The organism is Pseudonocardia xinjiangensis (assembly GCF_012911925.1).
Classification (GTDB): Bacteria; Actinomycetota; Actinomycetes; order Mycobacteriales; family Pseudonocardiaceae; genus Pseudonocardia; species Pseudonocardia xinjiangensis.
The window spans coordinates 1-57,671 of the sequence record NZ_JAAXKY010000020.1; the positions used below are offsets into that span (position 1 = coordinate 1).

The following is a 57,671-nucleotide window of genomic DNA, read 5'->3' on the forward strand; positions in this document are numbered from 1 at the left end:
CCCCCGCCGCGGCCGACCCCGCGAGTCGCCCGTTCCGACCCCGCGAGTCGCCCGTTCCGCGTCGGCGAGTCGCCCGTTTTGCGGGCACGAGTCGCCCGATCCCCGCCGTGGGTGTCTTCGCAGAGGGAGTGGGTCCCTCGCAGATGCTGTGGCTCTGCGAGGAACCCACCCGCTCTGCGAGGACGCCCCGCAGGCGGCGAGTCGCCCGCCTTGTGCGTGCGAGTTGCCAACTCTGCGGGTGCGTGCGAGGGCCGTCGCGCCGTTCTCCCCGAGTTGTGCACGTCCTGGACGGCGGGCCGCGCTCCGCCTGCGGCCCGCCCCCCACGAGGACGCCCCGCGCCCGGGCGAGTCGCCCGATTCGGCAGCGTTTGGCTCGTCAGCACCGGGAGGGTCGTGCCGTTCGGCGCCCGATCCGGGCGCATGGTCAGCCGGACGGCGGCCGATGCGCTAGAACGATCGCATGGCGCAGGCGTACGTGATCGGCACCTTCGACACGAAGGGCGCGGAACTGCAGTACGCCGCCGAACGGCTACGGGCCGCCGGCGCGGACGCGGTCACCGTCGACGTGTCGACCCAGCGCGGTGGGTCGGCGGCCGACGTGGCCGCGGAGGAGGTGGCGGCCCACCACCCCGGCGGCGCTGACGCGGTATTCACCGGTGACCGCGGCACGGCCGTCAGCGCCATGGCCGAGGCGCTGGTGCACTTCCTGGGCGCGCGCTCCGACGTGGCCGGGGTGCTCGGCCTCGGCGGCTCCGGTGGGACGGCGCTGATCACCCCGGCGATGCAGGCGTTGCCGGTCGGGGTCGGGAAGATCATGGTGTCGACGGTGGCGTCGGGGAACGTCGCTCCGTACGTCGGCGCCTCCGACATCGCGATGTGGTACTCCGTCACCGACGTCGCCGGCCTCAACCACATCTCCCGCCGCGTCATCGGCAACGCCGCGCACGCGCTCGCGGGCATCGTCCTGAACGAGATCCCCGCCACGGAGGACCGGCCCGCGGTGGGGCTGACGATGTTCGGCGTCACCACGCCGTGCGTCACGTCCGTGATCGAGCGGCTCGGGGACGCCGTCGACCCGCTCGTCTTCCACGCCACCGGCACCGGCGGGCGGGCCATGGAGAAGCTGGTGGACGACGGGCTCGTCAGCTCGGTGCTCGACATCAGCACCACGGAGGTGTGCGACCTGGTCGTGGGCGGAGTGATGGCGGCGACGGAGGACCGGCTGGGCGCGATCGCGCGCACCCGCGTCCCGTACATCGGATCGTGCGGGGCGCTCGACATGGTCAACTTCGCTGCCCCGTCCACCGTCCCGGAGCAGTTCGCGGATCGCACCTTCTACGAGCACAACCCGCAGGTCACGCTCATGCGGACCACGCCGGAGGAGTGTGTCGAGATCGCCCGGTTCCTGGCCCGCAAGCTCAACGCGTGCGAGGGGCCGGTGCGGTTCCTGCTGCCGACCGGCGGGGTCTCCGCGCTCGACGCGCCGACGCTGCCGTTCTGGAACCCCGAGGCCGACGAGGCGCTGTTCGCCACGCTCGAGGCCGAGGTGAAGCAGACCGACCAGCGCCGGCTCGTCCGCCTGAAGCACCACATCAACGACCCCGAGTTCGCCGACGCGCTGGTCAGCGCGTGGCAGGAGGTGCAGCGGTGACCCGCTTCGTCCGTGCGGAGCTCGTCGAGAAGTTCCAGGACATGGCTCGGCGAGGTGAACCGATCGTCGGCGGCGGGGCGGGCACCGGACTCTCCGCGAAGTGCGAGGAGGCCGGCGGCATCGACCTCATCGTCATCTACAACTCCGGCCGCTACCGCATGGCCGGCCGCGGCTCCCTCGCCGGCCTGCTGGCCTACGGCAACGCCAACGAGATCGTGGTCGAGATGGCGGCGGAGGTGCTGCCCGTCGTCGAGCACACCCCGGTGCTGGCGGGCGTCAACGGCACCGACCCGTTCATGATCACCGACCGGTTCCTGCGCGAGCTCACCGACCTCGGCTTCGCGGGGATCCAGAACTTCCCGACCGTCGGGCTCATCGACGGGGTGTTCCGCGCGAACCTCGAGGAGACGGGGATGGGCTACGGCCTGGAGGTCGACCTCGTCGCCGCCGCCCGCGCCGCCGACCTGCTCACCACGCCCTACGTCTTCTCCGCCGACGACGCCCGCGCCATGACCCGCGCCGGCGCCGACATCATCGTCTGCCACATGGGCCTGACGACTGGCGGTTCGATCGGCGCGGAGACCGCGAAGTCGCTGGACGACTGCGTGGAGCTGATCGACGACTGGGCCGCCGCGGCCCGCGAGGTGCGCGAGGATGTGCTGGTGCTCTGCCACGGCGGCCCGATCGCGATGCCCGACGACGCCGCCCACGTCCTCGACCGGACGAAGCACTGCCACGGCTTCTACGGCGCCTCGTCCATGGAACGACTGCCCACCGAGAAAGCCCTCACCGACCAGACCCGTGCGTTCAAGACCCGTCTCACCCGCTAGGAGACCCTCATGCCCCGCCCGTACGCCAGTGGTGTCGTCCCCGGCTCCGTCGAGGAGGTCTGGACCCTCGTCCGCGACTTCAACGGGATGCCTGCCTGGCATCCCGGTATCGAGAAGAGCTCGCTGGACTCCGGCGCGTCCGGCACCGAGGTGGGAGCAGTCCGTCGCCTGACGCTGGGCGGGGGAGGGGTGGTGGTCGAACGGCTCCTCACTCTCGACGACCTCAGCTACACCTTCACCTACCAGATCCTCGAGAGCCCGTTCGCGGTGCGCCGCTACATCTCCACCTGCCGCATGGCGCCGGTCACCGACTCCGGGCACACGTTCATCGAGTGGTGGTCGGACTACGACTCCGAGGCGGCGGACGAGGAAGAGCTCACCAAGACCTTCGCCGGTGGGGTGTACGGGGGCGGGATCAAGGCGTTGCAGGAGCGGTTCGGGAGCTGAGGCGGCGACTGTCGTCGGTTTCCGTGAAGGCCGCTGACGTTGCTGTCCTTGCTGCTCTCGTGCGGGAGCACTACGCGGCAGACCGGGTTGATACCGGCGTCACGGAATCGGCGATAGTCGAGCACTCCGACGGATCGCGGTCCGTCGTGTTGCCAGGGACCAGATGTTCGAGCCCTACCGCAGTTTCCGGTTGGTCGGTGCGGCTGCGGTTGGGCACACGCTTGTCATCACGTTCACGTGGGACGACGGCGCCGACGACGGCACGGTCTTCCTCATGCCGTTCGATGCTCGCGACATCGAGCTGGACATGACCGACAACATCGCCGTCACGACATTCCTGTCGCACCACCTCGAATTCACTCTCGGCGGCCCGCGGGAGAGTTGGGAGAGGGCGCGGACCACGCCGTTCGGGCCGCGGTTCTCGGTCGTCAGGCCGTACGGTCAGGGCTGATCGACTGACCGCCGGCCTCGCGGCCAGGACCGCGTATGAGCGGCTGTGCCACGATCCGGCCGTGGCGGAGTCGATCGGTCGACGGATAGCGGTCCACCGGCGGCGAGGCGGACCCGATCTCGCCGGTGTCGCCTTATGATGGACGGCTGGCCGCTCACCCTCGTCGTGTGCGGGGCCCCGCTGGCAGCACGCGCTGCCGAGGTGGCGAACGTGCTGAGCGCGCGGTGGGCGGTGTCGATCGTCTCCACGGAAGCGGCGGGGACCTGGTTCCAGGGTGCGACGGTGGACGAACGTCCACGTCCCGAGCAGGTCGTCGCCTGCCCGTTGACGTTCAACTCGGCGAACAGGGTGGCGGCCGGAATCATGGACACGCCCGCCTCCGGGGTGCTGTGTGACGCCCTCGGCGCCGGGATCCCGGTAGTAGCGGTTCCCATGGTCAACGACCGGCTCTGGGGCCATCCCGCGTGGGCGTCAACGCTGCGAGTGCTGAGAGAGGCGGGTGTCCGGCTGGTCGACCCGCAATCGGGGCGGATCGGCGAGGTGTCACCCGTGCGCTCCGGAACAGGTCCCGAGGTGGTCGCCATGTTCGACCCGTCGTGGGTGGTCGACGCGGTGGGCTGAGGCTCGCAGGGCTGTGCGGGTCGCACAAATGTGCGGATTGGAGGCTGCCGAGGACGATGTGCTTTCCGCGTGTTCATCTTCGACGGCGTGGCACGTGTGCTTGCTGATGGTGATCCCAGGGTGTGGCAACGGCTGCTCGACGAGCACGTTGCGGCGGCAGATGCGCGTTGCCGGGTCTGTTCGATCGGAGGTGGGCGTGGCCGTCCTTTGTGGCCGTGCCGGCTATATCTCGCCGCCAGCGGAGCCGCGGATATCGCAGGCCGTCGAAGCGCAGGCCGTCGAAGAAGGCATTGAGCGTCCTCAGGGAGCTGGCAGCCTTCAGCCTGTCATTTTCTCGAAGAACTCCTGCGTCTCGGGGTCGGTGGAGAACATTGCCGTCGCCTTCATCCCCCGGGTGAGGAGCACCTTGTAGGTGTTGCGCACCAGCGCCGGGAACTCCAGCTCGCTTGCCTTCTTCACCTGCCCGTCGAACGACCGGTCCCGCCGGGCGACCCACTGACCGTCACGGCGAACGAAGTCGTCGCCGAAGATCACGCCGGACCAGTCGTACTCGAAGCCCTGAGCTGTGTAGATGCAGCCGACCTGCCTGAAGCCGCGGGTGTCGCTGGCCCAGAAGTGCGACGCCGGCACGCCCGGCACCGGCTTCTCCGGTTTGGCGTTCCATGGCCGCCGCCAGTCGCCGATGACGACGTCGTCGACGAGGGTCTTGGTGCCCTCGACGATCGTCGGGTCGCTCCAGCGCCAGCAGTAGCCCGCTGCGACTCGGGCGGTGTCCCCTGAGTCGGGGCGCCGGGTGAGAAGCCATGACTCCAGTGCCTGCGGTGAGGGGAGCGCGGCGACCTGGTAGGTCTCATCGGTGTCGCGGGTCATCTCTGACCACGACATGGGCTCCGCCGAGGTGAGTCCCAGCAGGCGCAGGACCCACTGGTCGTAGACCTGCGAGCCTCCGCACCGGAACTGGCCGTTGAGGTGCACCACCGACACCTGGCAGTTCGCGTTCTCCGCCGCTGCCCGGATCTCCGCCTCGGTGCCCATCTCGCCGGGGCGTACGACCTGTCGTTCGTCCAGGAGGAAGACCGGGGTGCGAGCGACGTCGATCAGCTCCTGGATCTGCCGCTTCGCCTTCTGACGTTTGTCGGCCTTGGTGAACCGGTTGACGCTGGTCTCCCGGATGCGATGCGCCTCGTCACAGATCAGTACGTCGAGGCTGTTCGGTGCCTCACCGATGAAGGTGTTGAAGTACACGAACATCTGTTGGACGCGGGTGCTGCGCGAACCGACGACGATCTTCCGCAAGGTGTTGGTGAAAGAGCTGGAACCGGTCGCGTGCAGGACGGTGCGACCCTTCCGCCCGAGGTTTCCGAGCAGGCTCAACGCGATGACGCTCTTGCCCGAGCCGGGGCCGCCGATCACGACCACGACCGTCTTGGAGTTGTCCCGGTCCGCGGTCTCAACGGCCTGCTCGACGATCTTGTAGGCGACCTGTTGCTCGTCGAGCAGGACGAACTGCTCGCGTTCCTTGATCTCCGCGGCGGCGTGCTTCAGGAGCTGCTTGGAGGGCACGGTGTAGGCGGTCAAGAGCTCATCGGCTGCCTGGCGAGAGCCGACAGCGGTGGTGGGGTCGGTGTCGAGCAGCGTGGTGAGCCGGTCGAGGAACTCCTGGCGCTCGTCGCGCGTATAGAGCTGCCCGTACTCGTCGATCGTGTACCGGGACAGCTTCCAACCCTCGGCGCCGACGTTGTGCAGGTAGGCGATGCCGTGCACGCCACCGTGCCCGTTGGCCAGCATCGGTGTGAAGTCCACGAGCTGCTGGCAATAGCGGCGCACCTGTTCGGCAGGGTGCAGCACTGGCTGGCTGCCGTACTGCGGAACCTGGACCAGGTCGTCACCGGCGGACTCGGCATTCGTCCACTGCTTGAGTTCCACGAGCACATACGACGGCTTGCGCGTCTTCGGGTGTACGCCACACAGGAGGGCGTCGACGCGTTTCGGGGTGTAGGGCAGCTTGTGCTCCAGCAGCACCTCGACGTGCCCGAGACCAGCCTGCTGGAGGTCGGTCAGAAATGGCGGAAGGCTCAGCTCCCACGAGCGCAGCTCGCTGTGGCCTGTGCCGGCATCGAACTGGATCCGGGCCTGCTGGGCGAGCAGCTCGTGCAGCTCCTTCGCCTCGGCCTTCACCAGCAATGCGCTGGCATTGTCACGGAACAGAGCCACCCAGGTCCCCCACGAGAGCACGCGTCATCGGCGTGCGGGTGGGGGCAGCAACGAGCTCACGCTCGGTGCCCGTCGGGCCGCGGCGTCACTCTAGGCGAGCGGCCGTGCTGAGGCGGTGAGCGACCCGCTGAGTTGCGTCGGTCGCCGCACTCGACCGTTCGTGTGATCAGGAGCGGCCCATGTGACGATGTGAGCGCAGAAAGCGATCAATTGGAACGGGCCGTGTGCTGGCCCGTCCGAGGGGGGAGCGCGGTGGTACTGGAGCGGGATCCGCTCGTCCGTGGCCAGGTGAGCCGGGTGATGGCGGCCCCCAGGGCGGTTCGCGCGCTTGGTGTCGAGGTCGGGGTCGGCCTTGGGTCGTTACTCGGCGCGCTCGTACTTCGCCGCAGCGCAGCCGGTCAGTGAGCGCTGGAGGAGTCGTGGGTCTATGGGCGCCCGCCATCGTTGCGGGGATACCAGGCCTACTTGCGCTGGTTGTCGCCTTGCTGACAGGCCGGTCGCAAAGGCGTAATGCTGCCGATATCGAGAAGCTACGCCGCACGTTGGATGAGGAAAGCAAGCAGCGTGCGCTGGTGCAGCGCTACCAGGAGCCCTTGGCAAGAGCTGCGTATGACCTGCAATCAAGGTTGTGGAATATTCTGCGAGGACCTTTTCTTGAAACCCATGTACATGAGCCAGAGGGTCGTGGATGGCTCTATGCCCGGGACAGCACGGTCTGGCTCTTCGCGCAGTACTTCGGCTGGGTAGAAATCGTCCGGCGAGAGATCCAATTCCTTCCCATTGGTGAGCACGACCAGAGTCGGCGGCTCCAGTCTGCGCTGGGAAAAGTTTCCTATGTCTGTTCGACGGACAGAGAGATCAATGACGGTACTTTCCTGATTTTCGGAGCCGAACAGCGAGCACTGGGTGAGCTGATCATCGTCGAGGGACACGACGCCGAGGGACGGACGCGCACGAGCTGCATGGGATTTGCAGCGTTCCGGGCTGCCGTCGAGGATCCCGACGGTCAACTCGGCCTCTGGTTCACCAAACTGCAGGAAGACACGGCGAAGACTGCCGGCAAGAACGTTGGTCGGGAGCGGCTTCGTCTCCTGCAGCATGCCCTTGTTGATCTGGTCGACATCCTCGATCCCGCACCAGCGCACGTCCGCTTCCCCAGCGACCGGGGACGCGCGTGACGTTTGGTAACGGTCCCTCGACAGTTCCCGAGAGCGGGGCCGATGCGCCGTACACAGCAGTGAGCAAGGAGCGAGGGTGACCTCAGAACAGCCCGCACAACCGATCGCCATCACCCTCGAAGCCCGGTCGGTCCTCAGCTACGCGATGGCCCACAACGAGATCCCCGTGATCTCCCGCCTCGCCATCGAGCATGTCCCCGCCGACATCCAGGCAGCGCGGCTCAGGCTGGCGGTGGCCGATGCCACCGGGCCGATCGGCGACCCGCAGGAGATCCTCCTCGACCTGCAGGCCGGGCTGCCCACGGTCCTGACCGACATCAGGCTCCTGCTCGAGCCGGCGGCGATGTTGCAGGTGGAGGAGCAGCGGCCGGCGGTGATCCAGGCGCTCCTGGAGATCGACGGCGAGGTGTACGCCGAGCAGGTCTTCCGCACGTGGGTGCTGGCTGCCCAGCAGTGGCTCGCGACCCCGCCCGCGCTCGCGCTGGAGATGCTCGCCGCGCACGTCATGCCGAACCACCCGGCGGTCACGGCCCTGATGCGCGAGGTCGCCCAGCACCTGGAGGCCGGTACGGGCAGCCCTTCTCTGGACGGTTACCAGGCCGGTCCGGAGCGCGTGGACGAGATCGTCGCCGCTGTGTACGCGGCGATGCAGGCACGCGGCATCCGCTACGCCGAGCCGCCCGCGAGCTGGGCCGACATCGGGCAGAAGGTCCGGACTCCGGGCGAGGTGCTCGACGACCGCGTCGGGACCTGCCTGGACACCGTCGTCGTCATGGCCGCCGCGCTGGAGCAGGCCGGCGTGCGGCCGCTCATCTGGGTCGTCGACGACCATGCCTTCCTCGGCTACTGGCGCGAGGCGACGTCCCTCGGCGCGGTCGCGGAGTTCGACACCGCCGGTGTGGTCAACCGGATCGACCTCGGACAGATCGGCCTGGTGGAGACCACGGCGCTCACGGTGCGTCCCGAGGCGGTTCCGTTCGCCGAGGCGCAGCAGACGCCGTACGGGGCCTACCTGACCGGCGATCTCGCGAACGTGATCGGTGTCGTCGACGTCCACCAGGCGCGGGTGGACCGCATCGTCCCGCTGCCGGCCCGGACCCGGAGTGACGACGGGCAGGTGGTCGTCACCGCGTACGTACCTCCGGTGGCGAGTGCAGCCGGGTTCGCACCGGATGCCGGGCCGGGCCGTGTCGTGCCCGGGAGAGTTCCCGAACCCCGGAGAGTCACCACCTGGAAGAACGCCCTGCTCGATCTCAGCCTGCGCAACCGCTTGATCAACTTCACCCCGCGCTCGGCGTTGTCGCTGGCCGTGCCGGAGCGGCGGCTCGGGCTGGTCGAGGACCTCCTCAACCGGGACGCCGCGATCACCCTGCGCCCGGCGGACGATCTCGCTGCCGTCGATCGTGAGCGGGGCGTCCGCCACGGCCGCGACCTGCCGCAGGCGCAGCTGGTCGATCTCCTGGAGGAGAAGCGAACCGTCCACGTCGATGTCACCGACGCCGCGTACGCATCGCGCATGCGCAGCGTGGCCTACAAGGCGCGGACGGTCGTCGAGGAGACCGGCGCCAACAATCTCTACCTGGCTCTCGGCTCGCTCGTGTGGGACCTGGACGGGCGCACGCTGCGCTCCCCTCTGATCCTGGTGCCGGTGGTGCTCACACCGGCGGGCCGCGGTGGCCGCTACCGGCTCTCCCTCGACGAGGCGGGCTCATCGACCCCGAACTATTGCCTCCTTGAGAAGCTGAGGCAGGTGCACGGGCTCGAGATCCCCGGGCTCGCCGATCCGGTCGCGGACGACTCGGGCATCGACGTGGAGGCCGCGTTCCGGGCGACGCGCCGGGCCATCGACGCGCGCGGGCTGCGGTTCCGCGTCGAGCCGACGGCCGATCTCGCCGTGCTGCAGTTCGCCAAGTTCCGCCTGTGGAAGGACCTCGACGAGAACTGGGCGACGTTCGAGGCGAACCCGCTCGTCGCGCACCTGATCCGGACGCCGACCGATGCGTTCGCCGACCCGGTGGACGCATCGGCCGCGTACGACCTCGACGGTCTGGACGAACGTTGCCCCGTTCCGGCCGACGCCTCTCAGCTGCGGGCGATCGCGGAAGCCACGGCCGGCCGCACGTTCGTCCTGGAAGGCCCGCCCGGCACCGGCAAGTCACAGACCATCACCAACCTGCTGACGCACGCGGTCGCGGAGGGCAAGCGCGTCCTGTTCGTCGCGGAGAAGCGGGCAGCGCTCGACGTCGTGCAGAAGCGGCTCAAGGCGGTCGGCATGGGACCGTTGTCGCTCGACCTGCACGACAAGGGCAGCAAGCCGGCGGCGGTTCGCGAACAGATCAAGAAAGCGCTCGACCACGTGGTCGCCGCGGATACCCAGGACCACGCCATCAAGGTCGAGGAGCTCCGTTCCGCCCGCCGCGGCCTCACGCGGTACGCCTACCGGCTCCATGAGCGCAACGGCGCCGGCCTGGCCCTGTACGAGGCGCGCAGCGCAGAGCTCGCGATCGGTGACGACGTCGCACCGATGCCGCTGCCCGAGTCCGTGCTGGCCGGAGGTGATCCGGACACAGTGGGACGGCTGCGGCAGCTGTTCAGCACCCTGCCCGAGCGCGCGGACGCTGCACGGCCGCGACCTGAGCACCCGTGGGCCTTCATCGACTCCGTGGCGGGAGTCGACGTCCCGGCGGTGCACGTCGCTGCCCGGCGGTTCGATGCAGCCGTACTCGCGCTGCCCGACGTCCTCGATCCGGCGCTGGCAGCGGTCCGGGTGCCGGCGGATCTCGCCGTTCTCGCCGAGCTGGTCGACGTCGCGCTCCCGCTGCAGGTGCTCGACGAGTCGCGCTCACGCACCTGGGCAGATCCAGTTGTGGCGATCGTGAACGAGGTCGCAGACTTCGCCGCGGCACCGCATCCTGGGCTGGACGTCGTCACGCCCGACGTCCTCGGCCTGCCGATCGCCGACATCGACGCGGAGGCCAGGGCGGCAGCTGCATCCGGCTTCTTCGGCCGGAGGAAGCGCCTCTCCGCTGTGCGTGACCGGCTCGTCCCGGTGCTGCGGCCCGGTGCGGCCGTCAAACCGAAACGACTCACCGAGCTGACCGGCAAGCTCGTCGATCTCGTCGAGGCCGTCCAGACACTGGCCGCGAAGATCGACGCGATCCCGGGTCTGGAGCTCCCGGCCGCCTGGAACCCCTTCACCGAGGAGGGGCGCGTCGCGCTCACGGCTCGGATCGACCGGGTGCGCCGGGCCGGCCACCTGGTCGATCCGGCGGAGTCCACCCCGGAACGGGCGCCGTTCGTCCAGGCGCTGCGGGAGGTTCTCGACGGCGGGGTCGACGCCGACCCACGACCTGTTCATGAGGCCGCCGCAGCCGCGGAGGCGCTGCTCCAGGTCTGCTGCAGCACACCGGCTGCGGTTGCCGAGTGGGCAGGCGTGCCTGGTCTCCTGGGTCGTTGGCAGCTCACTGCGGCGGAACGCGGCCTCGCCGACCCGCAGCTCGGTTCGCTGCGGTGCTGGCTCGACCTGCTCGCCCACCTCGAGCCGCTGCGAGCGCAGCACCTCGGTGAAGCGCGGGCTGCGGTGCTCGCCGGCTCGCTCGACCCGGATGACGCGCGGCGGTCGTTCGAGCTCGGGCTGGCTCGCGCCTCGATCGCGGAACGGCTCCGGACCACGGGGCTCGAGAGCTTCGACGCAGGCGCCCACGAACGCTCGATCGCGCGGTTCGTCACCGCGTCCCGCGCGGTGCGGAACCACCTGGCCACCGTCGTCCCGCAGCAGGTCCTGTCAGCCCGGGGCTTCAACCCACGCGCCGCAGGTGGCCAGGTCGGCCAGCTGCAGCGGCAGCTGACCACCAGGCGTGGCGGCATGAAGGTGCGCGAGCTGATGAGCACCTTCGGTGACGTGATCACCCGCGCGCTGCCGTGCGTGCTGGTGAGCCCGGACTCCCTCTCGCGGTTCTTCCCCGCGACCGCCGGCCTCTTCGACATCGTGGTGTTCGACGAGGCCTCGCAGGTGCGCGTCGCCGACGCCATCGGTGCCATGGGCCGGGCCAGGTCAGTGGTGATCGTCGGCGACAGCATGCAGATGCCACCGACGTCGTTCGCGGAGAGCAGCTTCGGATCGGACGACCTCGATGCCGAGAGCTCCACGGACATGGTCGAGGACGAGGAGTCGATCCTCACCGAATGCGTCCAGGCGCGGGTGGAGCGCCACCGGTTGTCGTGGCACTACCGCAGCCAGGACGAGTCACTCATCGCGTTCAGCAACCACCACTACTACGACGGCGGCCTCTCCTCGTTCCCGGCGCCGGCGACCGGCGATACCGGCATCTCCCTGAGGCGGGTCGACGGGCACTTCCACCGTTCCGGCTCCCGCGCGACGTTGCGGACCAACCCGGTCGAGGCGGAAGCGGTCGTCTCGGAGATCTGGCAGCGCTTCGCCGAGTCACCGGACGTTGCACCGTCACTCGGCGTGGTGACGTTCAACCAGCAGCAGCGCACCCTCATCGAGGGTCGGCTGCGGGACATCGGCGACCAGCGCGTGATCGACGCGCTGGAGGACCCGGACGGCCTGTTCGTCAAGAACCTCGAGAACGTGCAGGGTGACGAGCGGGACGTGATCCTCTTCTCGACCGCGTTCAGCGTCAACGACAAGGGCGTGCTGCCGCTGAACTTCGGCCCGCTCAACCGTGCCGGCGGCGAGCGCCGCCTGAACGTCGCGGTGTCCCGCGCCCGCCGCCAGGTGATCGTCTTCTCGAGCTTCTATCCCGGGCAGCTGCGCACGGAGGAGACGTCGTCGGTCGGGTTGAGGCACCTGCGCACCTACCTCGAGATGGCGGCGCACGGTCCGTCGGTGCTGCCGCGCACTGCGCAGCGCAGCACGGTTCCCGACCGGCACCGCGAGGAGATCGCCTCCCGCCTGCGGGACAGAGGCGTGGAGGTGCAGACGAACGTCGGGCTCTCGGAGTTCGCGATCGATCTCGTGCTGGGCGATCCGGAGAAGCCCCGCGTCGCCGTCCTGCTCGACGGTCGGGCATGGTCGCAGCGCCTCACCGTGCGGGACCGGGACGCGCTGCCGCGTGAGGTCCTGACCGACGTGCTGCGCTGGCCGGCCGTCGAGCGGGTGTGGCTGCCGACGTGGCTCGCGGATCCGGACGTGGTGATCGACCGTCTCGTGACCGCTGCCGGGGAGGCGCCGCGACCCGCGGCGATCGTCGAGATCGAGCCACCGGTGGCAACGCCTCCGTCCCCGGTCGTGCCGGTCATCGCCTCGGCCGGGGCAGTGGCGCCCCCGCGCGTCGATGTCGTATGGCCTCCTGCACCCGAGGTCTTCGTCCCGTGGCCGGTGCGCCACCTCGGGAGCGTCGACGTCCTGGACGCTCTTCCCGAGCGGGCGGCGGCGTTGGCGGTGTCGGCGGCACTCACCGCGGTCGTGGACGCGGAGGGGCCGATCCACACGGACAGGCTGGCGCAGCTCGTGGCGAACGCGTTCGGGCTGCGGCGCGTCGCGGAGACCCGGAGGACGGCGATTCTGCGCCACCTGCCGCGAGCGCTGCGGCGGGACGACGTGGAGTCGGTCATCTGGCCCGACGCCCGGGCGCCCGAGGAGTGGGAGGGGTTCCGCAGCACCCCGGAGGGGGTGGACCGCCCGCTCGAACACGTGCCGCTGCGCGAGATCGTCAATGCGATGGTGGCCGCCACGAGAGCCGCAGCCGGGATGTCGCGGGAGGAGCTGCACCGCGAGGTGCTGGCCGTGTTCGGGTGGCGACGGCGGACCCGCGGTGCCACTGAGCGAATGGATGCGGCGCTGGAACTCGGCGTCCGGTCCGGTCGGTTGCGGTTCGACGGGGCGATGGTCGTGCCGAACTGAACGGACGCGAACTCGACACCCTCCTCCCGGACAGCTGCTCCTGCTCGCCCGATCGCAGGGCGCGCCTCCTCTGAGCCGCTGCTAGTTTCCGAAGCTCGAACGGCGACCTCAGGGAGAGATGCGGGGTGCAGACTCCGCGGAAGGGGCGGTGGGCACGACCGCGACCGGAAGCACCCTGCGCCTGACCGCGCCGTTCCTGCCCGTCGGGGCGGCGCTGTTCTGTGTCCAGCTCGACTTCTTTTCCCTCACACTCGCCCTGCCCACCATCGCCGACGACCTCGGCACCACGGTCACCGACCTGCAGTGGCTCCTGAGCGGCTACATGATCGCGTTGGGCTCGCTGCTCATCCCGGCCGGCCGGGCCGGTGATGTTCTGGGCCGGCGCACGGTGCTGCTGCTCGGCGTCGGGCTGTTCGGGCTCACGTCGCTGGTCTGCGGGCTCGTGTCCTCGGTCCCGGTGCTGATCGCTGCCCGCATCGCCCAGGGCGCGGGGGCCGCCATGATCATGCCCACGGCGTTCGCGCTGGTCACCAACGCCACGAGCGAGGAGATCCGGCCGCGCGTCACGGGGGCGCTGTTGGGGATCGCGGGTGTCGGCACGGCACTGGGGCCGGTGGTTGGCGGGGTCCTGGCCTCGACCGCCGGGTGGCGCTGGGTGCCCGCCGGAGTGGATCGATGCGTTGCGCGCCCCGCGTCCGGAGACGTGATCCCCGCTAAAGACGTCAGGCGCCCGGCGACGTCTCAGCCGCTATGGGCCTTCGCCTCGTCGATCCAGGTCTGGCACTCCTTCTCCGAGAGTCCACGTACGGAGCCGTGCCTCGACTCGATCATCTGCTTGAGGTTGGCGGCGTTGCGATGGCGCAACTCCTTGATCGAGTCAACCCCGACGCTCTTCAGGATTTCGGCGTAGCGGGGGCCGATGCCCTTGATCTCTGCCAGGTCGTTCTCCACATGAGCCATGTTTTCTCCCTCTCGTCCCGATGATCCCGCCTCATCCGGCTGTTCCCGTCGGTGAAGATCCCCACACGCGAACGCGGAAGCCGGGTGTCGAAACACCCATACGTGCATGAACCGCCCGATCATGGGGAACGATCCGGTGTGCCGGAGAAGGATGCGTACACCGTCGAGCCCTGGTGCGTGCGGGAGCCGAAGCTGCGGCTCGACGTGCTCGCCGACACCGAGACCGTCTTCGCGCTGTCGAACGGCTGTCTCGGCCTGCGCGGCACCCTCGACGAGGGTGAGCCCGTCGCGCAGCGAGGCAGCTACCTCGCCGGGTTCCACGAGTTGCGCACGTTCGAGTACCCCGAGACGGCCGCGGGGGACCCCGAAGCGACACAGACGCTCGTCAACACGATCGACGGCACCTTCGTGCGGTTGCTCGTCGACGGCCACCCCTTCGACGTGCGGAGCGGGGAGCTGCTCGACCACGAGCGGGTACTCGATCTGCGGGCCGGGACGCTGCGGCGTCGAGCGCGGTGGCGCACCCCCGACGACCGGGTCGTGGAGATCGAGTCGGAGCGGCTCGTGTCGTTCGCGCACCGCAGCGGGGCGGCGATCCGCTACAGCGTCCGGGCCGTCGACGCGCCGGTGGAGGTCGTCCTGCAGTCGGGCCTCGTCGCGAACGCCCAGCTGCCCGACCTGCCGTCCGTCCCGAGTCCCGACGACCTTCTGAAGCACCCGCTGGTCGGACGCGATCACCGGGCGTCCGGGACCCGCCTCACCCTGGTGCACCGCGCCCGCCGCTCCGGTCTTCTCGTCGGCGCAGCCGCCGACCACGAGCTCGACGCCCCGCAGGACTTCGAGGTGCACGCGGAGAGCGAGGAGGACGCGGCCCGCTTCACCGTGACAGGACGGCTCGAGACCGGCGCCGCGATCACCCTGGTCAAGTACCTCGGCTATGCCTGGTCCGGGGACCGCTCGCTCTCGGCCGTGCGGGACGAGGTGGCGGCGGCGGTCACGGCGGTGCGGCACACGGGCTGGGACGAGCTGCTCGCCGCCCAGCGGCGCACGCTCGACGAGTTCTGGGAGTCGGCCGACGTCGAGATCGACGGCGACGACGAGCTGCAGCAGGCGGTCCGGTTCGCGCTGTGGCACCTGCTGCAGGCCACGCTCCGCGCGGAGGGCCGGGCGATCGCCGGCAAGGCGCTCACCGGCACCGGGTACGAGGGCCATGCGTTCTGGGACACCGAGACCTTCGTGCTGCAGGTGATGACCGCCGTCCGGCCCGAGGTCACCCGGCACGCCCTGGGGTGGCGCCACGCCATCCTCGACAAGGCCCGTGCCCGCGCCCGTCAGCTCGACCTGCAGGGAGCCGCGTTCCCGTGGCGCACCATCGCAGGCGAGGAGTGCTCGGGCTACTGGCCGGCGGGCACCATCGCGTTCCACGTGAACGCCGACATCGCCGACGCGGTGATCCGCTACGTCGACTCCACGGACGACGAGGAGTTCGCGCGCACGACAGGGCTGGACCTGCTGGTGGAGACGGCGCGGCTGTGGATGTCGCTGGGACACCACGGCCGGGACGGAGCGTTCCACATCTACGGGGTGACGGGCCCGGACGAGTACAGCGCACTGAGCGACGACAACGTCTACACGAACCTGATGGCGCAGCGGAACCTGCGCGGTGCCGCGAACTGGGCGCAGAAGCACCGTGACAGCGCCGAGGCTCTCGACGTCGGGGACGACGAGATCGCGTCGTGGCTCGACGCGGCCGACGCGATGTTCGTGCCCTATGACGAGGATCTGGGTGTGCACCCGCAGGCGGCCGGGTTCACCGACCAGCCCCGGTGGGACTTCGCCGGCACCCCGGAGAACCACTACCCGCTGCACTCGCACTACCCGTACTTCCAGCTCTACCGCAAGCAGGTCGTGAAGCAGGCCGACCTCGTGCTCGCGATGTTCCTGCGGGGGGACGCCTTCACCGACGAGGAGAAGGCCCGGAACATGGATTACTACGAGCAGCTGACGGTGCGCGACTCCTCGTTGTCCGCGAGCAACCAGGCCGTGCTCGCCGCCGAGGTCGGCTACCTCGACCTCGCACACGACTACGTCGCCGAGTCGGCGTTGGCGGACCTGCGCGACCTCGAGCACAGCACGGCCGACGGCCTGCACCTCGCGGCGCTGGCCGGCACCTGGATCGCGATCGTCGCGGGGTTCGGCGGTCTCCGGCAGGTCGACGCCGTGCTGCACTTCCGGCCCGCGCTGCCGAGCAGGTTGCAGCGGCTGTGTTTCCGCATGTGCTTCCGTGGGCGCCTGCTCAGGGTGAGAGTGGAGGCGGGAACGGCCACCTACGAGGTGCTGCGTGGCGAGCCGCTGGTCGTGCTCCACGAAGGCAACGAGGTGGAGCTGACCGCCGGCGTGCCCGTGGAGCGGCCACTGACCCCGCGGGAGGAGCGCACCCCACCACGCCAACCGGAGACCCGCGCTCTCGGCCGGCGGGCCCGCCCGCCCGAAGCCGCCTGAGCGGCGTGGCCTCCTGCTGACGCCTCGGGGCCTGCGCTGCGCCGGTCATGTGCACGGTGCCGGGTCTGTCGAAGTGATCCGGCAGTAGATCGCGCCCTGGCACCCGCCCAGCTCGGTCGACGGGCATCACCGTTCGCGCTCGACGTCGCTCACGCGCTCGGTGCCGTTTGGCCGGCGGTGTCCGTATCGGCATCGCCCGTTCGGCCCGGCTGCCCCGGTCTTCACGCCCGGGTGGTCCGGCCGTTGCGCGGTGGTTGTGGAGGGTTGTGCTGTGAGTGATCCCCTTGCGCCTCTGATCAGTAGTTGGTCTCGCTAAAGGAGATACATGCCAGAGCACACTGCTAAGCCGAGGCCCCACTGGTCGCCCACCCGGCGACAGCTGCTGCGGGTCGGTGCGGTCGGTGCCGCTGCGCTCGGTGTCTCGTCTCTGGGGGAATCCGCGGCGTGGGCCCAAGCAGGTCCGGCCGGAGGGCCGGTGCGCGAGCCGTTCACGCTCGGTGTGGCCTCCGGTGATCCGATGCCTGACGGTGTGGTGCTCTGGACCCGACTGGCCCCTGAGCCACTCGCCGAGGATGGGCTCGGTGGCATGCCCGACAGGCCCGTGCCGGTGCAGTGGGAGGTGTCCAAGGACGAGAGCTTCCGTCAGGTGGTGGCCCGGGGGACCGAGCTAGCCCGGCCGGAGGAGGCGCACTCGGTGCACGCCGAAGTGGCGGGCCTGCAGCCCGGTGCTGCGTACTTCTACCGCTTTCGTGCAGGCTCCGAGCTGAGCCCCGTGGGCCGCACGAAGACCGCGCCGGGCCCCGGCGCCCGGTTGGACCGGTTCGCTTTCGCCCTGGCCAGCTGCCAGAACTACCCGGCAGGGTTCTACACGGCCTACGCCCACATGGCCGAGGAGAACCTCGATCTGGTCGCCTTCGTCGGCGACTACATCTACAACGGGGACGGTCAAGGAACCATCGGGCGGGGCTGGCTGCCGGTTCGTGAGGTCAAGACACTGTCGGATTACCGCGTTCGGCTGGGGCAGGTCAAGAGCGATCCTGATCTGAAGGCGGCGCACTCCGCATTCCCGTGGGTGGTCACCTTCGACGACCATGAGGTGGCGAACAACTGGGCCGGCGACGACGCCGACCCGGATGTCCCCGTGAGCGAATTCCTCGCCCGCCGCGCGGCCGCGTTCCAGGCGTACTACGAGCACATGCCGCTGCGCCGGGCGCAGCGACCGGTCGGTCCGGACGTACAGATCTACCGCCGCCTGACCTTCGGCGATCTGATCGATCTCTACGTGCTGGACACCCGGTCGTACCGTAGCGACCAGGTCCCGCAAGCGCAGCGGTACGACCCGAGCCGCACCATCCTCGGCGATGTGCAGGAGAGCTGGCTGAGTCAGGCGCTGGCCGGACCCACGGCCCGCTGGAACGTACTGGCCCAGCAGGTGTTCTTCTCCCAGAGAGACTTCACTGCCGGCCCGGATCAGGGCTTCAACGATGACTCCTGGGACGACTACGCCGTGGCGCGCGATCGACTTCGCGACCATCTCGCCACGGTCGGAACGAGCAACCCGATCGTGCTCTCCGGCGACGTCCACATGAACTACGTCTGCGACATCAAGGCCGACTTCAACGACCCCAACTCCAGAACGGTGGCCACCGAGTTGGTAGGGACCTCCATCAGTTCGGAGGGCGACGGGAAGGCGAACCCGGTCGGCGACGCAAAGCAGATGGCCGAGAACCCGCACATCAAGTTCATCAACCGCGACCGGGGCTACGTGCGCACTGTCGTCACTCCCACGGAGTGGACCGCAGATTTCCGGACCGTCGACTATGTGTCCCGGCCCGGGGCCCCAGTAGGTACCCGCGCCAGCTTCGTCATCGAGGACGGGCGGCCCGGCGCAAGGTCCGTCCAGCCGCCTCCGGGGTGATTGCCGCGTAGTCGGCGCCGGCTGCCGACGTCGCCTCCGTGGTCGGCGACTGGCGATACGTCCGGAACGGCGCGACAGTGCCTTGCGACGTCACCCGCTTGATCGTCAGACGCTCTCGAAGAACAGGAAGTCCCCGACCTGGGTGGTCTCGAGCTGAATCCGGTCGGCCAGGTTCGCGCTGACCCACGAGGCGGCCAGCGCATTGGCTTTCTGGGCCTGCTCCGCTGCAGCAGGGAGGGGCCAGGAGCGACCCAGCGCGCCACCGTCGCAACGTGCTGTTGAAAACCCGCACCGCCAGGTCCAGAGTGCGGGGGTGGCCGCGCCCTGACGCCGGCTTCCGTGAGGTTGAGCTGATGCCGAAGTACGTGTACGAGTTCAGCGAGGGCGGCAAGGACCAGAAGGACCTGCTGGGAGGCAAGGGGGCCAACCTCGCCGAGATGACGCGGCTCGGCCTGCCGGTGCCGCCGGGGTTCACGGTGACGACCGAGGCGTGCCGGCGGTACCTGGCCGACGGGGTGGTGCCGCCGGAGCTGCGGGTGCAGGTGACGCGGGCGCTGCGGGCGTTGGAGGACAAGGTCGGCCGGCAGCTCGGGGACCCGAAGGACCCTCTGCTGGTGTCGGTGCGCTCGGGGGCGAAGTTCTCGATGCCCGGGATGATGGAGACCGTTCTCAACATCGGGCTGAACGATGTGTCGGTACGGGGTCTCGCCGCCGTGTCGGGCGACGAGCGGTTCGCCTGGGACTCCTATCGGCGGCTGATCGCGATGTTCGGCAGGACCGTGCTCGGCATCGACGGGGAGTCGTTCGTCGAGGCGATGGACGCCATGAAGCGCACGCGCGGCGTCACCCAGGACGTCGACCTCGACGCGAACGACCTCGAGGAGCTCGTCGAGGCCTACAAGAAGGTGGTGCACCAGGAGACGGGACGGTCGTTCCCGCAGCAGCCGCGCGAGCAGCTCGACCTGGCGATGAACGCCGTGTTCGACTCCTGGAACACCGAGCGGGCGCGGCTCTACCGCCGCCGCGAGCGGATCCCGCACGACCTGGGCACCGCGGTGAACGTGGTCGCGATGGTGTTCGGCAACCTGGGACCGGACTCGGGGACCGGGGTGTGTTTCACCCGCGACCCGGCCACCGGCCGGCAGGGCGGCTACGGCGACTACCTGCCCAACGCGCAGGGCGAGGACGTCGTCGCCGGCATCCGCAACACCCTCACCCTGGCGGACCTGGCCGAGCGCGACCCGGGGTCGGCGAGCCAGCTGTACGCGGTGATGCGCCGGTTGGAGACCCACTACCGGGACCTGTGCGACATCGAGTTCACCATCGAACGCGGCAAGCTGTGGATGCTGCAGACGCGGGTCGGCAAGCGCACCGCCGCCGCCGCGTTCCGGATCGCCGCCCAGCTCGTCGACGAACAGCTGATCACGATGGACGAGGCGTTGCAGCGGGTCACGGGCGACCAGCTGGCACGACTGATGTTCCCGCAGTTCGACCGCTCCGCCACTCGGACCCGACTCGCCACCGGCCTGGCCGCCTCGCCGGGCGCGGCCGTGGGGGAGGCCGTGTTCGACTCCGCCACGGCCGTCGCGCGTCACGCCGCCGGCGACTCGGTCATCCTCGTGCGCCGGGAGACCAACCCCGACGACCTCGAGGGCATGATCGCGGCAGCCGGGGTGCTGACCAGCCGCGGCGGTAAGACGTCGCACGCCGCCGTGGTGGCCCGTGGCATGGGACGCACGTGCGTGTGCGGGGCAGAGGCCATCGACGTCGACGCCGCAGCCCGAACGGCCCGCGTCGGCGACATCGTCGTGAACGAGGGCGACGTCATCGCCATCGACGGGTCCACCGGCGAGGTGTTTCTCGGCGACGTGCCGGTGATGACCTCACCGGTGGCGGCATACCTGGAGGAGGGCCTGGACACCGCCCTGTCCGGGGCGGACGAGGAGACCGCCGAGCTGGTGCAGGCCGTGCACCGCGTCCTCACCCACGCCGACGCCACCCGGCGCCTCGGGGTGCGGGCCAACGCCGACACCGGCGAGGACGCGGCGCGCGCCCGCCGGCTCGGCGCCGAGGGCATCGGCCTGTGCCGGACCGAGCACATGTTCCTCGGCGACCGGCGCGCGCTCGTCGAGCGCCTGATCCTCGCCGACTCTGCTGCCGCGCGGTCCTCGGCGCTGGAGGCGTTGACGCCGAGACAGCGCGGCGACTTCGTCGAGCTGCTGGAGGCGATGGACGGGCTGCCGGTGACGATCCGCCTGCTCGACCCGCCGCTGCACGAGTTCCTGCCCGACCGGACCGAGCTGTCCGTCCGGGTCGCGGTCGGACGGGAACGCGGGGAGGACACCGCCGCCGGCGAGACGCTTCTCGCCGCGGTGGAGAGGCTGCACGAGTCCAACCCGATGCTGGGCCTGCGAGGTGTGCGGCTGGGGCTGGTCGTGCCCGGGTTGTTCGCGATGCAGGTCCGCGCGATCGCCGAGGCCGCCGCGGATCGCATCAAGGCCGGCGGCGACCCGCAGGTGGAGATCATGGTTCCGCTCGTGGGGTCGGTGATGGAGCTGCACCTGATCCGGGACGAGACGGACGGCGTTCTCGCCGATGTCGCCGAGCGGGAGGGCGTCACCCTCGACATTCCCGTCGGAACAATGATCGAGCTGCCCCGGGCGGCGCTCACCGCGGGGAGGATCGCCGAAGCCGCCGACTTCTTCTCGTTCGGCACCAACGACCTCACCCAGACCGCGTGGGGGTTCTCCCGCGACGACGTCGAGGCGGCCTTCTTCGCCGCCTACCTGGACAAGGGCGTGTTCACCGTGTCGCCCTTCGAGACGCTCGACGCCATCGGCGTCGGCAGGCTCGTCCGCATCGCCGTCGAGGAGGGCCGGCGCGCGCGGCCGGGGCTCAAGATGGGGGTGTGCGGCGAGCACGGCGGCGACCCGGAGTCCGTGCACTTCTTCCACGAGGTCGGGCTCGACTACGTCTCCTGCAGCCCGTTCCGCATACCCGTCGCCCGCCTCGAGGCGGGCCGCGCCGCCATCACCCACGACGACACCGCCGCCGGCCTGGCCGGAGCCCGCTGACGAGCGCCGCCCCGTCACAGGGTCCTCAGCCCTTGGGCGACACGTCGATGTCGTCCCGGCGCCCGGGCAGGGGGTGTGCCGCGGTGTCCGGGTCGAGGAAGAAGCCCGGGTGCGGAGCCATGTTGTAGACGGTGCTCTGCGACGCCACCTGGTTGCGGTACTGCGGGTCGTGCATGAGGGTGCGCAGCTTGTGCGCGGTCGGGATGGTCGTCGTGTAGAGCCGCAGCCGGTCGTCGCCCACCTTCCACACGATCTCCTCCCGCCAGTCCCCGAGGAGGTCGGCCGACAGCAGCGGGCTGTTGCGACCGCCGTCGCGGTTGAAGCCGACGCCCTCGGCGGTGAACAGCGCCGTGCCGCCCACGGATGCGGGACGTTCGGTGTAGGTGGTGTTCGGCTTCGAGACCGTCCCGGCGTCGAGCAGTTCCCGGGTGAGGTCGCCGTCCCAGTAGACGAGGAAGTTCATGGGGATGTCGGTGGCGTACAGGCGCTCCCCGGTGACCGCGCTGTAGACGTACCCGTGCGTCCAGTACTCGGCGCCCGGGCTGTTCGGGTCGATGTTCTCCGCCACGCCCTTCTCGTTGTCCCCGCCGGTGTAGACGCCGGCGCGCACCTCGCCGGTGACCGGGTCGTAGACGGCGGCCCCCGGCCGGTACCCGAGGCCCTCGGCGCCGTTGCGGTCGACGGTGTGCAGGTCGGCCGGCTGCTCCTGGACGATGAACACCTCCGGACCTGGCCGGGCGGGGTCGAAGTCGCCGACGTGGAACGCGTCGCCGTGCACGAGGTGGGCGAACCGGTCGTCGGCGTCGGGCGCGTGCATCGCCGCCGTCAGGTCGACGTCGGGCGCCGGGACGGGGAACGGGAACCAGGTGCCGGCGACGGTCTTCACCGTGAGGTCGTCGTCGAGGATCATGGCGCCGTAGACGATCTCGTCGCGGCCGTCGAGGTCGACGTCGGCGCTCATCATCGAGTGCACCCCGCGCTCCTCCCCGAGATCCGGGTCGGGCAGTGCGGCGGAGTCGAAGGTGGCGCCGAGCCGGAGCTTCCCGTCCTCGAGCGTGTAGGCCGCCACGGTGCTGCGCGCGTAGTAGCCCCGCGCCATGATCGCGCTGGGCCGCTGCCCGTCGAGGTAGGCGACCCCGCCGAGGAAGCGGTTCGCGCGGTTGCCCTGGTGGTCGCCCCACGGGTAGTAGCCCCAGCGGGTCGCCGGGTCCGACCAGTACGGGTCGGGGATGTCCTTCGGGTCGAGGGACACCTGGCCGCCGGGCTCGGTCTCGCTGTCGGCGACGGCGGCCTCGAAGTTCGCCCCGCGATGGTCGACCGGCGCCACGCCCCAGTTCGGGTCCCCGTACGGGAAGGCGTAGCCAGTGGAGTCGATGATCCGGCCCGTCACGCCGTCGAAGGCGGTGAGGTACTCCTCGCTCGTGCCGATCGGCCCGTAGGTGTAGACCTTGCCCCACTGCCGCACGTTCTGCTCCGGCGGCGTGTTCCCGCCCGGCAGGATCCAGCTGACGGCGTAGGTGTTGAGCGCGTCCCAGTTCCGTTCGAGCGTGTCGACGTCGCCGCCCGCGACGTAACCCGCCATCCGCTCCGAGGTCGCCTCGGCGTCGCCGACGACGTCCCGGACCTCGAACTTCCCGGCGGCGTCGACCCCACCCGACGCCGTGCCGTTGGCGGTCTTGAGGATCAGCTCGGCCCGGCCGTCCCCGTCGAAGTCCTGCACGACGAGCTGCGTGTCGTGCGCTCCGGCGCGGATGTTCCAGCCCATGTCGACGCGCCACAGCAGCCTGCCGTCGAGCTCGTAGGCGTCGATGATCGTCGGTGCCGTGTAGCCGTACTGCGAGGAGTCCTTGGCGTTGTCGGGGTTCCACTTCACGACGAGCTCGTAGCTGCCGTCGCCGTCCAGGTCGCCGGGGACGGCCTCGGCCGGGGTGTAGGCGCTGGTGGCCGTGGCGAGCGAACCGTCGGGGTTGCGGACGTAGTCCAGCCGCGGGCCGCGGTCGAGCTTGTCGACGTAGCGGCGGAACGTCTCGTCCAGCTCGGCGAAGAGCCCGTCGCTGATGCGGTAGCGGTCGCCCTCGACCTTCATGGCTTCCGTCGCGAACGGTGAGCGCGGCGCCCAGCCCGGCTCCTGCAGGTAGGCCGGCAGCGGCGCGATGAGCTGCGCGAACTCGCCCTCGGTGAGGCCGGCGGGAGCGGCGTGCGCGTCCCGGATCCGCCGCAGCAGGTTCATGTCGACCGGCTCGAACTGCTTCCCGCTCACCGTCGTCTCGAACGTCTGCGCGACCGGCACCACGGCCGGTGCGGGACGCTGCAGCGGGATGTCCATCGCCTGGTTCGCCAGCGGCCGCACCGGCGCGGACCGGGGGAGCGGGCCGTCGCCTGCCACCGCCTCGACCTCGTAGGAGGACGTGGCGGTGCCGGCCGGATCGGTCCAGTTCGTGCTGTCGGTGACCGTCGCGACCAGCTGCCCGTCGCGATGGATGCGGAAGGCGACGTCGTCGGGCTCGTCGCCGAGGAAACGCCAGCTCAGGTACACGCCGTCGGCCACCTTGACGGCCACGACACCGCGGTCGAGGTGCTCCATCTGACGGACGACGGGGGGCGGCGTCGCGGCGCTTGCCTGGGGGGTGATCAACCCGGTCGTGAGGACGGGCGCGAGCGTCAACGCCGCGACGGCGAGACGTAGGGCGGGTCTTCTCGGCACTGAGAGATCCTCCTGGTGCGCTAGGTAAGCGTTTTCCGCTTGCGGAGAGCCACGCTAGGTATCGATCGAGTGAGGGTCAAGGAGGTGACCTCGCGATCAGCCGGCCCGCGCCCATGAGGGCGCCTACGCGTGTTTTGCTTGCGCCCCCGATCGGACCGGTGGCGGCCACCGTCAGATGCCTTTGCGGAACCGCTCGGTGATCTGTTGGCCCCACTGCGGGCGAGCGGGCCGCACGCCCTGGTCGTCGGTGAACCGATCAACCAGATCCTCGAGGTGCACGTCCACGGCCGCTTCGACCAGGCCGGCGTAGACGTCGGCAGCTGATCGACATCGCCGCCAGCTGATCAGCCCCAGGACCGCGCCGATGACCGCGGACGGCCACCACACTGCACCGAGCGCCAGGTAGAGCAGCGCCCACCCGCCGAGCGTGGCGGCATCGTCCAGTTGGCGTCGGCCGACTGTCAGTGGGGTTCGTGAGCTCTCCGGCAGCAGCAACCACAGCCGGGGCCAGAGGAAAGTGAGGTCTACGCCGTACTCCTGGTGGACCCGCAGCGTCGGCGCGTCCAGTCGGTCGCCGATCCAGGTCGCGTTGATCGGCTCGATCAGGGCGATGCGGTTTCGGCGCTCGGCCAGTTCGGCGAGGCGGTCGCGTTCTCCCGCGTCGCGGGCGCGCTCCCACTCCTGGTTCGCACGCATCCAGGCGGCGCGGCGGCGGCGGGTACAGGCGCGTGCCGGTCGTCGCAATGGCGCGGGCCAGCGGCCCGCGAGGGCATGCTCGACGGGCGTAGCGAGAGCGTTCGCGAGCAACCCGCTGCCCACCGATGCCACCAGCAATACCAGCAGCAACAACACCGTCCGGGACAAGTCGCCCGACGCCCCGGCGTCGGGCGGCACCAGCTGTCCCAGCCGTCGCCCCAGCATCTCGAGATCGGCCCAACGCCGGTGGCCGAGCAGCGCTGCGGCGGCCGCCGTGGCGGTGAACAACAGGCCCGGCAGCACCAGGAGCGCCACCCAGCGTTCGGCCAGCTTCTTGCCGATCTCGGTGACGAAGGCGTTCACCGGATCGGCTCACCGTCGGTGTGGAAGCGCAGCGCCTGCTGGTGCACGTCACAGCGGGGCACCGGGGAACCGGCCCGGCGCGACTCGACCCGGTTGCACAGGTCGACGGGGCAGACATAGCCGCCGGTCACCGGTGGCAGCGCAACGTCGGACAGCCGCGGCGGCAGCCCGTCGCGCGACGACTCGCCGCCCACGTCCGCGGCGTCCGTCGGGTCGAGCGCCGCGATCAGCTCGGCGACCGGTTCGCCGCGGCGGGCGGCCCGGATCACCAGTTCGACCTGGGCACGGGCGGCCGCTCCCGCCGGGCCGCGCAGCAGTGCCCGGAGCGGGCCGAGGTCGGCGCAGAAGCGAGCCAAGCTGTCCCGCTCGATCTGCTGCTCACCCACGATTCCCCCCCCAGAGGCCGGTGCCGGCCCGGGAAGTGTAGGTGAGTGTCCACAGTGCATCGACGCCATGTGGGTGGACCGCTAGTGTCACCGGACGTGCGTGATCGGCTACTCGCGGCGGTTGCTGCCCGGCTCGAGGCGGGCGATCCCGAGGCGATACTCGCCGAGGACACGCGGGCCGACCTCGACCAGCTACTGGGCTTCCTGGCCATCCCCGGTGACCTGGACGTGCAGGTGGCGTACCTGGTCGGAGTGTGCCATGTGGCGCGTGGTGAGCTGCTCGGCGCCGAAGGGAAGCAGGATTGGTTGACCGCCGCGGTCCTCCTGCTGCCGGTGCTGCTGAGCAATCCGGATGCGCTGCCGGAGCAGGTACGGCTCTGGCTGGAGCCGGTGCGGGAGGCGTTCGTACAGGCCGGAGACACCCCGGCGCAGGTCATGGGCCGAGCGGTGACCGACGTGGTCTGGTTGCTGCTCGAACGGCTGGGACAGCGCGGCGAGAACGACCGGGACGGGCTGGTGGCGGGGCTCGCCGAGCTGGCGGTCAGCCTGCTGCCGGCGGGGCACGAGGCACGGCCCGCCGGCCTCTGTGCGCAGGGCTACGCGCTGATGCATGCTGAGGAACTGGCCGGCATGGACCCACCCGAAGAGCGTGTCGACGAGCTCATCAGGGTGTTCCGGGAGGCGTTCGACGTCGTTTCGGCAGGTGGTCAACACTACGCCCGGTGCGCGGCCGGCCTGGCAATTGCGCTGGTCGTCAAGGCCGAACGGGCCGGGGACAGGCCACTGATGGCAGAGGCCGCACGCTTGTTCCGGACCGCGGCGGACCCGACGTCCGGCGGTGACCCGGGCCTGATCCGGAGTGCGGAGGAGGGTGCCCGCCGCGCCGAGGCCTGGGCGCCGGGCGGGATGCTCGGACAGATGTGGCAGGCGCTCGACCGACTGGACGAGCTCGGCCGAAATGTCGGCGACGTGCGCTCGGGGCTGGACCAGGAACGGGCGAAGCGAGGTGGGGCACCTCCGGAGCTCGATCGCGCACTGGCCGAGTTCGACAAGTCGCAGATGGCGATCGACAAGCAGCGACAGCAGCTACGCGAGCTGCTCACTGATCTGGAACGCAAGCACCGGCAGCCCGGGCAGGCACGTCGACCGGCGCCCGACGAGGGCGGCTTTGCGGACGGGCTGGCGGCCGCCCTCCAGGATCGGCTCGGCACCGACTCGCGGCTGGTCGATGCGGTGACGACGAACCCCCAGTTCTTTCGCGATCTGGAGTACCTCGCGCGATCGGCCTTTCAGTCGCTCGACGACATGACGCGGGAGTTCATGCTGGGTCCCGGTTCCGGAGGCGGACCGTCACCCATGCTGACACTGGAGACGCCCACGCCGCCCGCGGATCGAAGCGATCTTAACGAGATCATCGAGCTACACGAGCGGGCGCTGCGCGAGCTGCCTCCCGGCACCCCGGAGCACAGCCGAGTGCAAGCCATCCACCTTTTCCTTTCCACCGAGCAGATCACCGACCCCGAAGCCCGCGCACGGGAGCTCCCCGAGCGGTTGCCGCTGCTCATGCAAGCAGCGGCAAATGCGTTGGAGCAGCGTTTCACCGACAAGGGTCAGGTGCAGGGCCACGTCGCCATCGGTACCGCCATGTCGTCGCCGTTCGAGACGGTGGCCGAGGCCAACGAAGCCATCACGCGGAGTCGGCTGAAGCTCGCTGCTCTGTCGCCCGATGACCCGGGCCGGCGCTCCGAGCAGATCTCGCTGGCCAACGCGCTGTTCAGCCGCTACCTGGTCACCAGTGAGGACGGGACGTTCCACGAAGCGGTGGACGCGGCCCGTCAGACCATCACCGCCGAGCAGCCACCCGATGCCGCGCTGCTGTTTCTCTGGGGTGCGGCGGCTCTGCTGCGGGACCCGACCGGCCACCAGCCGGCGAGCGAACGGCCGTCCCTCGACGCTGCGACCGTGAGCAATCCGCTCGTGACACTCAAGATCGTCGACGGTGATGCCGAGGGCGCCCTGACGTCCTGGGAGGCCGGTCGGGCCCACCTGCTGACGTCCGCGCTGATCACCCGGCACGAGCTGGACCGGCTACACGCCGCCGCACCGCGGCTGGCCGACCGGTTCGTGGCGCTGCGCGGGCGCCTGCGTGCCGGCTCCCTCTTCGTGACCCAGCCGCACGAGGCGCTGACCCGGGAGTGGAACGCCCTGCTCGAGCAGATCCGGGCCCGGCCCGGGTTCGAGCGGTTCCTGCTGCCGCCGATGGTCACCTTCGCCGAGCTGGCGCCGGCCGCCGCGCACGGGCCCGTGATCGCCGTCAACCTCGATCGCTCCCGCTGCGACGCGCTGGTACTGCGCGACGGCACCGCGGCGGTGGTGCCGCTGCCCCGGCTGCGGGTGGACGAGCTGGTGGAGCAGGCCGGCGCGTTCCGCGACGCGATCGCAACGCTGTCCTCGGCGGACCGGCTGGTGCGCGGCATGGCCGGACGAGTCGTGGTCGACACGCTCGCCTGGCTGTGGGACGTGCTGGCCGAGCCGGTGCTGGAGGTGGCGGGGCCGGCTGTGCATCCGGGCGGCGGGGCGCCGTGGCGGCGGGTGTGGTGGTCACCGAGCGGGCCGCTGAACTTCCTTCCCCTGCATGCCGCCGGCCGTCACGACGTTCCCGGCGCGTCCGCGCTGGACCGGGTGGTCTCTTCGTACACGCCGACCATGCGCGCGCTGTTGCACAGCCGCGCGCGGCCGGTGCCGGCCGGGGAACGCACCGCGCTGGCGGTGGCCATGCCGGAGACACCGGGCCATGCCGCGCTGCCGGCGACGGCGCGCGAGGCCACCGCCTTTGCCGCCGGGTTCACCGGCGGGGGAGCGGCACCGGAGGTGCTGGTCGGGCCCACCGCGACCGGGGAGGCGGTGCTCGCGGCGTTGCCCAGGGCGACGTTCGCGCACTTCGCGTGCCACGCGAGCAGCGATCCGCTGAACGCCGAGGCCAGCCACCTGTTGCTGCACGACGGGCCGCTGGCCGTCACCGAGCTGAGCCGGCTACCCCTGGACGGCGCGCAGCTGGCGTATCTGTCCGCGTGTGCCACCGCGCGGGGCAGCGCCACCCTCGCGGACGAGGCCGTGCACCTGGCGTCGGCATTCCAGCTGGCCGGGTATGCGCAGGCGATCGGCACCCTGTGGGAGGTCGGTGACGAGGTCGCGGCGCGCATGGCCGAGCAGGTGCACGACGAACTGGCTCGAACCACCGACGGCACCACGCACCGTCCGGCGGCCGCGCACGCCCTGCACGCGGTGACCCGCCGGATGCGTGCCGAGCGGCCCGATGCCCCCTGGACCTGGGCCGCCCACGTGCACAGCGGCGCCTGACTCGCGGTCCCTGCTCTTCGGCAGCCAGAACCCGCTGTCCGACACGCCGCTTCGGCGCGCCAGGACGGGCGGGCAGCCGGCGAGAGTCTTCGACATCACACGTGCCCCCGGAGTCGCTCTTGCGGCGTTTACGGTGTCCGGGTGCGCGAGGAAGCAGGTCTGAATCGGGGCCTGGCGCTCCTCATCGCCGGCGCGTTCTTCATGGAGATCCTCGACGGCACGATCATCGCGCCGGCCGCCCCGCACATCGCCGCCGACTTCGGCGTCGGCCCGGTCGACATCAACATCGCCATCACCGCCTACGTCCTGACGCTGGCCGTGCTGATCCCGATCAGCGGCTGGCTGGCCGACCGCTTCGGCGCCCGGCGGGTCTTCACGGTCGCGTTGCTGCTGTTCACGCTCGCCTCGGCGGGATGTGCGGTCGCGCCGACCCTGCCCGTGCTGACCGCGACGCGGGTCTTGCAAGGTGTGGGTGGCGCGATGATGGTGCCGGTCGGGCGGCTGGTGGTGCTGCGGACTACCGCCAAGCCCGACCTGGTCCGCGCCATCGCCTACCTCACCTGGCCCGCCCTCGCCGCTCCCGTCATCGCCCCGGTACTCGGCGGGGTGCTGAGCGAGTACGCGTCGTGGCGGTGGATCTTCCTGATCAACATCCCGCTCGGGCTGGCCGCACTGCTGCTCACCCGTCGGCTGGTGCCCGACCTGCGCGCCGAGGACGCGGGGCCGCTGGACCGTCGCGGGTTCGTCCTGACCGCCCTCGGCGTCGGCGCGCTGGTCGTCGGGATGGAGAGCCTGGGTGCGGGGGAGACGCGGTGGGTGGTGGTCGGGGTCGGGCTCACCGTTGCCGCCGTCCTGCTCGGCGCGGCCGTGCGGCATCTCCTGCGCGCCCCGCGCCCGCTCGTCGACCTGCGGATCCTGCGGGTCGCGACCTACCGGGTGACAGCGGTCAGCGGCTCGATCTTCCGCGCGGTGATCACCGCTGTGCCGTTCCTGCTGCCGCTGTTCTTCCAGCTCGGCTTCGGCTGGTCGGCGGCCCAGGCGGGGTTCGCCGTGATCGCGCTGTTCCTCGGCAACGTGGGCATCAAGCCGCTGACCACGCCGCTGATGCGCCGCTTCGGGATCCGCACGGTGCTGCTCGGCGCCATCGCTGCCTCCGCCGCATGCCTGGTGGCGATCGCGTTCCTGCAGCCAACGACACCCCTGCCGCTGCTCATCGCGGTGCTGGCGGTGAGCGGGATCTTCCGGTCGATCGGTTTCACCGCCTACAACAGCGTGGCGTTCGCCGACGTCGACCAAGGTCGGATGACGCATGCCAATACGCTGCTCTCGACGCTGCAGGAGCTCGGCGCGGGCCTCGGGGTTGCGGTGGGCGCGTTGCTCGTGCGCCTCGGTGAGGCGGTCGGGGTGATCCACGGCGTCGCCGGCCCGTTCCGCGTGGCGTTCGTCCTGCTTGCAGTGGTGCTACTGGTGCCTGCGGTCGAGGGCCTGCGCTTGGCCCGGTCGGCGGGCGACGTCGTGACCGGCCGGGCGTAGTCGAAGAGGGAGACGTTGTGGCGGCACGATCCAGGCTGACGGTTGCCGACATCGGGGCGTGGCTCTTCACCTGCAACCCGCGTGAGTTCGCCGAGCTCGAACCGGGCCTGCGTGGCGGCGCCTCGGTCGACGGATGGTGCGCACATCCCACCTACCGCGTCGACCTGGTGGAGGCGGATCAGGCCGCCGTGCTCTGGGTCTCCGGCGCCGCGACCTCGGTTCCGGAGCCGGGGATCTGGATGGTCGGACGCACCACCGGCGTCGTCACGCGGGACGAGCCGCGTCCCCGGGTGGGGTTGGCGATGACCCTGCTTCCCGAGGTGCTGCCTCGTGAGCAGCTGCGGGCCGATCCCCGGACTGCCGGGCTGGAAGTGCTCCGCGCGCCGCAGATGAGCAACCCCTCCATCGTCTCGCCCGCGGAGAAGGCGGTGATCGAGGAGCTGATCGGTGGGTGGCCCTGACCGGCTACAGCCGATCACGGGATGCGGCACGAGGTATGGCACGGTGAGCAGCCCCTCACGTTGATCGAAAGGCTTGCCGCGTTGACGCAACCGCTCCCTGAGGGTGTGTACGAATCCCTCCGGACAACCCGTCTCAATGCGGCTCTCGAGCAGCTCACGGACCTCACACCGCGCTTTGCGCCGGTTGAGGACGCTGACGCGCCGCACGTCCTGGCCCGGCATGTCGCGACTGCGGTGGAACGAGCGCTGAGCAGTGAGTCGGATCCGTCACGCCGGCTCGCGCTGGTCAACGAACTGTTGGCGCGCGTGGCCGCGTCCGACGAGCAAATCGCCGATGTCGCAGAGGAGCTGGTGGTTCTCACCCGCGAGGCTGCGCCGGGTGTGCATCGGCTGGAACGCCCGGTGACGCCGCTGTCCGCGGCGGCGTTGCTCACGAACGCTCCCGAGGAGCCCTCGCTCAGCGCGGAACTGCGGGCCGAACTTGGCTCAGCAGACCGCGTCGACCTCCTCTGCGCGTTCATTCGCTGGCACGGCATCCGCGTGCTGGAGGAGCAGCTTGATCTTCTCCAGCGGCGCGGGATCCCGTTCCGAGTGATCACGACGACCTACGTCGGAGCCACGGAGCAGCGGGCTGTCGATGCGCTCGTGAAGCGCTTCGGGGCGCAGGTCAAGATCAGCTACGAGACGCAGTCAACCCGGCTGCACGCCAAGGCCTGGCTGTTTCACCGCAACTCGGGCTTCAGCACGGCGTTCGTCGGGAGCAGCAACCTGTCGCGCTCAGCGCTGGTCGATGGGCTCGAGTGGAACGTGCGGCTGTCGTCGGTCGGCACTCCAGACCTGCTACGGAAGTTCGCCGGAACGTTCGATACCTACTGGGCCAACCCGTCCTTCGTCGACTACGACCCGGACAACGCCGAGGACGCCGAGCGACTGCGCCAAGCACTCGGCCGGGATCGGATCACGGCCGCTGGGTCGCTCGTCTCCGGTCTGGAGGTGCGGCCGTACCCGCATCAGGACGCGATCCTCGAAGCTCTCGAGACCGAGCGGACTGTCCACGACCGCCACCGCAACCTTGTCGTCGCGGCGACGGGTACGGGCAAAACCGTGGTAGCGGCGCTCGACTACGCCCGGCTGCGGAAGGCGCTGCCGAGCGATCGACTGCTGTTCATCGCACACCGCAAGGAGATCCTGGAACAGTCGCTGCGCACCTACCGCGAGGTGCTCGCCGACGGCTCATTTGGCGAGATCTACGTCGGCGGCGAGCGGCCCGAGCGGTGGGAGCACGTGTTCGCGAGCGTGCAGTCCCTAGCGGCGTACGGCGTCGATCGGCTGCCGCCGGATCATTTCGATGTGGTGGTCGTCGATGAGTTCCACCATGCGCAGGCGCCGACGTACCGACGACTTCTGGAGCACCTCACGCCTCGCGAGTTGCTAGGGCTGACCGCCACCCCAGAGCGTGGTGATGGCGTCGATGTCCGCGAGCAGTTCGGCGGGCGCACGGCGTACGAGTTGAGGCTGTGGAACGCACTCAGCGCCGACCTCCTGGTGCCGTTCCACTATTTCGGCGTGGCGGACGACGTTGATCTGCAGGGGATCGAGTGGAAACGGGGTGCGTATGACGTCGCGGCGCTCGACAAGATCTACACGGGGAACGATGCGCGGGCGGCGAAGGTAGTCCGGGAAACGACGGAGAAGGTCACGGACGTCCGTCGCATGCGGGCGCTCGGCTTCTGTGTGTCCGTCGCCCACGCGCGCTACATGGCCGAGGTGTTCAACCGCGCCGGCATCCCTAGCCTCGCTGTCTCGGGCGACACTCCGCCGGCTGACCGGGCCGAGGCGCTGCAGAAGCTGCGGAGCCTCGACGTCAACTGCCTGTTCGCCGCGGACCTCTTCAACGAGGGGCTCGACCTGCCACAGGTCGACACGGTGCTGTTCCTACGTCCTACGCAAAGCTCGACGATTTTCCTCCAGCAGCTTGGCCGCGGCCTACGGCGTGCGCCGGGCAAAGCCGTACTCACCGCACTCGACTTCATCGGCCAGCACCGGCGCGAATTCCGCTTCGACGTCCGCTACCGGGCGCTGACTGGCAGCAGCCGCAAAGGTTTGATCGCCGATATCGAGCGTGGATTCCCCTTCCTCCCGTCCGGCTCCCAGCTTGTCCTCGACCGGGTCGCGCAGAGCATCGTCCTCGAGAACGTCCGCCAGCAGCTGCAGTTGAGGCGTCGAGACCTCGTTGCTGACGTCCGATCCCACGGATCCCCGTCGTTGGCCCAGTACCTCGACGAGTCCGGGCGGGAGCTGGCGGACGTGTACAAGCAATCCTCATGGACGGCCCTGCGCCGCGATGCCAGACTGCCCACGCTGCCAGCCGGCCCGAGCGACTCGGACCTCCTGAAGCGGGCGGTCGCCTTCGCTCACGTCGACGATCCAGAACGGGCCGCCGTGTACGCCCGCCTCGCCGACCCGTCCGGCCCGACGTACGACGACCTGACCGACCGCGAGCAGCGCCTGGCGCGCATGCTGTTCTTCCTGCTGTGGCCCGAGCGCGGTGGTCACCAGTCCTACCAAGCTGGGCTCGACCACTTGCGCCGGCACCCGGCGGTCTGCGCGGAGATCCGCGAGCTGGTGGCGCTGGGCCTGGACCGCGCCCGGCACGTTCCACGGTCGCTCGGCGAGGGACTGCAGCATGTGACGTTGCTCAGCCACGCGCACTACCGCCGAGAGGAGATCCTGGCCGCGCTCGACTGGGCGTCGATGACTCGCAAGGCGTACGGGCACGCCCAGGGCGTCGCGTGGGCCCCGGAGACCCGCACCGACGCCCTGCTCGTGAACCTCCGCAAGACCGAACGCGACTTCTCGCCCACCACGATGTATCGCGACTACGCGATCAGCCCGGACCTCTTCCACTGGGAGTCGCAGAACGCCACGACCGTCGCCTCCCCGACGGGGCAGCGCTACCTCAACCACCGCGAGCAGGGCACCCATGTCGCCCTGTTCGTGCGCGAGTCGCCGACCGACGACCTCGGCCCCGCCCCCTTCCTCTGCCTCGGGCTGGGCGACCACGTCGAGCACCAAGGAGAGCGGCCTATCGCCATCACGTGGCGGCTGCGGCGCCCGATGCCGGGCGACACGTTCCGGACGGCGAGCGTGGTGGCGTCGTAGCGTGCTGGGTCTGGCGGTTGCACGTCAGGCATCCCGGCGCGCCGGGGCACTTGTCATCGACCTGGGCGGGAGCCGCTAGCCTCGGGTCCGAAGGGGCGGTAGCTCAGCTGGTCAGAGCAGCGGACTCATAATCCGTCAGGTCGTGGGTTCGAACCCCACCCGCCCCACCAGCTGACCAGCGGTTACCCGATCGGACGTGATCTCTGGTCGCCCGCGTGGGATCAAACGTGGTGCGACTGGCTCTATGATCGGTTGTGTGACACGGGCCGGAGGACGGCGGAGGCGGCGCGGGGGAGCGTCGAGGAGCTTCCGAGCGGGCCTGCGGGTGTCGGTGTACGCCAGTATCGACCCATTGACCAAGCGGCGTCACTACCTGCGCGAAGTCGTGCCCGCAGGCTCGAAGGCGGCGAGCGAGGCCGAGAAGGTAATGCGTCGGCTCGCCGGTCAGGTCGACGAGCGTCGTCACCCACGGACAAACGCGACGGTCAACCAGTTGTTCGATAAGAATTTCGAGTCTGGTCCCGCTGGAGCAGCACGTTCGCGATGTACCGGGGTTACGCCGACAAGCATATCCGGCCGTTAATCGGCTCACTCCCGGTTGGATCGCTGGACGCGGACCTGTTCGACTCCTTCTACAGTGAGCTGCGCCGGTGTCGTGAGCACTGCGACAGTCGGGCGTTCGTCGAGCACCGGACCGACGCCGTGCACTACTGTGATCCTCGGTGTCGTCCGCACGTCTGCAAGCCGCCCGGTGCATCGACGGTTCGGCAGATCCACTTCATCCTGAGTGGCGTATTGAAGCGCGCTGTGCGGTGGCGCTGGCTGTCGGCCAAGCAGGACGAGACGCCGGCGGCGCCCAAGCCGAACCCGCAGCCGCCGACGGCGCGTAAAGCAGCCCGGATCCTGGCCGAGGCGTGGTCGGATCCGGACTGGGGCACGCTGGGTCTGGCTCGCGATATGACCAGGATGCGGCGGGGAGAGCTGTGCGGCATCCGATCGCGCCACGTGGACTTGGAGGGCGGGGTGCTTGCGCTCGACCGCAGCATCGGCCAGCGCCGCAGCCAGACTTGGGAGAAGGACACCAAGACCCACCCAGCACCGCCGGATCGCGTTAGACCCGGCGACGGTCGAGGTCCTCGTCCTCACTGACCACAGGAGCCGGTACGTTGCGCGCGCCGAGGTGCTCGGTCTCACTCGTCTCCGCGAACAGGCGTCGAGGAGGACATGAGTCGGAGATCAAAGAGTGCGAGATGGACCTACGCCGGAGGGGCGATGCAGAGCTGATAGCGAAGTTCGTCGCGATCTAGCGTCCTGGCGATCGCGCGCTTGAGGGGTCGCCGCCAGCATCATGCGATCAGCCTCTTCCGAGACGCTGCAGGTTCTCGAATAATGGCCGGGCAGGTGGTGGAGAGGTTCACTACTTCGAGTCTCGGACGGGACTATCAGAGTAGCGGCATAGCCTAGCGGACCGGGGACTATTCCGACCACATCGGCGCGAACGCGGATCCCGTGTCGCAAGGTTGACGGGTGGCCTCGTCCTGACTGGTCACCGTGCTGTCTCATGCTGCCTAGTACCGTGGCGTGCACACTCCGTGATGTCTTTCCACTGCCTTTGTATGTTCTGCCACCGCCTTAACTGCCACGAATTCGCGCAGGATTCCCTCTCAATGCGTCCCCCGGCGCTCACAGCGTCATCGAGTGTCAGTGCGCGTACCTGCAGGATCGGCCCTGCGAATGGAATCCCTTCCGGGTTGGGTAGGGATGAAGCAGGGCAGCCGTTACGTGATCAGCTCAGCGGTGGCCCAAAGGTTTGCTCGACTCTTCAGATGCGAACTGAAGCGCGCGCTCGGCGCTTTCAAGAAGATCGGCGTACGTCAATACTGTCAGTCTGCTTAGATGAGCATTGTAGGAACGAACCGTCTGATCAATTTGCTCTCTCGTCGCTTCAGTGGAGGGAGTGTGGCCAGGATGGCCGATTATGACAGTTCCCTTTGCTCGACGAAAGTCAAAATCAGCGGCGAGCTCATTGCGGTATTGAGTCCTTAGTGCGGCACCCATCTCATCAAGAGCACGTAGGTAATTAAGGCACTGATTAACTGCCGCGTGAACCTCATTGGCTACGATGAGGTGATTTCGATACTTCCTCGTGAGTTTAACCTCGGGACCCTTTAGCTCGACAATTTCTAGACTCCCGTCGGCGCAGATCAATGGAATATCGTACTGGTCCAGCGGAACGATAGTGCGTCTATCCGCAATTCCAGTGTACTGTCCACCAAAGATCCAATAACGCGCACCGATGGCTTCGTGCATCTTCGTCTCGTTGGTGTCGGGATCTAGTGCAAGCTGCTGAAGATCCGCCACCACCCTGCGGCGCTCACGGACGACTGCGGCTTCAGCCGCCGATAGCCCTTCGGGTGTGGAGGTTAACCCCGAGACCACCTCTTTGATATCGTCCCCACGGGAGAGTACGCGGCCCAGACTGGCAGCGCTCATGGCGCCGCTTGCCCGCCCTCGAGCTGCAGTGGCGATATGCGTCAGCATCTTCGAGGCGAAAGCATCGAAGGACTGGTCAGAGAACGGCTCAGATATCTTCGCCTGTTTCACGTCGACGGTCAAATAGCAAACGGCGTCGAGAAGTCCGTCAGCAAGCATTCGTGAAAAGGTGGCACCAACAAGATCGATGTACGAGCTTGGCCCAGGTTGTGCATCACCTGGAAACGACAGGCGAGTCGGCGGCGTGTCGCGCAGCCTTGTTGTAGCCAAAGACTCTTCCATGACGAAGAGGACCGCTGTGCAGGGCTTGTATGGCGCCCTGTCAGGACCATCAAATGTTCGTGCGACGCTCGCGGCCAGGGCGACGATTTCGTCTATCCGGTTACGAATACTATTCAGGTACGAGTCGAGACTGACCTTTATTTCGACTACGACTACAGGAAGATCGTCATTTATGACGACGAGGTCCCAAGGCCGTGAAGTAAGGCCGTACCCGCCAGTCAGCCCAATACGGGCTTCCGTCAATATGGAATACCGCTCGATGCCGGCGATTGCCATGTCTGCTGCCAGCGCGTCGGAGAGTCTTGCGCCAAGCCGTCCAGGACCGACTGTTATGTAGGCTCCCTCGGCTGTTTGTTCTTGATTGCCACGCTCCCGCAGCTCCAAGTACTTGAGGATCTCGTCATAAATTGATTGCGCCTCCCACGGCACTGGCAACCTCCCTGGTTCAGCGCGAAACCACCCGGTAAGCATACGGGCGGCTTGTGCGCCGAGTTCGTAGCGGTGGGCGTCGGCGGCTATCGGCGAGCTCTGGTGCAGCCACGCCCTCGCTTGGCGTCGGGTCGATGCCGGCATACAGATTGACGCGGAACGAGCCGCTCGTCCGGTGTCGATCTCTTCGCACGCCCTTCCGCGTGACGCCGCACCGGCCCCCATACAGCAGCGGTAGCAGTGCGCCATCCCCGAATGGCCGCCATCGAGTAGCAGATCGCCGCTGATCAAGGCTCTGAACTTCCTCCGGCAGGACTCGAACCTGCGACCAGAGATTAGGAGTAGCTCGTACGTTTCCGTTACCGCCCTCTAGCTGCACCTTCTGTTCGGTATCGACCGCGCTCGTGGCTCCGTACCTCACACGGTTCGACTATGGTTCGCGTCATCTGTGGCTCCACGAGGGAGCGTGGTCGCGGTGGTGTGTGCCCCGGGGGCCGCGGCATGTAGCTGCTCCCCGAACCATCATGTCGCCGACCTCGTGTAACGAACCATCTATGCGGAGCGAAGTTTGGTGAGCGGTCGGCACTACGGACGGACGGACTTGGCAGCAAACCAGACCCCCAATCGGTCGGCAGACGCCTCGATTAGGGGATACATCTATCAATTCGATAGGGCCGTTCTTCGGATCCTTTCAAGCGCAGTCGGCGACGTTCTTACGGTTGAAGGAATCGAAGATGTCGACTTACTCGCCGAGGGTAGGACGACAGCGGAGCAGTGCAAGTACTTGCCAGCGTCGAGTTTCTCGCTGGCTAGGATCCGTGACGCCGTAGCGGCGATGCTCGAGTACTATTCAAAGGGTCACGATCTAGACTACTGTCTGTACATACATACGAGCTCGCAAGGTGAGATTCCGTCGTCTCTTACGGCAGATGAGATCAGAACATGTCTAACCGTGACTGCCAAGAAGTCGGGCATCACGACAAAAATCTACGAGAAGTACGATAGCGACACGATTGAAAGCTTCGCTGGTCACCTCAGGATTGTTCCTGGTGAATCGTACGACGATCAGAACCTGGGTGTCGTCGATGCCTTGTCGCGTGAGTATCGATGTAGCGCCGAAGAGGCCCGCATCTATTACTATCCGGCGGCATTAAACGGTATCGTGCGACTTGCCATTCAGGCGAGAGTTGACAGTCGTCGAACGACCAAGGAGCGCTTCTTAGAGCAGCTTGATAGCAAGAAGTACTTGTACACAACTTGGCATGCCGAGGTAGTCGGCAATAAAGTGTTCGTCGAGCAACTTGCCAAAGATCTTAGCAGAAACACTCGCATTAAGAATCACTTCGTGCGATTCCTTGCGATCACGTTGGTGGACGCAAGAGATATCGAGCCAGCGGCGATGTTGGCCCGAATTCTCACGACGAAATACTATGGTGCAGGCAAGTTGCACACTGCCCTGCCTTGGACACTCATCGTTGATGCTTCTGACGATGTCCTGCATTTGCTCAAGTCTGCACTCGCGTCGGCCGCCATTGCGTTCAATGACGGGTACGAAGCTTTCGGATTCAATGTCGAGTTGTTTGGAAAGCGGCCAGTCACGGCGAGGCGCGGGAGGTCTAACCAGATCGGTGTGACCTCGTTCGACCTCTGGATTGTGTCACTAACGAACTTCAACAAGCACCAGGCCCTGATAGCTGAGCCAAACCTTGTTCTCGTACATGCTGAGCTAGGGCGAAAGTTCCCTAATCCTATCGCCTCGTCGCTAGTCGTCGAGCTAGGGTCGTTGGCTCTCTCCGATCTAAATCACGTAATGGAGCGCATTCGATGAGGTCAGCGGCAGACATTACCGCGTTTGCTAGCGTCGTGGGCGTAGGTCCGGACTTGATCCAGATCGAAGTATCTTCGACAGAGGAGTACGCTCGGTCTGGCGCCGAACTCGAGATTGGAAGTTATCTCAAGATATCCGACGATAACGGGTCGATGCTGATAGCGATCGTCCAGAGCTATCGCATTCGCGACTACGTCGCCCCCTTCGATACTGCGGAGCTCAAGACGCCTCGGTTTCTGATTGACGCGCAGCCCGTCGGGCGCTTCGATGAGGGAGGTTTTAGGCGCGGTGGAAAACAGATAACAATTCCGCCTAAGCATGTCGAGATCGCCGCGACCGACGTCTTGCTGCAAATGTATGATTCTGTTGCTGTCGAGTCGAGGTTCTGCTTCGGCTCGCTCGCCCAAGACCGAGAAGTTCGGGTTGCAATAGATGGCGACAGATTCTTCGGGAAACACATCGGGGTTGTTGGTTCGACGGGTTCTGGAAAGTCGTGCACGGTCGCTAGAATTCTACAAGAGGGGATCTCGCCGAGTAGCTCCCAGGCGGACCGCGGCGTCCTAAACAACTCCCATATCGTGATATTCGATCTTCACGGCGAGTACTCGGCCGCCTTCCCTTCGGGACGGTTTATCGACGTTGACACACTCCAGCTCCCGTATTGGCTAATGAACTCTGAAGAACTGGAGGAGATGTTCGTCGAATCGAACGAAGAGAACAGTCATAATCAGATATCGCAATTTCGTCAGGCCGTAGTTGAGAACAAGCGGCGACACGCCGGGCGGAGCCAGAGTGTATCCTACGATTCTCCGATCTTCTTCAGTCTCCTTGAGGTTATCAACTATCTGACCAACCTCAATAGTGAAGTTATTGGGCGAGAATCAGGTGAGGGGGTGCCTAAGCTCGACGATGGCACGCTTGTGCATAATCGCGCCTCCAGATACTTTGATCACGTGCTGAACTTTGCTCTTTCGTCGCAGAGGGCAGGGTCGAAGGCTACGAATGGTCCGTTCAACGGCGAGTTCGACAGGTTCTTGATGCGCCTCCAGGGTCGACATGGGGATAGTCGCCTACATTTCCTTCTTAGTCCGCAGAAAGCTGACGGTTCCACTCATCGCACAGAGGACTCTCTGGAGCTAATGCGAACGCTAACTGGCTACGGCGAAGCAAGTAGTAACATTACGATTATTGATCTAAGTGGCATCCCGTTCGAGGTGCTAAGCGTTGTTGTCTCCCTTGTGACGCGACTGATCTTTACGTTCAGCTTCCATCTGAAGCGATCAAAGGCAACTATCGAGGAAAATATTCCGTTCTTGCTCGTTTACGAAGAGGCGCACAACTACGTCCCGCGGAGTGATGGCGCGCGGTACGGATCGGTAAAGCAGTCGATCGAACGCATTGCAAAGGAGGGGCGGAAGTATGGGGTCTCCATGATGATCGTCAGCCAAAGACCTTCGGAGATATCGGAAACGGTTTTCTCGCAGTGCAATAACTTTGTTGCCATGCGGTTGACGAACCCTTCGGATCAGCACTATGTAAAGCGTCTGCTTCCTGACAACTTGGGTGCACTTACAGACGGCCTGCCTTCGCTCGGTCGACAAGAGGCCATACTAATTGGCGACTCGATGTCGATACCTTCTCTTATTTATGTGGACGATGTTGACGAGAAGCCAAACTCTCATGACATTCGATTTCATAGTGAATGGCAGCACGATTGGCGTGAATATGATCCCGCGCCAATTATGGAGAGGTGGCAACGTTGATGGACACACGGAAACCTCCATCGAGGGCGCGACTCATCTCCATGGTGTGGTCGAGGTTCCCTCCGAACATCTCACCGAGCTGGCTTACGATGACCGGTGCGTCGATTCCCGGGCAGTCGTCGAGCAGGCCGGTGATGACGTGCAGGGCGCGGGCCTCGTCGGCCTCGCGGCCTCCGACCCTTCGCCGTCCTGTCATAGCGGCTGTTGCTGCGCACGAGGGCACCCCTCACGTCGACAACTGATGCTGGTCGACCGCGAGGGTAACGGCCCTGCGATATCGAGGTGTGACCGCAGGCGAGTCGGCCCGCCGCGGAACTTCAGGTTTGCTGTATCCGCCGAGGACGCAGACTCAGCTGGACATCCAAGTGGACGGAATCGTGGTTCGCTTGGCAACACATCAGGCCGGGAGCCTGCATCACTGCCCGTATCGCGTCCGGAACGCCCCGCGCTGGTCGGACATGGTCGAGTACGGTTCGGCTAGGAACGGGGTCGCGCAAGCGATACAGATCGGGTTCCGGCGGTAACCAACGGAGGTTTGGCTCGTGCTGTCCAGATCAGCGCTGCGCGGATACGTGCTCGAGGAGCTGCTGGCGAAGCTGTTGCAGAGGAGCGGGTACTCACTGCTGGTCCGCGAGGAACAGGATCCAATCGCCCTCTCTCCGGCCGCCAACGGACTGCGGGTGAGGGGCAGGGGTTCGGAGCACCAGGTCGACGTCCTGGGAGAGCTGGACTGGCCGATCCCTTTCAGCCTACCTGTCCGTCTATTTGTCGAGGCGAAGTACCGCGGCTCGGCTGTAGGCCTCGCCGATGTAAGGAACGCCCTCGGCGTAATCAATGACGTGAACGAGCACTACTCGGCTGCCGCCGCTTCGAACGCGCTTCCCCGGCCATTCCGTCGCTACCACTACCGGTACGCGCTCTTTTCAGCGAGTGGCTTCACTGCCGACGCGCAGCAGTTTGCCTACGCCCAGCAGATCTCGCTCGTGGAACTTGATGGGCCGGCGTTCCGTTGGCTTTTGGACGCTGCATCTCGGGCCGCGGACGAGCTCCTCGAGCTCGCCTTGTCTGCCGGACTTGACTCCTTTCCGGTTAACCAGATGCGTGAGGCGTTCCGTCGCGCCCTGGGTACCTGGACTGTCACAGGCGATGGAAACGACAGCGCTGAGGACGGTGGGGTCGAGGACGACTTCGGTGTCGCCCGCAGCCGAGCCGAACGCGCTGCTGGCGGGGTTGGTGCCACTTCGTCGTTGCCGGCAGCCGAACTGGCGGCGATCGCCGCGCAGCTGGTGGAGCTGGACGGTGCGCTCTACTTCGGTTTTACAGCCGCACCGTTCCTGCTCGTGGTCCAGCCAGACGATCCAGAGTCGTTCGATCGATTGGGTCGAGCCGATGGTGATGCAGAGCCGGCCCGGCTAGCGTTCGCTGGTCCGCGCGGAGGTAGCGGTGAATGGGTCCTGGTTGCGGATGACGGATCGGTGCTGCGCTTCGGGTTGGCGCCGCTGTACGAGCAATTCGTGCTGGGCGCAGCGCCTTCTGACCTGCGCCGCGACGGGCGGCGATCCGGCGCTTCCCGCAGCGTCACCGTCCTCGGTGAGACGTCCGATGTGACGCTGCGCTTTGTCCCCGTTGCGGAGGTGGGCGCAGGCGATGGAAGTCTGGACGACGATCGGACAAGCCTGCTCAGGGCAATGCGGGCCGACCCGGCACTGGAGTACCGAGGTGATCGGGATCGGGTTGTGTCGGCGATCGATCGCTGGTCCTGGGCCGCTGCTGCACGACTCGTGTACACGTTGCGGGCAGAGGGGCGTCCCCAGGCCGAAGTGATCATCGCTGCTGCCCGCAACGGCGGGTTCCTGGACCGAGCCACGGTGTACCGGATCGCAGAGTTCTCCCCACAGCGGACGTTGCGCGGGTTCACGAGACCGGCAAAGCGGATTACCGCGATTCTGCACTCGGAAGGCGTGGTGGCCGCAGACGTCGCGCCACCACTGGTCGCGCTCTACGACCACGGGGTGCTGGCCACACGGTTTCAGGTGCCCCCCGAGTTCGTAGAGATCTTGCCGTCGATCTTTGACTAGGTGTCCCTTGACAGAGGTTCGACGCGTTAGCCGACAGGTTCCCGCTGAGCCCCTTCATCATCGAACCGGTGTCGATATCCGTCACCCGAGAGCAGGCCCTTCGGCTCGGCCACGACGGCCCGCCGCCCGCGCGCGACACCGAGATCTCTCCCGCCTGACTGAGCAACGCCATGGCCCGGTGTGCCCGTGCCCTCCGAGACGCCGTACCGCTCTGACAGGCTCCTTACCGTTGGCAGGTGATCACCCGGCAGCAGCGCGCCGCATCGGATCGCGCCGGGCAGGTCGGTCGCGACCATGCGGTACGGGCTGCCGTCCACCGCACTTTGCATCACGATCCGAGGGGCCGGGCTGGCCTCCGGCCGCCCGGAACCCAGCGTTGCGCGTATCGCGTCCGGCCAGCCCGGCTGCGCTGTGGCGATACCGCAGTCGCGCTGCTCGATACGTTGCGCAGCCAGGTACTCGGCCTCGATCAGCTCCTCGTAGGTAATCGACTCGCGATAGGCCACCGGAGACAGTGGCATCCGGCGCCGGCCGTCGTAGCTGGGCACGATCGCCCCGGTTAGCCATCGACACGTCAACAACACGCCGACCGCATACCAATCGGTGCGCCTACGCTCAGCCTCCTCAGCAGAGTGCTGCTCGGCCGCCCGCCACACCGCCACAAACTCCGCCTTGGGCACCCGGATGTTGCGCAGCGGCACGGTGTCGAACTGCTTCTCGGTCACCTTCACCCGCGCCATAGGAACCACGGTGACAGCAGACACCGACAATTTGGACGTCCGTACGGGCTCTCTCGCAGCTCAGAGACCGGAATGTTGACGCAGTGGTGTCAACGGGTGAGCAGTCGCTGCAAAATCCCTGGTTGAACCGCTGAAGATTCACCCTGCTGGCGAAGACGGTGCGTGTGCTGGCGCATGACGCCTCCAGTGAGATCAAGCTTGGGCGCTCCAGGTGCCCGGCTGCCTGTCGGCGGCACCGCCCTACCGCGCGCCGAAGGCCTTCATCTGCTCCCAGTCAAGGCGAGCGTCGTTGACATCGTCCTCTGTTAGGAGGAGGTAGTGCCATCTGCCTTCGGCCTTACCGCTGTTGTTCACGGTGTTGGCCCAGGTCTTGGCGGCTTTGGCCTTGGCCCGGACGTCTGCGGCCTGAACTTCTTTGTTCATCTTGGTCTCGATGAGCCAGGAGCTCCGCTTCCCGTCGATCTCTTCGATCGCCACGAGGTCCGGGTTGTATTCGCGGCCTTCTTGGGTCCAGGTGATAGGCAGGTCGTTGATGTGCAGGCGCGCCCACACCACGATATTTGGTGCGTCGTCGAGCGCCTGCGCGACCTTGTACTCAGGCGAGGTATCGAACCATGCGTATTCGTAGAGACACTTCTTCCAGCCATCAAACGCTATCGACTTGGAGTGCGGTTCTGAGTGTCCGTCGAGGTGTTCCTTGATGGTCACCCGTTCCTTACCGAGCGGCTGGAACCGTACCTTGTCGGAAAACACGACGTCCTGGTTCGCGACCGCCTTCAATTGGTTCGTCACGAGGTCGGCAAGCCTGCGGGCTGCTCGTTCACCGAAAGCCGAGAGGTGCTTGTCGGCGTCGGCGCCCATGCCATCAATTACGAGATCGGCGAGGCGTTGTGCTGCCCTGGCCTCCCCCGCCTCAGGGCGGACGCTCGGGACGCGCATGATGGCCTTCACGAGGCCCTGTCGGGACGCGCTGAGCGGGATATCGAGGGAGAGCGCCTCGACCTTCCCTTCTGCCTGCACGCCACGGATCGTGCCGCGCTCGTCCGGCTTCAAAAGGGTCCGGCGCAACTCGGTGTCAGCCTCGGTCGCGAGAGCCCTGCCAAGGGCGGTGAAGGGTGCATCGTCGTGCACTTGGTTGAGCGAGACGACGGCCTTGGAGGCGACCTTCTCGGTGTACGGAATCGCGATCTCGGGGCGCCCCAGGACCGGGTAGTGCTTCTTCGGCCTGGACTCGATCTCGTTAGCTGCGTCCTTGGCCTTCCCGAGCAAGCCCTCCATGTCGACGATCCCGCCCGCTCCAGCAAGATCCTCGGGATCGTCGCCGCCGTTGGCCGGCCCCGGTTGCGATGCCATGTCCGAGGTGCTGCCAGGAGTCTGATCGCCGGACGCCGTGCCTGCTGAGATGACGTCGCCACCCTGATCGACGATCTTCTTCCGCGCGACCAGGTTGCCCTCGGCGGTGCGCCGAATCTCGGCGAGGACGGCGTGGTCGATGAACTTTTCGTTGAGCGCCTGACGCTTGGCGAGCAGTGCCTCGTAGCGCTCGTGCGCGAGCACTTCGACGGTGTCGAGCATCTCGACTCCGGTGTACTCGCCGAATGGGAGCCGCATGCCCCTTCCCAGTGTCTGCTCGGTCAGTACCGACGAGACGCTCGCGCGCATGGATGCGATGACGTAGACGTTCTTGACGTCCCAGCCTTCCTTCAGCATGCCGACGCTGATGATGACGCGAACTGGTGACTGCGGGTCCTCGACGTCGTCCAGCGCGGCCAGGGCGGCTTCCTTCTCGTTGCCCTTCAGGTTGGAGTGGACGAGCAGTGTGCGGCCGATCCAGGCGCCGTTGTCGAACGACTCACTGTCGAGCAACTCTCGGAAGCGGTCGGCTTCGGTGGTGTCCTGAGCGATGACGAGCATGACCGGGTTGATGCGAGGGATGCCGTCTTCGTCACATCGCGCGTGGGCGAGCCGCTGCTTGTATCGGAGCAGCGTGACCCCGTCGAGGAGCTTCGTGGTGTCGTCGCTCCGGTCGTCCTTGCGTGCTACGAGGACCGGAGTCTTGACGAGTTCGTCCTTGATGGCGCGGGCCAGGGGGTAGCGGTAGACGACGCGGTCTTCATCCTTCGGCGCGGGGGTGGCCGTGAGCCCGACGACGAGCTCCGGGATCAGGTCGGTGATCGTCTTGGAGAATGCTGGGCCGCGGTAGCAGTGGTGCTCGTCGGCGAGGATCACGAGGTCGTCGAGGTGGCCGAGCCAGTCGAAGAGGGAGCCGCCGAGCCACTCCTGGTACTCGTGCGTGGCGCGGCCTTCACCCGTCTTCGTGGTCAATGCCTGCACCGTGAAGACGAACAATTTGGTTCGACTGTTGTCCTCCATGACCTTGCGCGTGGCGGGGCTTTTGAAGTTGTCGGCCGTGATGACGAACGGCTCGGACTCCATAGCCGCGGTAAGCGACTTGTGGTGGCCCGGGGTGAAGTTTTTGATGCTCTTGTCGCGGATGGTTCGGCCCGGCGCGAGGAGCAGGAAGTTGCGGGCGGGTGTGTCCATGCGTGCGAAGTACTCGATGAGTCCGGCCATGATGTAAGTCTTGCCGACCCCGGTGGCTGAGTCGACGATGCACTCGAATGGCGCAGACTTGTTGTCGACGTCGAAATGCATTGAGGTCATCGCGGCCACGCTCTCGATCGCCTGCGCGTTCGGCGCGCGCAGATCGAGCCTGTGTCGGATCTCGGAGAGAAGGTCTTCGTCGATCTGAATGTTGCTCATGAGTCAGCGCTTTCCAGCTCCAGGGCACGACGTCTGAACGGTGAAGTCTCTGACGCCTGCCGACGATACGTGTCGAGCACGGCCTCCGGGATCTTCGTCAGCCGGGAGCCCTTACGAGCCTTGCGAAGCGCTTCCACCGCCTCCGGGTCGATCTGGGTCGCCCAGACTTCGACGATTTGCCCCTCGGGAAGTTGGTCGAGGATTGCTGCGACGGTGCCGCGGCCTACGAGGCCGTCGAGAATCACGTAGCGCACCTGTCCGCGCTTGGCCGCGAAGATTCCGTCAGGCAGGTATCGGACGCCGAGTTGGGCGCACATCGCTCTCGCGAGGTCGCTTTGGGTCGCCCAGTTGGCGAGCATCACGATATCTGCAATGCTCTCGAACATCGAAGGCCCGACTTCAAGATGCGTGAACCCGCCTCCGCCGTGCCAGATGGTAGTGGCCTGCGGCTTGGTCTTGGTTGCGTTGCGGAGCGCCGTCACAGCGCGTTCGTCGACACTGCCGCTCTTCGCGACCTTATTCAGGAGACGGTTGAACTCCTGCGCCTCATCGGGACTCATGCCATCAGGTAGGTCTACGGCTGGGATGCGGTCTGTCGACGTCGTGATCCCGCCTGCGTCCTCGCCTTTCACCACTCGTTTAAGGCGCGGCTTCGTGTATGTATTGACTGTGGCGGATAGCAGCTCCGAGGTCACCCAGTGGCGCCCCATCTTGTGGGCGACCGCGGCCGTCGTTCCAGAGCCGCCGTAACAGTCGAGCACAATGTCGCCCGGGTTCGAACCGATGTGGATGACCCGCTGAAGCAGTTCCTCTGGCTTCGGAGTGGCGAAGGCGTGGAGATCTGGAAAGAGGTCGAGCACCTGGTTCTTACCTCGAATGGATCCGCCGACGTCGGCCGCGAACCATAATGACTCCGGCACGCGACCCCTGTCAGCTAGGTGCTTCTTGCGCTGGATGCGTTCTTTATCGAGGTCGAGGAAGACCAACTCCGGCCAGCGGCCTGCCTTATGACGAGCGCGTGCCGATTCGGCTGCATCCTCCAGCGGCTCGGCGAGCATGATGGCGGGGACGCCCGCCTTCACGAGTTCGGAAGTGGTACCGCAGATGACGGCTCGGCGTTCCTCGTCTTCGATGTCTCGCAGTTCGTACTTGGCGTACTGATTCATCTGGTCGAGGAACCAGGACTGCGCTTTACCCCAAGTCCGTCCGGGTGGCGGATACATCAAACCGCCCGTGATCGGATGTTGGATCGCGTAGACCATGGGGTGGTTAGTGGCCGCCTTGCCGGCCGTGGGATTGTCGTCGCGCCAGGGCACCGGGTCGCCGTCCCGTGAGCGGTAACGCGATGTGTTTGAAGAGGCGTGCCGCTTCATCCGATTCGGCGTCCAGCGATCGGTCTTCCGGTACACCAAAATGCTGTCGTGCGAAATCGAGATGCCCGTCGTGTCATTGCGCGGCGAAGTGGCCCTCTGCCATACGATCTCGGCGATAAAGTTCTCCGCGCCGACCTCCTCGTCGAGCACCGATCGACAGCGATGCACCTCTGCGTCGTCAAGATGCACCCAAATCGAACCATCGTCGGACAGCAGCGGTTTGATTTGCCTCAGTCGATCGCGAAGCATCGTCAGCCAGACCGAATGCTCGATGTTGTCGTCGTAATTCGTGAACGCCTGCCCCGTATTGAACGGAGGATCGATATAAACCAACTTGACCTTGCCGAGATAGCGCTCGGCGTACTCCGGAACCCTGGTAAGGACGTCCAGGACGTGCATGGCGTCGCCGGTGATGAGGAGGTTGTCAGCCGTCGGTTCAGGTAGTTCGTCCAGCCGACTTTCCGGGGTCGCCGCTTCGACGCGCTCGATCTCGTGCATGAGGCGGACCTCAGAGACGCGGTAGTCAGCGCGATCGACGAACGTGTAGTCGTACTTGCCATCACCGGTGGACAGGAGCGTCTTGTCCTTGTTCGTCCAGGTGAGTTCGAGCCCTCCGCTGTACTCCGCGACCATGCAACTTCCCGTCCGTTCAGTCCCTCGCCCTGCTTACCCAATCATGTCGGACCCGCACGATGCCTCGAACTGACCCCGCCGGCCAGAGTCCTCTCTGGCCTGACGTGCCCGAACGGTGCGGGAGAGGGAAGCCGCTGGTTGGGCATCTACGGCCAGGTCACCCCGCGAGTGCAGGGTCACTCACTCCGGATGGCGCACAGCACCACTGCCAGCCACCATCACAGCGGCTCAGCGCGCGAACCCGGCCGGCAGTAAGAGCAAGGACACCGCCGCGGCCACGGACGTGGTCGCTATCTGGTCAGCGTGCGCCAGCGCAGGAGCGGGTTGTGTCTGCGCTCTGAGGAACTGCCCCGATCGACCGCCTACGGCGGAGCCTGACGGCCTTGGCATACCACGGCCTCACTCACCGTCAAGGGTGCTGCGCATCGCCTTCGGCGACGGCCCTCGGGGCCGCCCTTGACAGCGAGCCTCCCCGGCCGTGGGTGAACGCCCAAGGGCGGCGGGAACAGCGTCCCGCCACCCCTACGGGGACCGGCCGACAGGCCAACCCCCATCCGGCGGGTGGCCGGCGTGAGGCAGGTCGGGGAGGTCGACGTCTACTTCGTCGCGAACACCGGTCCGTACCCGCAGGCCCTCACGCTGGGCCCGCGCGACGCCGCCGACGGCGGCGTGCCGCTGCACCTGCAGCCGTACGAGGCCGCGGTCGTCGTCGGGCTGCCCGCGCCCGACCAGGACGTTCCGGCTGCGCCGGCGGACGGTCCCGCGGACGCCGTCGAGCTCGCCGGGCCGTGGACCGTCGCGTACGCCGACGCTCCCGGCGAACGGACGGCCGTGGTGCTGCCGCACCGGTGGGAGGACGACCCCGGGCGCGCCGACTACTGCCAGCTGCGAGGGCTGCGCGTTCGACCCGGCTGCGACGCGCCCTACTGGGGGTCGATCCCCGGACTCATGGACGTCATCCCGAACGGCCAGGCGTGATGCCCGGTCGGGGGTAGCGGCGAGATCGACATGGGAGTGGGGCGGTGGCCGCGGCCACGCTGATGTCGATGTCGGCGGCCACCCCGAGCCCCGCGAACGGCAGTGGCTCAGTCCGCCGGACGGTCGGTGGAGACGGCCAGGTCCGGCCGCCGGCCCGAGGAACGCTCCTCGGTGACGAGGGCAGCGGCCGCCCCTGGAGCACGGAGATCAGGCCGGAGACTGGCAGGGCGCCCGACCACCAGCGAGTCGACCGGACTCACGGCCCGGCGTCGGCGCCGCTACTACCAATTCACCGCGATCGACGACTGCACGCGCCTGCGGGTGCTGAAGATCTACCCCGAGAGCGACGGGAAGATCGCGATCGCGTTCCATACTTGATGAAAGGCGGCGCCGCGCCCCGTACTGCACCTGCGCCCGCGCAAGCGCTCGCCGGGCATGCGGCCCGGCGGCCGGTCCCGGCGGCGCGCGCGGACACAACGAGCGGGGCGCGACGCCGCTTGAATCGAGCGCCGTTCCGTGCCCGTGCGGCGTGCTCAACTCGCGGAGCACACCTCGCCGACGGCCAGAAGGGTTGGCGTCGAAATGGGCGCCTGAGCCGTCAGACGCGGACGAGCTGGACGACCGCCCACGACAGCGGCGGCAGAGTGAGCTGCGCGGTGCCGTCGGCGACCTGCACACCGTCCAGGGGGCGCATGCCCACCCGGTCCGGGTGCTGCTCGTCGTTCGTGGTGTGCCGGTCCTGGCCCTCGTCGGCGGCGAGCACGGCGGCGTGCTGCACGCGCAGCTCGCCGAAGCCGCGCACCCCGACCTCCACGGTGGCGGGCTCCGCCTGGTCGCGGTTGGCGAGGAACAGCGAGACCACGCCGCTCTCGGCGTCCCAGGTGCCGGCGGCGTCGACCACGTCGACATCGCCGAACCGAGGGCTCTCGTAGCGGTCGCCGCGGGTGCGCACGGCGAGGATCTCCCCGGTCGCCCGTCGGCGGACCTGCTCGAACGGGTGGGCGATCGGCTGCTTCCACGCCGCGCCGCCCGGCTCGCTGCGCAGCAGCCCGATCACGTTGACCAGCTGCGCCTGGCACGCCACCGTGACCCGGTCGCCGTGGCGGAGCAGGGAGTTGAGCAGCGTGCCGACGACCACCGCGTCGGTGATCGAGTACTCGTCCTCGATCACCCGCGGCGCCACCTCCCACTCGCTCTCGCCCTTGGCGATCGCGGACGCGCGGTGGCGCGACTGGTACCAGACGTTCCACTCGTCGAAGGAGATGTCGATCCGCTTGCGGTGCTTGCCGCGGGCGCGCACGGCGTCGGCGGTGGCCACCACGGCCTCGATGAAGACGTCCATGTCCCGGGCGGAGGCGAGGAAGTCGCCCGTGCTGTGCGGGCCGTCGTCGTCCTCCTGGTAGTAGGCGTGCGCGGAGATGTAGTCGACCTGGTCGTAGGTCTCCTCGAGCACCACCCGTTCCCACTCACCGAACGTCGGCATGGCGTACTTCGAGCTGCCGCACGCGACCAGCTCGATGCTCGGGTCGACCAGGCGCATGGCGCGCGCGGTCTCGGCGGCCAGCCGGCCGTACTCGGCGGCGGTCTTGTGGCCCACCTGCCACGGGCCGTCCATCTCGTTGCCCAGGCACCACAGCTTGATGTCGAACGGCTCGGCGTCGCCGTGGGCGCGCCGCAGGTCGGAGTACTTGGTGCCGCCTGCGTGGTTGGCGTACTCCAGGATGTCGCACGCCTCCTGGACGCCGCGGGTGCCCAGGTTGACCGCCATCATCGGCTCGGTACCCGCGGCGCGGGTCCAGCGGGAGAACTCGCCCAGGCCGAACTCGTTGGTCTCGATCGTGCGCCACGCCCGGTCCAGGCGCCGCGGCCGCTGGTCCTTCGGGCCGACACCGTCCTCCCAGTAGTACCCGGAGACGAAGTTGCCGCCGGGGTAGCGCACGACGGTGGGGCCGAGCTCGCGCACCAGGTCCAGCACGTCGGTGCGCAGGCCGTCCGCGTCGGCCTTCGGGTGGCCGGGCTCGTAGATGCCCGTGTAGACGCCGCGGCCCATGTGCTCGACGAACGAGCCGAACAGGCGCCGGGGCACGGGGGCGATCGTGAAGTCGGGATCGATGGTCAGGCGTGCGCGGGGCAAGGCGTTCCCTTCTGGACGGTCGTGCGGTTCACGTTCCGCCGAGGCCGGTGGTGGCGACCCCGCGGATGATCTGGCGCTGGAACAGCATGAACACGACGATCAGCGGCAGCCCTGCGAGGATCGCCGAGGCCATCACCTGGGCGTAGCGCACCCCGAACGCGCTCTGTACCTGCACCAGCCCCACCGGGAGCGTCATCAGGCCAGGGTCGGAGGTGATGATGAACGGCCACAGGAAGTTGTTCCACGCGTGGATGAACACGAAGATCGACACGGCGGCGAGGATCGACCGTGACAGCGGCAGCACGATCTGCAGGAAGATCCGCAACGAGCCGGCGCCGTCGACGCGGGCGGCCTCCTCCAGCTCGTGCGGGATGCCGTCGAAGAACTTCTTGAGGATGAACACCATCGCCGGCAGCACCAGCTGCGGCAGGATGATGCCGGCGTAGGTGTCGGCCAGGCCCATCGCCAGCATCTGCCGGTAGAGCGGCACGATCAGGATCTGCGGCGGAACCATGATCCCCGCGATCGTCAACGCGAACAGCGCGTTGCGGCCCCGGAACCGGGTGCGGGAGAAGCCGTACGCGGCCGCCGCCGACAGCGCCACCGTCAGCACCGTGACCACGAGCGCGACCACCGTGCTGTTGACGAACCAGGTCACCAGGTTCCCGTCGGCGAGCACCGAGGCGTAGGCCTGCAGCGTGAACCCGCGATCGGGGATGACCTCGATCGGCACGGTGGTGGTGTCGGCCTCCTGCTTGAGCGAGGTGAGCAGCGCCCATATCAGCGGCGCCAACCAGAGCACCGCCACCACCAGCAGCGCGGTGATGATCCCGGCGCGGGCCAGTGGGGTGTAGCGCCGCACGTCCGCGGGGCCGTCGTCGGAGCGTGGCCGACGGGCCCGCGGCAGGAGGGGGGTCGTGGCGGGGTTCGCGGTGTCGGGCGCGGTGGTCACAGTTCACTCCTGCGGCTGAGCCGGGCCTGGACGAGGGCGATCAGGATGATCAGCACGAAGAACATGTAGGAGATGGCCGAGGCGTAGCCCAAGCGGTAGTCCACGAACCCGGTCTCGTAGACGTACTGCAGGATCGGCGTCGCCGACCCGCCCGGCCCGCCGTTGGCCTGGTACAGGATGTAGGCCTGGTCGAACAGCTTCAGCGAGGCGAGCACCTGCAGCACCACCACCAGGCCCGTCGTGCGGTTCAGCAGCGGCAGCGTGATCGAGAAGAGCCGCCGCCAGCCGCCGGCACCGTCGATCTCCGCGGCCTCGTACAGCTGGGCGGGGATCGCCTGCAGGGCGGCGAGGTAGAGCAGGAAGTTGAAGCCGACCGTCCACCAGACGGTGAGGATGACGACCGACCACAGGCCGATGTCCGGCTCGGTGAGCCACCCCACCGCCGGCAGGCCCAGCCCGGACAGGACCCCGTTGAGCAGGCCGTAGTCACCGGAGAACAGCCACTGCCAGATCAGGGCGACGGTGGCCACCGGCAGCAGGAACGGCGCGAAGTAGGCGAAGCGCCAGAACCACTGCCCGCGGACTCCGGTCTGCACCAGCAGCGCCATCACCAGTGCGACCGCCACCAGCGGGATCGTGCTGCCGATCGTGAACAGCACCGTGACGCCCAGCGTGCGCCAGACCTCGGGGTCGGAGAACAGTCGCGCGTAGTTGGCCAGCCCGACGAACTGCGACTCGCTGCGCACCAGGCTGGTGTCGAAGAAGCTCAGACTCAGGCCGTAGACCAGCGGCCACAGCACGAACGCGGCGTAGACCAGCAGGAACGGCAGGACGAACCAGATCCCGCCGCGGCCGCCGACGAGGCTGCGCCCCCCACGGGCGGCGGTGCCCGGCGCGACGCGGCCCGGAGCGGCGACCGTCCCCGCCGTCATCCGAAGACCTCGCTGCGCTCGGTCGAGGGCTGCGCCGAGTCGCTGTATCGATGGTTCACTCGCTGACGCTCGTTCACAGTGGGCTCCCGAAGGTGATCTGCTCGTCGAGCCAGCCGATCAGGTCGTCGGCGCCCTGCTCCGGTGTCAGCGCCCGGGTCGCCACCCCCTGCAGGCTCTGCCCGGCCCGCGACATCAGCGTCGACCCGGATCCGGAGAAGTAGGTCTCGGGATCGAACTCCACCACTTGCGCCGCCTCCCGGTAGTTCGATATCGGCTGCTCCGCCCGGTACTCCGGACTCGCCGCCACAGCGGACAGTGCCGGGATGTGCCCGCCGCCCGTCGCCCAGACGAGGCTGTTGCGCAACATCGACACCGCCATGTCGTACGCCGCCGCGCGGGCAGCGGGGTCGACGCTGGCCTGCGCCGGCAGCACGAAGCTGTGGCTGTCCGCCCGAACGAACGGCGTATCCCCGAACAGGGCGGGGAACTGCGTCATCGAGAACGGGATCTCCGCCTCGCGAGCCGAGGTCACCTCCCACGGTCCGACGAACAGGAACCCGGCCTGCTCGCTCGCGAACGCCGCGGGCGCCGACTGCCCGTCGAGGGTCGGCGAGCAGATCGTCCCGTCGCACATCTCCCGCAGGAACGTCATCGCCTGGACGGCCGCGTCCCGGTCCACCTCGGCCGGCCCGCCGTCGGGCAGCCGCATCTCCCCGCCGAGCTGGCGGAACAGCGACCAGAACACCATCCACACGTGGGAGCTCTCCCCGATGCCGAGCGAGATCCCGATGGAGCCGGTGACCTCGGCGGCCCGCCGGCCCGCGTCGAGCATCTGCTCCGCGCTGGTGATCGGCGCCAGCGTGCCGTCCGGGGCGAGCAGTCCGGCCCGCTCGCAGATGTCGGTGTTGTAGTAGAGGACGAGGGGGTGGGTGTCGAGTGGCAACGCCCTCAGCCGGCCGTCGACCAGCACCCGGTCCAGGACGGGCTGCGGGAACTCCTCGATGCTGACGCCCCGGGCCGCGAGCTCGGCCAGGTCCCACTCGTCGAGCAGGTCGCGCCCGAACGTCGCCAGCCGGGAGGCGTGCAGCGTGGCCAGGTCGGGCGCCCGGCCGCCGGCGCACGCCATCGCCAGCTTCGTGTAGTAGGGCGGGCCCCAGTCGAGCGTGGTGCCGGTGACGCGGACACCGGGCGCTTCGGCCCGGAAGTCGTTGACGAGCTTCACCATGAGCTCGCCGTCACTGCCTCCGAAGAAGTTCCAGTACGCCAGGTCGACGGCGCCTCCTGGGCCTCGCGCACACGAGGACAGAACGGCAGCGCCGGCGCCGACGGCGGTCGCGCGCAGCAGGGTGCGGCGCGAGAGGCGGTGTGTCGTCATTGACCACTCCCCTTTACATCGTGGTAATACCCTCTCCAGGGTGCCCTTGGCTGTCAAGAGCAACGCTGCAGGGGAGACTGGAACCGTGGGGACGCAACGGCGACCGGTGACGATGCGCGACGTGGCGGTCGCCGCGGGTGTGTCACCGAAGACCGTCTCCAACGTCGTCAACGACTACGTCCACGTGCGCCCCGAGACCCGCACCCACGTCCAGCGCTACGTCGAGGAGCTGGGATACCGCCCGCAGGCCGTCGGCCGGCAGCTGCGCAGAGGTCGCACGGGTGCTATTGCCCTGGCCGTCCCGCACGTCGACATGCCCTACTTCGCCGACCTCGCCGCCCTACTGGTCAGTGCGGCGCGCGAGCACGGGCTCACGGTCGTCGTCGAGCAGACCGACGGCAACATCGAACGCGAGCGCCAGGTCGCCGCGGGCTCGCCCGTCCGGTTCGCCGACGCGCTGATCTTCAGTCCGCTCTCGATGCCCCCGCCCGAGCTGGCCGCGCCCCGGCACGACACCCCGATGGTGCTGCTCGGCGAGCACGGAGCGGCCGCGCAGGCCGACCGCGTCGACATCGACAGCACCGCCATCGGCCGCAGCGCCACGAGCCATCTGGCGGTGTCGGGGCGGCGGCGCATCGCCGTGATCGGCCACCAGCAGGATCGGGCGAAGTCGGCGATGGAGCAGCGGATACTCGGCTACACGCAAGCGCTCCGGGCGGCGGACCTGCCGGTGGAGCACTCGCTGATCCGGACCGTGCCGGCATGGGACCGCCAGGACGGCTCCGACGCCGTCGACGCCCTGCTCGCCGAGCACCCGGACGTCGACGCGGTGTTCGCCGCCAACGACGTGCTCGCCATCGGCGCCTTGAGCGCCTTGCACCGCCACGGCCGCCGCGTGCCGGACGACGTCGCGCTCGTCGGCGTCGACGACGTGCCCGAGTCGCGTTTCACCACCCCTGCGCTCACCACCGTGGCGATCGACCGGGCGTTCGTGGTCGAGTCGGCGCTGGAGATGGTCATCTCGCGGCTGGCCGAGCCCGACCTCCCGCCTCGCAGTGTCACCACTCCGCACCGGCTGGTCGTGCGCGCGAGCACCTGAGCGGGGCTATCAGCTCCGCGTTCTGATGCCGTCGGCGAATATCCATGCCGGAATGGCGAAGAATGGCCACACCGCTGATCTCTGCCCTGGCCTGAGCTCCACATCCGCCACCGCCGTGTCCGATTGTGGCTCGCCGATCGTGGTATCACGGGGAGTCGCGGCTGAGGTCGCGATGCCCGTCTTCTTCTGACAGGGAGTAATCATGAGCCGCAACATCACCCTCGAGCAGGCCGAGAACATCATCGAGGCCTGCAAGGTCGAGGCAAACTCGATCGGGCAGCCCATGAACATCGCAGTGGTCGACGACAGCGCCAACCTCGTCGCTTTCGTGGCGATGGACGACACCAAGCTCATCGGTGCGGACATCTCGCAGAAGAAGGCGCTCACCGCCGTCTACTTTCAAACGGACACCCGTGAGCTCGTGCCGCTCGTGCAGCCCGGGGCGGCCCTCTACGGGATCGAGTCCACCACCGGCGGGCGGCTGGTCGTCTTCGCCGGCGGTGTGCTGCTGCGCACATCCGACGGCACGATCGCCGGGGCTGTGGGCGTCAGCGCCGGCACCGTGGACGAGGACCACCAGGTGGCGGAGGCCGGCCGGAAGGCCTTCGTCGGCTGAGTGCGAAGACGGCCGACAGCGACTTCGTGCCGATTCGTTCGCCGCCGGAGCGGTCCCCGGGAGCCTGCGCTGGGTATCAACGTCAGTACGGTCTCGACCGATCACCGTGGAGCAGCAGCGATTGGCTTCTGGACGCGGTGACTGTCGCCGAGACCGGCCGCGCGTCGACCTGATCCGATCAAGCGCCGCAGCGGACGCCGCCCGGGACACTCGGCAGGTGCGGTGTTCTCGCGTGAACAGTGCGTGTGTATAGAGGTCTTCGCCGCAGTGGGCCCCGTCGCCCGGCGATCACCCACGGGCCGAGCGCCGCGGGCTGCCGGTCGCCCTCGGGGTGCCCCGACTTCGCCAAACGCGGACCGAGGCGTCCGGCGGGTGGGGGCTGGCACTCGCCGGCCGGATCCTCGGCGGCACCGAGGAGAAGATCGACGGGATTCCGACCTTCCGCGACACCGTAAGCAGCGTATTGACCTGACCTCCAACAAAGCACGCTGTGCCGCTGGGCACATCGCCGGGCAGGTGACTGGGGTGCTGTCACAAGCTCCGTGGCTGTCCTGTCCTTCCTCCGGGCCGAGCAGACGGCCGACCACAGGCATGGAGGAAGACATGGATAACCCGACCGACGGCGGCGACGTGCTGGGCGGGCTCGAGATCGAGGTCGAGGCGGAGCTGAAGCTGGCTGAGTTGAGTCGTCCCGAGCAGGTCATGGAGTTGCCGAGCGCCGAGTGGCCGTTCGACCCGATGGACGTTCAGCGGGAGGAGATCGGCCTGCGCAACCTCCTCGGTGCGGTCGAGGCGGCGGACGGCCACGACAGCCGGGGCGACG

General features: G+C 68.0%; 35 protein-coding genes, 1 tRNA gene and 1 pseudogene (1 of these 37 running past the window's edge). 24 read left to right on the top strand and 13 right to left on the bottom strand.

All coding sequences use genetic code 11. The features are described 5' to 3' along the window. The first annotated feature begins 460 nt into the window (after positions 1 to 460). The 5 genes from HF577_RS08885 (at position 461) to HF577_RS08905 (ending at position 4,000) form a co-directional block, all read left to right on the top strand. Positions 461 to 1,651 carry a Tm-1-like ATP-binding domain-containing protein gene (locus HF577_RS08885; RefSeq protein WP_169395279.1) on the top strand — a complete coding sequence of 397 codons (1,191 nt, stop codon included), beginning with the start codon at positions 461 to 463 and terminating at the stop codon, positions 1,649 to 1,651. Beyond that, positions 1,648 to 2,481: a phosphoenolpyruvate hydrolase family protein gene (locus tag HF577_RS08890; RefSeq protein WP_169395280.1), complete on the top strand. Its 834-nt coding sequence runs from the start codon at positions 1,648 to 1,650 to the stop codon at positions 2,479 to 2,481. The genes HF577_RS08885 and HF577_RS08890 overlap by 4 nt, the downstream gene beginning before the upstream one ends. A 9-nt stretch (positions 2,482 to 2,490) precedes the next feature. Continuing rightward, a complete protein-coding gene (locus HF577_RS08895; protein ID WP_169395281.1) occupies positions 2,491 to 2,928 on the top strand; it encodes an SRPBCC family protein in 438 nt (145 codons plus the stop codon). A gap of 163 nt (positions 2,929 to 3,091) precedes the next feature. Beyond that, positions 3,092 to 3,379 carry a hypothetical protein gene (locus HF577_RS08900; protein ID WP_169395282.1) on the top strand — a complete coding sequence of 96 codons (288 nt, stop codon included), beginning with the start codon at positions 3,092 to 3,094 and terminating at the stop codon, positions 3,377 to 3,379. A gap of 135 nt (positions 3,380 to 3,514) precedes the next feature. Then, on the top strand, positions 3,515 to 4,000 hold the full coding sequence (locus HF577_RS08905) for a flavoprotein (RefSeq protein ID WP_169395283.1): 486 nt from the start codon (positions 3,515 to 3,517) through the stop codon (positions 3,998 to 4,000). Between the two features lie 318 nt (positions 4,001 to 4,318). Here HF577_RS08905 and HF577_RS08910 read toward each other — a convergent pair whose 3' ends face one another. Beyond that, positions 4,319 to 6,214: a DUF2075 domain-containing protein gene (locus HF577_RS08910; RefSeq protein WP_169395284.1), complete on the bottom strand. Its 1,896-nt coding sequence runs from the start codon at positions 6,212 to 6,214 to the stop codon at positions 4,319 to 4,321. Positions 6,215 to 6,633: 419 nt separating this feature from the next. Between HF577_RS08910 and HF577_RS08915 the strand changes: the two genes are divergently transcribed. From HF577_RS08915 to HF577_RS37360, 3 genes are all read left to right on the top strand, one after another. Beyond that, on the top strand, positions 6,634 to 7,392 hold the full coding sequence (locus HF577_RS08915) for a hypothetical protein (RefSeq protein WP_169395285.1): 759 nt from the start codon (positions 6,634 to 6,636) through the stop codon (positions 7,390 to 7,392). Positions 7,393 to 7,468: 76 nt separating this feature from the next. Then, positions 7,469 to 13,261 carry a DUF3320 domain-containing protein gene (locus HF577_RS08920; RefSeq protein WP_211173993.1) on the top strand — a complete coding sequence of 1,931 codons (5,793 nt, stop codon included), beginning with the start codon at positions 7,469 to 7,471 and terminating at the stop codon, positions 13,259 to 13,261. Between the two features lie 118 nt (positions 13,262 to 13,379). Continuing rightward, the gene (locus HF577_RS37360; protein WP_246266114.1) at positions 13,380 to 14,171 is read left to right on the top strand and encodes an MFS transporter; all 792 of its coding nucleotides are present in this window, start codon (positions 13,380 to 13,382) and stop codon (positions 14,169 to 14,171) included. Here the strand turns inward: HF577_RS37360 and HF577_RS40100 are convergent. Beyond that, positions 14,075 to 14,344: pseudogene (locus HF577_RS40100) on the bottom strand (DUF4332 domain-containing protein); the annotation flags it as partial. The gene HF577_RS37360 and the pseudogene HF577_RS40100 sit on opposite strands and share 97 nt — an antisense overlap. A gap of 15 nt (positions 14,345 to 14,359) precedes the next feature. Here HF577_RS40100 and HF577_RS08930 point away from each other — a divergent pair. The 3 genes from HF577_RS08930 (at position 14,360) to ppdK (ending at position 21,715) form a co-directional block, all read left to right on the top strand. Next, the gene (locus tag HF577_RS08930) at positions 14,360 to 16,723 is read left to right on the top strand and encodes a glycoside hydrolase family 65 protein (protein ID WP_169395286.1); all 2,364 of its coding nucleotides are present in this window, start codon (positions 14,360 to 14,362) and stop codon (positions 16,721 to 16,723) included. Between the two features lie 325 nt (positions 16,724 to 17,048). Continuing rightward, positions 17,049 to 18,641: an alkaline phosphatase D family protein gene (locus tag HF577_RS08935; RefSeq protein WP_169395287.1), complete on the top strand. Its 1,593-nt coding sequence runs from the start codon at positions 17,049 to 17,051 to the stop codon at positions 18,639 to 18,641. A gap of 353 nt (positions 18,642 to 18,994) precedes the next feature. Then, positions 18,995 to 21,715: a pyruvate, phosphate dikinase gene (gene ppdK, locus HF577_RS08940; RefSeq protein WP_169395288.1), complete on the top strand. Its 2,721-nt coding sequence runs from the start codon at positions 18,995 to 18,997 to the stop codon at positions 21,713 to 21,715. 25 nt (positions 21,716 to 21,740) lie between these two features. Here the strand turns inward: ppdK and HF577_RS39165 are convergent, their stop codons facing one another. The 3 genes from HF577_RS39165 to HF577_RS08955 form a co-directional block, all read right to left on the bottom strand. Next, entirely contained in the window at positions 21,741 to 24,419 is a 2,679-nt protein-coding gene (locus tag HF577_RS39165; protein ID WP_169395289.1) for a rhamnogalacturonan lyase family protein, read from the bottom strand. A 171-nt stretch (positions 24,420 to 24,590) separates the two neighbouring features. Next, a complete protein-coding gene (locus tag HF577_RS08950) occupies positions 24,591 to 25,478 on the bottom strand; it encodes a hypothetical protein (protein WP_169395290.1) in 888 nt (295 codons plus the stop codon). Next, entirely contained in the window at positions 25,475 to 25,864 is a 390-nt protein-coding gene (locus tag HF577_RS08955) for a hypothetical protein (RefSeq protein ID WP_169395291.1), read from the bottom strand. The genes HF577_RS08950 and HF577_RS08955 overlap by 4 nt, the downstream gene beginning before the upstream one ends. A gap of 96 nt (positions 25,865 to 25,960) precedes the next feature. Between HF577_RS08955 and HF577_RS39645 the strand changes: the two genes are divergently transcribed. The 6 genes from HF577_RS39645 (at position 25,961) to HF577_RS08985 (ending at position 35,529) form a co-directional block, all read left to right on the top strand. Continuing rightward, on the top strand, positions 25,961 to 29,224 hold the full coding sequence (locus HF577_RS39645) for a CHAT domain-containing protein (protein ID WP_169395292.1): 3,264 nt from the start codon (positions 25,961 to 25,963) through the stop codon (positions 29,222 to 29,224). A 141-nt stretch (positions 29,225 to 29,365) separates the two neighbouring features. After that, positions 29,366 to 30,757, top strand: coding sequence for an MFS transporter (locus HF577_RS08965; RefSeq protein WP_312859024.1), 1,392 nt, complete (start codon positions 29,366 to 29,368; stop codon positions 30,755 to 30,757). Between the two features lie 17 nt (positions 30,758 to 30,774). Then, positions 30,775 to 31,218: a hypothetical protein gene (locus HF577_RS08970; protein ID WP_169395293.1), complete on the top strand. Its 444-nt coding sequence runs from the start codon at positions 30,775 to 30,777 to the stop codon at positions 31,216 to 31,218. A gap of 81 nt (positions 31,219 to 31,299) precedes the next feature. Continuing rightward, positions 31,300 to 34,380 carry a DUF3427 domain-containing protein gene (locus HF577_RS08975; protein ID WP_312859025.1) on the top strand — a complete coding sequence of 1,027 codons (3,081 nt, stop codon included), beginning with the start codon at positions 31,300 to 31,302 and terminating at the stop codon, positions 34,378 to 34,380. Positions 34,381 to 34,472: 92 nt separating this feature from the next. Further along, a tRNA-Ile gene (locus tag HF577_RS08980) sits at positions 34,473 to 34,550 on the top strand. Positions 34,551 to 34,923: 373 nt separating this feature from the next. Beyond that, positions 34,924 to 35,529: a site-specific integrase gene (locus tag HF577_RS08985; protein WP_169395295.1), complete on the top strand. Its 606-nt coding sequence runs from the start codon at positions 34,924 to 34,926 to the stop codon at positions 35,527 to 35,529. Positions 35,530 to 36,171: 642 nt separating this feature from the next. On the opposite strand, the gene HF577_RS08990 is transcribed toward HF577_RS08985, so the two are convergent. After that, positions 36,172 to 37,584: a Shedu anti-phage system protein SduA domain-containing protein gene (locus tag HF577_RS08990; RefSeq protein ID WP_169395296.1), complete on the bottom strand. Its 1,413-nt coding sequence runs from the start codon at positions 37,582 to 37,584 to the stop codon at positions 36,172 to 36,174. 952 nt (positions 37,585 to 38,536) lie between these two features. On the opposite strand from HF577_RS08990, the gene HF577_RS08995 reads away from it, so the two are divergent. The 3 genes from HF577_RS08995 to HF577_RS09005 all read left to right on the top strand — a co-directional run bounded on the left by HF577_RS08995 (position 38,537) and on the right by HF577_RS09005 (position 43,253). Next, a complete protein-coding gene (locus HF577_RS08995) occupies positions 38,537 to 39,412 on the top strand; it encodes a hypothetical protein (protein ID WP_169395297.1) in 876 nt (291 codons plus the stop codon). Positions 39,413 to 39,465: 53 nt separating this feature from the next. After that, positions 39,466 to 41,175 (top strand): ATP-binding protein, encoded by a 1,710-nt coding sequence (locus HF577_RS09000; protein ID WP_169395298.1) that lies wholly within the window; start codon positions 39,466 to 39,468, stop codon positions 41,173 to 41,175. Positions 41,176 to 41,717: 542 nt separating this feature from the next. Then, a complete protein-coding gene (locus HF577_RS09005) occupies positions 41,718 to 43,253 on the top strand; it encodes a restriction endonuclease (protein WP_169395299.1) in 1,536 nt (511 codons plus the stop codon). Between the two features lie 26 nt (positions 43,254 to 43,279). Here the strand turns inward: HF577_RS09005 and HF577_RS38065 are convergent, their stop codons facing one another. The 3 genes from HF577_RS38065 to HF577_RS09020 all read right to left on the bottom strand — a co-directional run bounded on the left by HF577_RS38065 (position 43,280) and on the right by HF577_RS09020 (position 48,762). Next, positions 43,280 to 43,993: a helix-turn-helix domain-containing protein gene (locus HF577_RS38065; protein WP_169395300.1), complete on the bottom strand. Its 714-nt coding sequence runs from the start codon at positions 43,991 to 43,993 to the stop codon at positions 43,280 to 43,282. A gap of 240 nt (positions 43,994 to 44,233) precedes the next feature. Beyond that, entirely contained in the window at positions 44,234 to 46,756 is a 2,523-nt protein-coding gene (locus HF577_RS09015) for a DEAD/DEAH box helicase (RefSeq protein WP_169395301.1), read from the bottom strand. Next, a complete protein-coding gene (locus tag HF577_RS09020) occupies positions 46,753 to 48,762 on the bottom strand; it encodes a site-specific DNA-methyltransferase (RefSeq protein ID WP_169395302.1) in 2,010 nt (669 codons plus the stop codon). The genes HF577_RS09015 and HF577_RS09020 overlap by 4 nt, the downstream gene beginning before the upstream one ends. Before the next feature lie 570 nt (positions 48,763 to 49,332). Here HF577_RS09020 and HF577_RS09025 point away from each other — a divergent pair. Then, positions 49,333 to 49,740: a hypothetical protein gene (locus tag HF577_RS09025; RefSeq protein WP_169395303.1), complete on the top strand. Its 408-nt coding sequence runs from the start codon at positions 49,333 to 49,335 to the stop codon at positions 49,738 to 49,740. A gap of 598 nt (positions 49,741 to 50,338) precedes the next feature. Here HF577_RS09025 and arfA read toward each other — a convergent pair. The 4 genes from arfA to HF577_RS09045 form a co-directional block, all read right to left on the bottom strand. Beyond that, positions 50,339 to 51,874, bottom strand: a complete 1,536-nt coding sequence (gene arfA / locus HF577_RS09030) for an arabinosylfuranosidase ArfA (RefSeq protein ID WP_169395304.1) — start codon at positions 51,872 to 51,874, stop codon at positions 50,339 to 50,341. 28 nt (positions 51,875 to 51,902) lie between these two features. Then, positions 51,903 to 52,826, bottom strand: a complete 924-nt coding sequence (locus HF577_RS09035) for a carbohydrate ABC transporter permease (RefSeq protein WP_169395305.1) — start codon at positions 52,824 to 52,826, stop codon at positions 51,903 to 51,905. Beyond that, positions 52,823 to 53,758 (bottom strand): carbohydrate ABC transporter permease, encoded by a 936-nt coding sequence (locus HF577_RS09040; RefSeq protein WP_169395306.1) that lies wholly within the window; start codon positions 53,756 to 53,758, stop codon positions 52,823 to 52,825. The genes HF577_RS09035 and HF577_RS09040 overlap by 4 nt, the downstream gene beginning before the upstream one ends. Positions 53,759 to 53,831: 73 nt before the next feature. Beyond that, positions 53,832 to 55,133 (bottom strand): extracellular solute-binding protein, encoded by a 1,302-nt coding sequence (locus tag HF577_RS09045; RefSeq protein ID WP_169395307.1) that lies wholly within the window; start codon positions 55,131 to 55,133, stop codon positions 53,832 to 53,834. Positions 55,134 to 55,218: 85 nt separating this feature from the next. On the opposite strand from HF577_RS09045, the gene HF577_RS09050 reads away from it, so the two are divergent. The 3 genes from HF577_RS09050 to HF577_RS09060 all read left to right on the top strand — a co-directional run. Beyond that, positions 55,219 to 56,232, top strand: coding sequence for a LacI family DNA-binding transcriptional regulator (locus tag HF577_RS09050; RefSeq protein ID WP_169395308.1), 1,014 nt, complete (start codon positions 55,219 to 55,221; stop codon positions 56,230 to 56,232). Positions 56,233 to 56,434: 202 nt separating this feature from the next. Further along, positions 56,435 to 56,848, top strand: a complete 414-nt coding sequence (locus tag HF577_RS09055) for a GlcG/HbpS family heme-binding protein (protein ID WP_169395309.1) — start codon at positions 56,435 to 56,437, stop codon at positions 56,846 to 56,848. A gap of 603 nt (positions 56,849 to 57,451) precedes the next feature. Beyond that, on the top strand, positions 57,452 to 57,671 hold the 5' portion of the coding sequence (locus tag HF577_RS09060; protein ID WP_169395310.1) for a hypothetical protein. The gene runs 20 nt beyond the window's last position; 220 of the gene's 240 nt are visible here — the first part of the coding sequence; it begins with the start codon at positions 57,452 to 57,454; its stop codon lies off the right edge, out of view.

What these genes read in the sequence shown, in the direction of transcription:
- HF577_RS08885 (WP_169395279.1), top strand. Translation starts at nt 461, where the DNA reads ATGGCGCAGGCGTACGTGATCGGCACCTTCGACACGAAGGGCGCGGAA.
- HF577_RS08895 (WP_169395281.1), top strand. Translation starts at nt 2,491, where the DNA reads ATGCCCCGCCCGTACGCCAGTGGTGTCGTCCCCGGCTCCGTCGAGGAG.
- HF577_RS08900 (WP_169395282.1), top strand. Translation starts at nt 3,092, where the DNA reads ATGTTCGAGCCCTACCGCAGTTTCCGGTTGGTCGGTGCGGCTGCGGTT.
- HF577_RS08905 (WP_169395283.1), top strand. Translation starts at nt 3,515, where the DNA reads ATGATGGACGGCTGGCCGCTCACCCTCGTCGTGTGCGGGGCCCCGCTG.
- HF577_RS37360 (WP_246266114.1), top strand. Translation starts at nt 13,380, where the DNA reads ATGCGGGGTGCAGACTCCGCGGAAGGGGCGGTGGGCACGACCGCGACC.
- HF577_RS08935 (WP_169395287.1), top strand. Translation starts at nt 17,049, where the DNA reads ATGCCAGAGCACACTGCTAAGCCGAGGCCCCACTGGTCGCCCACCCGG.
- ppdK (WP_169395288.1), top strand. Translation starts at nt 18,995, where the DNA reads ATGCCGAAGTACGTGTACGAGTTCAGCGAGGGCGGCAAGGACCAGAAG.
- HF577_RS08985 (WP_169395295.1), top strand. Translation starts at nt 34,924, where the DNA reads ATGTACCGGGGTTACGCCGACAAGCATATCCGGCCGTTAATCGGCTCA.
- HF577_RS38065 (WP_169395300.1), bottom strand. Translation starts at nt 43,993, where the DNA reads ATGGCGCGGGTGAAGGTGACCGAGAAGCAGTTCGACACCGTGCCGCTG.
- HF577_RS09015 (WP_169395301.1), bottom strand. Translation starts at nt 46,756, where the DNA reads ATGAGCAACATTCAGATCGACGAAGACCTTCTCTCCGAGATCCGACAC.
- HF577_RS09020 (WP_169395302.1), bottom strand. Translation starts at nt 48,762, where the DNA reads ATGGTCGCGGAGTACAGCGGAGGGCTCGAACTCACCTGGACGAACAAG.
- HF577_RS09040 (WP_169395306.1), bottom strand. Translation starts at nt 53,758, where the DNA reads ATGACGGCGGGGACGGTCGCCGCTCCGGGCCGCGTCGCGCCGGGCACC.
- HF577_RS09045 (WP_169395307.1), bottom strand. Translation starts at nt 55,133, where the DNA reads ATGACGACACACCGCCTCTCGCGCCGCACCCTGCTGCGCGCGACCGCC.
- HF577_RS09055 (WP_169395309.1), top strand. Translation starts at nt 56,435, where the DNA reads ATGAGCCGCAACATCACCCTCGAGCAGGCCGAGAACATCATCGAGGCC.